The sequence below is a fragment of the Mesorhizobium sp. LSJC285A00 genome (assembly GCF_000503155.1).
In the GTDB taxonomy this organism is placed as follows: Bacteria; Pseudomonadota; Alphaproteobacteria; order Rhizobiales; family Rhizobiaceae; genus Mesorhizobium.
The window spans coordinates 1-44583 of record NZ_AYVK01000050.1; the positions used below are offsets into that span (position 1 = coordinate 1).

Below are 44583 nucleotides of genomic sequence, written 5' to 3' on the forward strand. Positions count from 1 at the left end.
CTTCGGCAGCGCCACGCTGGCGATGGCGAGCGAACAGATGATGACGCCGGCGGCGAGGAAGATCACCAGGTCGCGCGCGGGAAAAGGCGAGCCGTCCGGCATGGCGAGCGGGAGCGACAGGATGCCGGCCAGCGTGATCGCGCCGCGCACGCCCGCCACCGAGCCGGCAAGCCGCACACGCATCCCGAACGGCTCGGCCTTGCGCTTTCCCCATTTTGCCTTGAGGCCTGCCGCGATGTCGCCGACCCAGATCCAGAGGAAGCGCAGCGCGATCAGGCACAGCGTCAGCGCAATCACCGTCGCGACCGGCTGGATGATCGGGTAATGGCCAGTCAGTTCGGGCGGCACGCGGCGAATGATTTCGGGAAGCTGCATGCCGAGCACGATGAACAGCGCGCCATTGTAGACGAAGGACAAGGTTGTCCACAGCGAGATCGTCTGCATGCGCGCCGAGACGCCGAGGAAGCGGAAGACGCCGGAGCCGCCGGTCAAAAGCCCGGCGGTGACCGCCGCCAGAATGCCTGAGGCATGCAGATGTTCGGCGACGAGATAGGCAATGAAGGGCAGCAGGACCATGACCAGAACCTGCGCCTCGGCCGGAACGCCGCCGATGCGATTCAGAAGCTGCAGGAGCCTGGCGGCGATGAACAACGCGGCGATGCCGGCCAGGATGCCGATGGCGACGGCATAAAAGAAGCTCAGCGATGCATCGGCGAAGGAAAAGCTGCCGGTCACGGCGGCGGCGACGGCGAAGCGGAACATGACCAGGCCCGAGGCGTCGTTGAGCAGCGCCTCGCCTTCCAGAATATGCATCAGCCGCGCCGGCACCAGGCTTCTGTCGACGATCGAGGACACCGCCACGGCGTCGGTCGGGGACAGCACGGCAGCGAGCGCGAAGGCGACGACCAGCGGGATGCTCGGCACCAACCAGTGCAAGGCATAACCGAAGCCGACAATGGTAAAGAAGACCAGCCCGATGGCCAGATCGAGGATCGGTCCGCGCAGCGCGATCAGCTCGCGTTTGGGCGCTCCATAGGCATCGCCGAACAAAAGCGGCGGGATGAACACCAGCAGGAAGAGTTCGGGGTCGATCTCGACATGGATGCCTTTCACCGGCCAGGCGAGCGCGGCGCCGATGGCAATCTGCAGCACCGGCAGCGGCACCCGAACCAACCGCACCAGTGCGCCGGAAAGAGCGACGAAGACCAGCACGGCGAGGATGAAGATTGCGACCTGCATGGCGCGATTCCGGCTGTTTTGAGGACCATGCGCAATTGCCGTTAGTCCGTCCAGATGGGCCTGCGGCGCAACGTCCGGCAGTGTTCATGGCCTGCATGGCTGGCGGCCACCAGTCTTCTTCTGTTGGGATGTCGAACGGAAAAGGCCACCTTGCGGTGGCCTTTCCTGAAGGAGATCAGCCGCTTAGAGCGAAGAGGTGATCTGCAGTTCGCTGGCGCCATCGAGCGCGTAGACGTCGTCGCGGAACTGCACGACGCCCGGACCCGTCGACCAGGCCGACACATAGAGGAAGTGGACCGGAACCGGGTTGACGACCTGCACCGGCGTGTTCTCGCCGGTCTTGATGGTCGCCTCGAAATGCTGGCGGTCCCAGCCGGGTGTGTCGCGCAGGACCCATGTGACGAGGTCGCGCACGTTCTGGACACGCACGCAGCCCGAGGAATCGAAGCGCATCATCTTGCCGAACAGGCTTTGCTGCGGCGTATCGTGCATGTAGACGCCGTCGGGGCTGGGGAAGTTGATCTTCACCGAGGCCATGGCGTTGCCGGAACCCGGATCCTGGCGGAAGCGGTATTTTGCGGCATCATCCGTCGACCAGTCGACAGTCATCGGATCGACTTCGCTGCCATCAGGCGCAAACAGCCGGATGTGGCTGTCCTTGAGATAGTCGGGGTTCTTCCGCATCAGCGGAATGATGTCCTTGCGCACGATCGAGACCGGCGCGTTCCAGTAAGGATTGACGATGATCTCGTTGATCTTGGAATTGACCACCGGGGTCTGGCGGTCGATCTTGCCGACGATTGCGGTGTGGCGCAGCACGACGCGATCGTTCTCGACCGCCTCGATCTGTGCCGCCGGGATATCGACCAGCACATAACGGCTGCCCAGCGTGCCGGCCTTTTCGCGCAGGCGCTCCAGGTTGGTCTGCAGCTGACCGAGGCGGATCTGCGCCGAAACGTTCATCGCCGCATAAGTGTATTTGCCCATGGCGCCGTCGGCCGGCAGGCCATGGCGCGCCTGGAAGCGCTTGACCGCGGCGTCGACGTAGGAATCGAACGACGTCGAAATGCCGGCGCTCTGCGCCAGGTCGCCCGAAATCATCAGCCGCTTGCGCAGCGGCACCACGTCCGGATCGTCGACGCCAAGCTGCAGCTTCTTGGTCGCCGGCACCTCGCCCCAGCCGCCCTGGGCGACGATGTTCTGATACTGCGCCACCGCCTGTTCGGTGAAGGCGACCGTCTGCAGGCTGAAGATCGGCAGCGTCGAGGCGACCTTGCCGCCTTCCGAGGCGCGGGCATCGAACTGGTCGTCCCAATTGCCACGGTTCGAAGACTTCAGGATATCGTCGATCACATCCTGCGCGCTGGCGGCATTGGCAACCATGGCAACGGCGAGCGCGGAAGCTCCGGAAAGGAAAAAGCGGCGGCTGGTTCTCATGGACGTTCCAGACATTCTTGTCGTGTTTGGCTTGTAGCGTTTGGCTGTTGCAGCGTTCGGCTACGTGCTCGATGTTGGGCGATATCGCCCGCACTCTAAAGTTGGCACTGTTAACAATTAGCCAACCATGACCTGCGTCACCTGGCCGTCAAAAGCGGACCGCGATGCGACCTTACAGGCGCGCGAACAGCTTTCGCCGCCGCATACCCACACCCCTCGCTTCCACCGCGAATATGGCGGCAACGTGGCTTTGCGCCGAATTGGAAGCGCAGGCGGCTCGAAAAAGAAAAGGCCGGTGCTTTTCGGCACCGGCCTGTTGGCTGAGACTTTCCTCCGGCCGCGCTTCTTCCGGCGCAGCTGCTATTCAATGGCCCGCTGATTACATCCGGTAGGCGATGGTGTCGTTCCAGAAGCGGTCGAGGCGCTGCAGCGCGCGGTTCATCTGCTTGAACTCTTCGCTGTTGATGCCGCCGACCTGTTCGATCGAGCCGACATGGCGCTCATAGAGACCGGCGACGACTTCGGCCACTTCATTGCCCTTCGGCGTCAGCGAGACGCGGACCGAACGGCGGTCGATGCGCGAGCGCTGGTGGTTGATGAAGCCGAGATCGACCAGCTTCTTCAGATTGTAGGAGACGTTCGAGCCGAGATAGTAGCCACGCGAGCGCAGCTCGCCGGCGGTCAGCTCGGAGTTGCCGATGTTGAACAGAAGCAGCGCCTGGATGGCATTGATGTCGGAACGGCCGTTGCGGTCGAACTCGTCCTTGATCACGTCAAGCAGACGGCGATGCAGACGCTCCACCAGCTGCAGCGATTCCATGTAAAGCGAACGGATAGCCTCGCGGCGATCGTCGGATACGTTGGCGGTCTTCGCCGCCGGACGCGAATTGATCATTGTCTTTGCCTCTCGTTTGTCGCCCTGGTGATTTTTTGTTTTTCACCTTGATTGCGACACTATCGAATACTCATAAAATTCGACTTAAACGCTAGGGCTAACAAGAGCTTACCGGTAATAGGTTTCGCAAGACGCTTAACGAACGGTCACCCGAGCAAGGATAATTAACCTAAAGATTTAGCCAATGGCTGCGGGGCGGCGTTTCAGGCGCGCGCGGGGCGCTTGCGCATCCAGATGACGATGCGGAAGGCGATGTAGAGCAGCGCGACCGCGGCATGCGAGAAGACGATCAGCGGCCGGTGGCCGTACAGATCGGGGAAGCCGGCATACATGATGGTCTCGGTGACAGCACAGATGAACCAGATCACCGGGCCCCACGACGCCAGCATCCACAGGCCGGCGGCGGCGAAGGGGAAGAACACGGCCAGCATCACCGCCACGACCTGCCAGTGCACCGGCATCAGGTCGAAGCGCCACAGCGGGCCGGGATAAAAGCCGATCAGCCGGATCCAGTACAGGATGCCGAACAACAGGCAGTAGCCCGCTATGACGCGCTGGAACCAGGCGAAGATGATCTCGACGCCCGAGGGCTGCAGCACGATACGCCGCGACGTGACCTCGCTCACAGTTCGAGCTCCCGTTCGAGCGGCGCGAAATAGGCGTCCACCGAAGCAGCGTCAACCTCGGCCAGGCTTGCCGGCCGCCATTGCGGCGTCGAACCCTTGTCGACGAGGACGGCGCGGATGCCTTCATAGAAGTCGTGCCCGGCCAGCATGCGGTTGAGGATGCGGAACTCCATCTTCATGCAGGCTTCCATCGACAGCGTCAGCCCGGCGCTGATCTGGCGCCACGCGACATTGAGGCTGGTCGGCGAGCGGGTGCGGATGGTGGCCAGCGTCTTGGCGGCAAACTCGTCGGCGCCTGCCGCCCGCTCCAGGCTCTCGAGGATTTCGGCGAGCGAGGGTTGGGAAAAATGCCGGGCAATGGCTTCCAGCACCGGCTGGCCGGTCTCCCGCCTGGCCGGCACGAAAAAGCCGCGCAGCACCGATTCCGGATCGCCATTGGCGCAGAGCCGATCGAGAAAGGCAGCCTGGTCGGCGGCCTTGATGGTGTGGGTGGCCAGGCCAGACCACAGCGCATCGCCATAGCGAATGCGGTTGCCGGTCAGCGCCAGATACATGCCGAAGCTGCCGCCAAGGTCGGGCAGAAGATGGCTGCCGCCGACATCGGGGAAGAAACCGATGCCGACTTCGGGCATGGCGAACTGGGCGTTCTCGGTCAGCACACGCTGCGAACCGTGGAAAGAGATGCCGACGCCGCCGCCCATAACGATCCCGTCGATCAGCGCGACATAGGGCTTTTTGTAACTGTTGATGCGGGCGTTGAGCCGGTATTCGTCGGCGAAGAACTCGACCGGCGGCTTTCCGGCGCGGGCCTCGTAGACGTGCATGATGTCGCCGCCGGCGCAAAACGCCCTGCCCTCGGCCTTGACGATGACGACATCGACGCCGGTATCGCGCTCAAAAGCGTCGAGCGCCTTGTCCAGCGCCTTGATCATGCGATGTGTCAGCGCATTGAGCGCCTGCGGCCGCGTCAGCGTGACGACGCCCGCCTTGCCCAACCGTTCGAAGCGGATCTCGTCGCCGCCGCCAAAATCCATCGTCAGAGAATCCCTCCCCGCGCCTGCGGGACTGAAGTGCTAAAGGTGGCGCATGGGTGCGTCAACCGGCGGGCGCGGTTTGGATTTTCGCAAGGGAACGCAACCGTGCTTTGCCCCCCGCAGAAAAGCGCGCAGAATTGCCGGGCGAAACAGCCTTTCTTCTGATGCAGGGACAAACGCATGACGCTTGAAACCGCAGCGCCGAGCCATGGCTGGGAGATGCGAAAAAGTTCGACCCGGATGATGTTCTCAGCCGCCCGCTGATGGCAAATCTGGCGACCGTGACGCCTGACGGCGCGCCGCGCAACGCGCCGATGTGGTTCATCTGGGAGGACGCTGCAATCTGGCTGCTCGGCTCGACCGGGGCAAGTGCTGTCAAACACCTCGAACGTGACCCGCGCTGCGCCGTGGAGATCGTCCATTTCGACAATGAGGCCGGCATCCTGCTGCATCTCGGCCTGCGCGGCTCCGCCACCATCGAGCCGATGGCGCCGAACCGCTTCAAACGGCTGCTGCACAAATATCTCGGCCCGGAGGCGACCTGGAACCGCTGGTTCATCGACAATGTCGCCGACATCGGCCATCCGGACGGGCGCCTGATCCGGCTCGCCCCGGAGAGCACCTTCACCAACAATGTGTCGTTCTTCAAAACCGGCCCAGAACTGGCGTGGCCGCCAAAGCCGTAAGCACCGCGTCATCGGCTGGCACAATCGTGTCGCATTGGTCAGCGGCAAGGCCTCGTGGTAAAAGCCGCCTCGACCCGGAGTTTTTGCGATGAACAAATTCACCCCCGCGACGAGCAACAAATTCGCGCCGGCAAAGCTCGGCGCACGCAGCGTCGACGAGATCACCGGCAGCCGCCGCTTGCGGCGCATGCGCAAGGCCGACTGGTCGCGCCGCCTGGTGCAGGAAAACCGGCTTACGGTGAACGATCTGATCTGGCCGATCTTCGTGATCGACGGCAAGAACACGCGCGAGCCGATCGCCGCCATGCCCGGCGTCTTCCGCCTGTCGCTGGACCTCGCCGTCAAGGAGGCCGAGCGGGCCGCTAAGCTCGGCATTCCGGCGATCGCCACCTTCCCCAATGTTGAACTCAGCCTGCGCGACCAGACGGGATCGCACATCCTCGACCCGGAAAACATCATCAACCGCGCCACCCGCGCCATCAAGGACGCAGTGCCCGAGATCGGCATCATCACCGATGCCGCGCTCGATCCGTTCACCTCGCACGGCCATGACGGCATCTTGCGCGACGGCATCATCGTCAATGACGAGACAGTGGAACAGGTGACCGCCGCGGCCGTCATCCAGGCAGCGGCCGGCGCCGACATCATCGCGCCGTCCGACATGATGGACGGCCGCATCGGCGCCATCCGCGACGCACTCGACGCCAACGGTTTTTCGGATGTGGCGATCATGTCCTATGCGACGAAATTCGCCTCCGCCTTCTACGGCCCCTACCGCGAGGCGGTCGGCACCGCCGGCCTGCTCAAGGGCGACAAGAAGACCTACTATCTCGACCACGCCAATTCCGACGAAGCGGTGCGCGAGGCCGAGCAGGATATCGCCGAGGGCGCCGACATGCTGATGGTCAAGCCCGGCCTGCCCTATCTCGACATCATCCGCCGGCTGAAGGACGAGTTCCAGATGCCGACCTTCGCCTACCAGGTGTCAGGCGAATATTCGATGATCAAGGCGGCGGCCGCCAATGGCTGGATCGACGGCGAAAAGGCAATGCTGGAGAGCCTGCTCGCCTTCAAGCGCGCCGGCTGCGACGGCATCCTGACTTACTTCGCTCCGGAAGTGGCGCAAATGCTGAAGGGATAAATTCACTCCAGCACATAACTCTCTTTGACATTTCTTGTTTCGAAGTCCAGCCGACCACGCCCGCAAACCGACATGTCTTGGAACAAGTCGGGCTTCTTGATGCCTGCTTCGACACAGGCTTCTCTCAATTTGGCGGTGCAAATGACGATGCCCATGTTCTTCTGTTTGAAGATATGCGCATCGCCAACAATCTCCTCCTTGAAATAGAAGCACGCGCCTCCGGCGCGGTCGTAGTGGACGCCTCCATTCTCGCCGATCAAAAGCCTAAACTTCGACGATTCGAGATCAACGGCATCAATCTTGCGAACGATGTCGCAAAGGTAGTGCTTTGGTTCGATCGGCTTTCCGCTCAAATAGAATACGTCGCAGTCGTTAAACACGACCCCATCGGGGTCGACTGACTGCAGAACTTCCTTCAGGCGCTCGGATACAAGCCAGTAACAATGAAAATCTTCTAAGTCTTTTGGTGGCCTGCCATAGGCTGTCGCTTCAGGCCGTAGCCTGGGCGTCTCCGGGTACTCAGGAAAGCCGTATCCCGCAAACTCCGTCGGCCCGAGCAGTATGCGGGGTGGCGGCACCAAAGCTTGGGCGTTTTCCAGCTGAAGACAATGGGACCCGCCGCGATATGTCGGTCCGATCTGGAAGAATTTTCCATGTTTCTTGAATTTCGCCTCTTTGCGGAAAACCCGCTCTGGGACTTGAGCTGGCCTATTCTGCGGGCGGTTCCGGTTGGCAAACAGTTTTGCAATGAGTGAAATAATGGTCACGTGCGCGCCTGCTCAGTTTACCGACTTTCGAGTTCAAGACTAAATCGCGTGAGAGTACCCGTCCACCTGCTTCGCGCCCGAAGTGGCGCAAATGCTGAAGGGTTAGCCGGAACCCTGATACACCGGGTTCCGGCTTTTCCTCACGCCTTCGGCAAATAAGGGATCGTTCCAGCGAGATCGGTATCGTCGATCAGTTGGAAGCGGCTGTCGCTGCCCTTCCGGCGCTCCGCCACAAACGGAGCGTATTGCGGATCGTTGGTGAAGGCTTCGGCTGCCTTTGCCGACGGAAACGCCATGATGGCGATCAGGCTGGTGTCGAGCGGCTTGCCCTCCAGCGTCTTCACATTGCCGCTGCGGGCGAGATACTTGCCGCCATGCTTGTGGACGAGGTCATGCACCGAAGCGGCATAGGCCGGCACCCATTTGTCGTCCTTCACCTTGATGTCTGCGATCACGTAAGCGGTCATTGTCCAACTCCTCATGGATCGGCACCGGACTGCCCGGTGACGTGACCGCTGCCTCGCATGGCGGCGCCGGACCGCTCCAGTCACAGAACTGTACCGGGGGTGCCAGTACAGCTTCTGTACTGGCTGAACTCAGGTTTTCTGAATAAGGTCCGGCAACATCTTTTGGAGCTCACCACATGACACAAGCCGGTTACAAGCAATTCTGCCCGCTCTCCATGGCCGCCGAGCTGCTCTGCACACGCTGGACCATGGTGCTGCTGCGCGAACTGGTGGCGGGATCGACCCGCTTCAACGATTTGCGCCGCGGCGTGCCGAAAATGTCGCCAACCCTTCTGTCGCAACGGCTTAGGGATCTCGAAGCGGGAGGCATCGTCGAGCGGACCGAGATCGCGACCGAGAAGGGCGTGTTCGAATACCGGCTGACCGAGGCGGGCCGGGATTTGCGCCCGGTTGTCGAGGCGATGGGGTTTTGGGGCCAGAAATGGGTCGAGGCCAGGCTGTCGCTCAAAAACCTCGATCCGTCGCTGCTGATGTGGGACATGCGGCGCAATCTGAACCCCAGTCCGCTGCCGGACGGGCTCACTGTGATACAATTCCTGTACCATGACCTGCCGGCGTCAAAACGATCGTGGTGGCTGATCGTCGAAAAGCAGGGCGAGGTCGATCTTTGCTGGTACGATCCGGGCTTCGACGTCGATCTCTACGTCTCGACCGATCTGTGCACCATGACCTCGATCTGGATGGGGCTGACGACAGTTCACAAGGAACGCGACAAGATCAGCCTGACCGGCGATCTCGACGTCGCCGGCAAGATGCAGATCTGGCTTGGGCTCAGCCCGTTTGCGGTGATGCCGAAGCGCGTGGCGGCTTGAGGTCCCTGCGCATTCCACAGATCGGCTTGCCTCTAAAAATACTAGTTTCAAAATGCAATCAGTTTGAATACTGATTGCAAATCACAACTGGTCACCGAAAGGGAGTCTCCATGTCCAAACTTCGCGTCAATGCCTTCACCTTGTCGCTCGACGGTTTCGGCGCCGGTCCTGACCAGGACCTGCAAAATCCGCTCGGCGTTGGTAGCGAATATCTGCACAAATGGATGACCGGCACCCGCACCTTCCATGAGATGGTCGGCAAGGATGGCGGCACCACCGATGTGGACGACCGGTTCACTGTCCGCAGCTTCGACAATGTCGGGGCCTGGATCCTCGGCCGCAACATGTTCGGCCCAATCCGCGGCGAATGGCCAGACGAGAGCTGGAAAGGCTGGTGGGGCGACAACCCGCCCTATCACGTGCCGACCTTCGTGCTGACCCACTACAAGCGCGACCCCATTGTGATGGAAGGCGGCACCGTTTTCCACTTCGTTGCCGGCGGCATCCACGCCGCGCTCGAACAAGCAAAGGCCGCGGCCGGCGGCAAGGATGTCCGCGTCGGCGGCGGCGTTTCCACCATCCGGCAATATCTGCAAGAGAAGCTCATCGACGAGTTGCATCTGGCGGTGTCGCCGGTGTTGCTCGGGAGGGGCGAGAGCCTGTTTGCCGGGCTGGATATGCTGAAGCTGGGTTACCAGTGCACCGAGCAGGTGGCCACGGCGCTCGCCACGCATGTGACGATCAAGCGGGTATAGTGGCGAAGTAACAGGCGCAGGCTTCTTTCTCCCCGTTTTGCGGGGAGAAATGCCCGGCAGGCAATGAGGGGCAGCGCTGCTTTTGGAGGTTAGCAGCGTCCGACGGCTGTGAATTCGTCGATGCCGGCGCTGCCCCTCATCCGCCCTTCAGGCACCTTCTCCCCGTGAAACGGGGAGAAGGAAAAGTGCTCAATACTTCTCCGGCACGTAAAGCTCGCGCGGCAGGACCTGGCGCTCGTACTCCGGGTTGAACACCCGCTCGGGCAGCGTGATTTCTTCGTGCGGCACGTCCTCATAGGGCAGCTGTTTGAGGAGATGGTCGATGCAGTTCAGCCGCCCCCGCTTCTTGTCGTTGCCTTCGACGATGTACCACGGTGCCTCTGGGATGTTGGTGCGGGCGAACGTCTCTTCCTTGGCCTTGGTGTACTGCTCCCAGCGCACGCGCGACTGCAGGTCCATCGGCGACAGCTTCCACTGCTTCATCGGATCGTGGATGCGCATCATGAAGCGCATCTGCTGTTCCTCGTCGGTGATCGAGAACCAGTATTTGACCAGGGTGACGCCGGAGCGGACCAGCATGCGCTCGAACTCCGGCACATCGCGGAAGAACTCTTCGACCTGATCGGGTTCGGCAAAGCCCATCACCCGCTCGACGCCGGAGCGGTTGTACCAGGAGCGGTCGAACAGCACGATCTCGCCGCCGGCCGGCAGATGCGGCACGTAGCGCTGGAAATACCACTGCGATTTTTCGCGCTCGGTCGGCGCCGGCAGCGCAACGACGCGGCAGATGCGCGGGTTGAGGCGCTGGGTGATGCGCTTTATGACGCCGCCCTTGCCGGCGGAATCGCGGCCTTCGAAAACCACCACCAGCTTCTTTTTGTGGTAGGCGACCCAGGACTGCAGCTTGATCAGTTCCGACTGCAAGCCGATCAGGTCGCGGAAATACTGCATGCGATCGATCGACGGCGGATGCGCGCTCTTGTAGATCTTGGCGATCTCCAGCGACAGCGCCGGCTCCGACATTTCCAGCTCATAGTCCTCATCGAGCGTGTCGGCGAGTTCGGCTTCCAGCCAATCCCTGGCCGGAGAATTCTGCTTTAACTCAGTCATTTCCACTGCTCCGCTTGCCGGCTGACATAAAACCCTGAGCCGACTCGATATAGGCCGCCAATGACGGTTTTATTGCAAGCCGCCGGCCAGCCGGTGATCACTGCAAACCAGCGAGCATTGCCGATCCATCGCCCTGGGATGGCGACAAGCCGCTCAAATTGTCCTACAAATGGCGGACCCGTTCGGGCTTCCCCGCCCTTTCCTGCTAAAACCGCCTCCCCACCAAAACTACGAGGATCTGACATGGAATACCGCACGCTTGGCCGTTCCGGCTTGAAAGTTTCGGCGCTGACCTTGGGAACCATGACCTTCGGCGGCAGCGGGCCGTTCGCTGCCGTCGGCAATTCCGATCTCGCGGAGGCCTCGCGCATCATCGACACTTGCATCGATGCCGGCATCAATCTCATCGACACCGCCAATGTCTATTCGAACGGATTGTCGGAAGAGATCATCGGCGAGGCGCTCGGCGGCAAGCGCAAGAACGACGTGCTGATCGCCTCCAAGGCGCGCATGCGGATCGGCAAGGGCCCCAATGACGAAGGCCTGTCGCGCCATCATCTGATCCGCGAATGCGAGAAGAGCCTGAAGCGCCTCAGGACAGATGTCATCGACATCTATTTCCTGCACGAATGGGATGGCGCGACGCCGCTCGAGGAAACCATCGCCGCGCTCGACACGCTGGTTGCCCAGGGCAAGATCCGCTATGTCGGCTGCTCCAACTATTCCGGCTGGCAGGTCATGAAGGCGCTCGGCATCAGCGACAGCCAGCACCAGCCGCGTTTCGTCACCCAGCAGATCCACTACACGCTGGAAGCACGCGAGGCCGAGTATGAGCTCTTGCCGATCTCGGTCGACCAGGGCCTTGGCGTGCTGGTGTGGAGCCCGCTCGCCGGCGGCCTGCTGTCGGGCAAATACCGCCGCGACAGTCCGACGGCGCGCCAGATCGGCGGCTGGTCGGAACCGCCGATCCGCGACGAGGGCCGGCTGTGGCGGATCGTCGACGTGCTGGTCGACATCGGCGCCACTCGCGGCGTCTCGGCGGCCCAGGTGGCGCTGGCTTGGCTGCTTGGCCGGCCGGCCGTCAGTTCGCTGGTGATCGGCGCACGCAACGAGGCCCAGTTGAAAGACAATCTCGCCGCGGCAAGCCTGACGCTGTCCTTTGATGAACGCCAGCGTCTCGATGCCGTCAGCCGGCCGCCGGTGCTCTATCCCTACTGGCACCAGCAGTTTACGGCGAAGGACCGCTTCGGCCCGGCCGATCTGGTTATGGACCGCAGCGTCATCTGACTTAAGGGCGCCGGAAGCCGCTAGCCCGCGATAAACCGCCAGACCTGCGGATCGGGCTCGATCTGGCCGCTGAGCACGAAATATTTGTAGAGCACGAGCAGGCAGATCGCCTGCTCGGCCCGCTCGTCGGCGAATTTGCGGCAATAGGCGTTGGCCGCCGCAACGATGCGCTGGGCCTCGGCCGGATGCTGCTCGAGATGATGCACCCGCTCGGCCAGATCGCTGAAGTCGGGCGCCAGCGGCACATAATGGACATCGGGCTCGAGCTGCCCCTCGGCGAACCAGGTCTCGTAAGTCGGCGGCGGCATCAGGCAGAGCGAGTTCGAGCTCATGATCCATTTCAGATTGGTCGCGACATCATTGCCTTCGAGCGAGATGATGTAGCGGTAGCGGCGCTGCTGATCGATGCTGAGATAGGGCTTGCGGTATTCCGCAGGTGCTGTCGCCCTCGGCGTGCCGACATCGCAGAACGGCAGATTGCGGGCTGCATCCAGCAACAAGGTGCGGATCGGATTGTTGAGTTCGCCGCGCCAAACGACGAGCGGATGCTTGTCGGCGAAGGCGACATCGTCGGCCGGCATGTAGAAATGACGGAACTTGTTCAGCTTGAACAGGACGCCGTTGCCGTTGTCGCCCGCTATCGGCCGGTCCTTGACGATCGACGGCATCTTCGGCACTTCGATGACGTCGCCGAATTCCAGGTCGATGCGCAGATCTGGGTCGAAATAACGGGTGAACTCCTTCAGATCGTAATAGTACATGCTGCGGTCCGACGGCAGCCGGCTGACCGGCACGGCCTCGGGGCTGGGGCTAAAAGGCTCCCGCAGCGTGTTGTAGTAATTGAGCCGCTGGCGGACCGATGCGTCGGAAAGCCTGGCCTGATCGAGCAGCCGGCCGAGCCGGCGCCGGAAAAGAACCGGCGGCGCGATGTCGCGCATGGCGTTGCGCGCATAGTAGATCAGCTTCTGTGCGTTTCTTTGAAGCGTGGCCATCGGTCGTTTTGATTCGAAATCGGTCGGCGGCGGCTCCAGCAACTGTCCCGCAGCCTTTTCTAAACCATTGTGTTCGCCATCACGCAAGTCCAGAACCGCTGGCATCTGCCCTCGCGGCGCTGTTGTGTTTGCCGGCCAATGCTTCTAGGCAGGATCAGGCACAGCGAAAGGAAACGATATGGCTCGACCACCGAATTACGGTCAGGAACGCAAAGAGCGCGACCGGCAGAAGGCCGCCAAGAAGGCGGAGAAGCTCGCCGCCAAGGTCGCGGCCAAGGAGCGCGCCGAGCCTGAGAACGAGGCAAGTTCGAAAACCGACACCGAGACAGAAAAATAGGCAAGACAGGATCACCGGCCCGCGAAACGGGCCGGATCCTGGCAAAATGCCGGTCTGATCAGGCCGATGTGATCAGGCCGGGGCCTTGTCGCTGACGAAGACGTTGACCTCGCGCGCGGCGGCGATGAAGGCGCGTCTTGCAATCATCGCCGGCTTGTCGCCGGCCAGCGCGTCATGGCAGGCCTGCAGAGCTTCGCGGTGCTTGGGGCTGCGCTTGCCGGGCCAGCTGTTGAGCAGGTAATCGGAAGCCTCGCGCACCGTACGCAAGAGCTGAGTGCTTCCCTCCGTGCCCGACTTAACGGTCACGGGTGTTTCAAATCGGTTGTTTTCCATGGCCGCCTCTTACGCCATCGGCGTCCGCGAAGCGAGGCCGAAAGCGGATCGCGACGGCGTTCTTTCGTTTTCGTGACCAGTATCAAGCGGCGACGACGGCAAAACCCCTGGCGCGCAGGCCGCGCCGGTCATTGTGCAACGACGTCACCAGGCGGTCGCGGCTGCCGGCGATATGGGCCGAAAGTCGCGCCGCCGCCGCATCGGCATCGCCGGCCCGCACCGCCGCCAGAATGGCGTGATGCTCGCTCCAGGCGCGGCCAAGGGCCGCCTCGTCGCGCACCTCCAGCCAGCGCGCCCGCGACAGGCGCGTCATGGCATCGCGCACGGCCCGAAACAGGAACTCGTTGCCGGAGAGCCGCGCCAGTTCGATATGGAAATCCATGCCGACGCGGTGCCATTCCTCGCGCGGCGTGGCAGTGTCGCAGGAGTCCAGCATCGCCTTGATGACATCGGCTGCGCTCCTGTCGGCCAGCGCCGAAGTCAGCCTGACCGCCGCGACCTCGACGGCTTCGCGGTACACCGCGATCTGTTCCAGTTCGGCAAGGTTGATCGGCGACACGGTCCAACCGCGCCCGTCGCGGCAGATCAGCCCTTCCGTCTCCAGCCGCAGCAGGGCTGCCCTGACCGGCGTGCGCGAGGCGCCGAAGCGGCTCTCGATCCAGCGCTCCGTCAGCCGCTCGCCAGGACCGACCTCGAGGCCAAGGATCATCTCGCGAAGCGCTTTTTCGACGATGTGCATCTGCGACATAGTTGCTTCCATTGCTGGCGATCGGCCTTGCCCGTTGGTCTTGCCGATCACATTGAGAGCGCCTGATTGACAGCAGCCGGGCTTTGCGTCCATGAGGGTACCAACTTGGTATCCCAAAATGGTATTCGCAGCAAGCGGACAGGACAGGACATGCCGCAGGACAGTGCAGCGCGGGCCGCCGAAGCGCCTTCCACCTACAACATTCATTGGCGGCGCAACCTGTTCGTGTGCTTTGCCGGATCGTTCAGCACGCTTGTGGCGATGACGTTGCTGCTGCCGTTCCTGCCGCTCTATGTCGAACAGCTGGGCGCCGTGGGCCACGCGGCGATCGTGCAATGGTCCGGCATCGCTTTCGGCGCCACCTTCCTTGCCGCCGCCCTTGTCGCGCCACTGTGGGGACGGCTGGGTGACCGTTATGGCCGCAAGGTGATGCTGGTGCGTGCCAGTTTCGGCATGGCGATCTGCATGTCGCTGACCGGCATGGTGCAGACCGTCTGGCAATTGGTGCTTTTGCGCCTGTTGATCGGCTTTGCCGGCGGTTATTCCTCAGGCTCGACGATCCTTGTCGCCATGCAGACGCCGAAGGAGCGCTCCGGCTGGGCGCTTGGCGTGCTGTCGGCCGGCATCACCGCAGGCTCCCTGGTCGGCCCGTTGCTTGGCGGCGCGCTGCCGCCATTGATCGGTATTCGCGCCACCTTCCTCATCGCGGGCGGCGTCATTTTCCTGGCGGCGCTGGCGACGACGTTCCTGATCAAGGAGATGCCTCGCCCGCCAATGCAGGCACAACCCAAGGAGAAACCAAAGGGCGGTTGGGCGCAGATCCCCGACAAACGCCCTGTCGTGGCGATGCTGGCAACCGGCATGCTGTTCACCTTCGCCAACATGTCGATCGAGCCGATCATCACCGTCTACGTCCAGCAACTGGTCGCGGACGCAAGCCGGGTGACGCTGGTCTCCGGTGTCGTCATGTCGGCGGCGGCGCTGGGCGCCATCCTGTCGGCGTCACGGCTGGGTAAGCTCGCCGACCGCATCGGCCACTGGAACGTCATCGTCGCATCGCTGGCCGTCTCGGCGCTGCTGTTGATACCGCAGGCCTTCGTCACCGAGAGCTGGCAGTTGGTCGGGCTGCGGTTCCTTATGGGTCTGGTGCTGGGCGGGCTGTTGCCCTGCATCACCAGCGTCATCCGCCACAATGTTCCCGATGGGGTCGGCGGCAATGTGCTGGGCCTGGCAATCTCGGCGCAATATGTCGGCCAGGTTGCGGGGCCGCTGCTGGGCGGCTTCGTCGGCGGCCATTTCGGCATGCGCGCGGTGTTTCTCGGCACGTCGTTGCTGATGGCGGGCGGTGCCGCGTATAATTGGCTGGCCCAGGCGCGCCGCACGCGCGACATGCTGGCGATATCGGAAAAATCCTGACAGACAGGTCGCGCCGCCTATCGTCAATCACGGAGCCCGAGACATGAGCATCGCCGAGTCAGCACCAGCAAACAGCGCGCGCATCCTCGTTTTCGCCGGCGGCATTGCCGGCGCGGCGGGCGTGGCGCTGTCGGCGGCATCAGCGCATCTCGGCGGCGCCTTCGTCGGCACGGCCGCATCCTTCCTGCTCATGCATGCGCCGGTGTTTTTGGCCGTCGGCCTCGCCGGCGCAAACCGGATCTTGCGGATCGGCAGCCTGGTGCTGCTCGTCGGGCTTGTTCTGTTCTGCGGCGATCTGCTGGCACGGGATTTCGTGGGATCGCGGCTGTTCCCGATGTCGGCGCCGATCGGCGGCACCTTGCTCATCGCGGGCTGGCTGGTGATCGCGGCCTCGGCGCTCGTGCGGCAACGGTCCTGACGAGCCAAGAACCCTGTCCCATCAGATATCACACGAGGCTTAATCCTGCCGGTTTTGCGGCAGCAGGTCGCGGTTGCGCTTGGCAGACTTGGTCGGCCGCCGCCTTTCCGGCTGCTCCGTGGCAGGCGAGATACCCCAGTAATTGCGATAAATGTCTTCGAACAGATGCTTCACGGGATGCATGTTCGTCTCCTCTTTAAGAACTTGAATCGATCCAATCAGCTGGCACGAAAATGCCGGGGCCGATCAGCTGCGCTTGCGTTTCACAAGGTATTGCAGGTCACGCCTCCACGGCCCGACCTTGTCGCGGCGCCTGCGGGTGGCGGCGTCGGAGACTATGCCCCAATCATTGCCGTAGATGTCTTCGAACAGATAATTCACGGGATGCATGGCACCCTCCTCTTGAATCGATCCAAGTTATACTTGGTGAATCCCTTGGATCGATTCAAATATAGACCCTCTCCGCCGTCCGATCAAGGGAAAATTTGAACCGATCCAACGAAAGTGCTAAACAGGCTCCGGTTCAGGAGACGAAAATGACGGCATTGACCTCCGGCAAGACGAGACCAGTGCGGCTTGCCGACATCGCCAAGGCGGCCGGGGTCTCGCACGGTACCGCGTCCAACGTGTTCGCTCGCCCGGAAATCGTGCGCGAAGAGGTCCGCGAGCGGGTCAAGGCGGCGGCGGAAGCGATGGGCTATGCCGGCCCGGATCCCAAGGGCCGGCTGCTGCGCGCCGGCAAGGTCAACGCCATCGGCGTGGCAACGGCGGAACCATTGTCCTATTTCTTCGACGATCCCTTTGCCCGCGTCATGATGGCCAGCATTTCGCAGGCCTGCGACGCCACCGGCGCCGGAATTTCGCTGGTCTCGGCCGCCAACAGCGAGCAGCTCGCCTGGAACATCCAGAGCGCCCTGGTCGACGGCTTCATCGTGTTCTGCATCGAGGGTGGGTCGCGGCTGGTCGAACTGGCGCGCGAACGCAAACTGCCTTTCGTGGCGCTTGATCTCGATTCGGAAAATGAGGCGGTCGCTGCGATCGGCGTCGACAACGTCGCCGGCGCGGGTCTGGCGGCGCGCCATCTGGCCGAGTTCGGCCATCGCAGCTTTGCCGTACTCGCCCTGGAATCTGCCGACGCTGGCTTTGGTCCCGTCACGCAGGAGCAAGTCGAGACGACATCCCTCTACTCGGGCACACGCGACCGTCTGCGTGGCTATTTCGGCGAGCTCTCCCGCTTCGGCATCGACGTCTCGCAAGTGCCAATCTACGAAACCCTCAATGACGAGGCGAGCGTTCGGGCCGGCCTCGATCATATTTTCGCGCTGCCGCAGACGCCGACGGCAATCCTGGCCATGTCGGACAAGATCGCGCTGCATGCGCTCGACTGGCTGCGCGAGCGTAACATTGCCGTGCCGGGTGATGTGTCAATCGTCGGCTTCGACGGCGTGCCGGAAGGCGCCGACTCCGAGCCGCCACTAACCACTGTCGCCCAGCCGATCGCCGAGATGGGCCGGCTGGCCGTCAAGGCGATCCTCGAAAATGACGGCTCGCAGCACCGGCAATTGCTGCCGGTCGATCTTGTGGTGCGGGGGTCGTCCGGCCCCTCGCCTGCTAGCTAGGCGGCTGATGTGGGATCATCGGCTTAGCCTTGGCATCGCGGGCATGCCGAAGGTCTGGTGAACGGCTGGCGCTTCTTTGCGAACCGGCTTTTTGCCCAAGCCGATGCCGGACAGCCACTCAAGATAGAAGGCGAGCGCGAATTGCATGGCGATGCCGGCCGAAATCAGCAAGACGTCATAGGCAAAGCCGCCCGGATTGATCAGCTTCATCACCTGCGCCGCCATGGCGATCAGCGTGCCGGCGAGGAACACCGGCAAGGAGCGCTTGCCGAGCAGGGCAAGCGGATGGTCCGGGCTGAGACGGAACAGGTTCGAGAAAGCCGGCAGGGCGACGATCAGATAGCTCACCGCCAATATGTGCAGGAGCCGCGGCAGCGACAGGAACGTCTTGTCGAAGCCGCCGATCACCACGGGCAGGTTAAACCACGTTATCTCGCCCCAGAGCGGGCTGTGCACCCAGACCGCCGCTGCCGCGACATAGGTCGCCGCGGCGCCCACCAGCCAACGATTGACGGGAATTGTGCCGCCGCGCCTGACATGCAGCATGCCGGCAAGGCCGATGTTGAACAGGAATTCCCAGGACAGCGGGTTGAGGAACCAGAAGCCGGGCTCGGGATAGTTCGGCGGCGCGATCTGCCAGAGGCCGGCGACGAGCCACAGCGCGCCGGAAAAGACCAGCGCCGGCAGCGGCCGGTAGCTGACGAAGAGCAGGAAGAGCGGCGCCATCAACAGCAGCGCCGCATAGACCGGCAGGATGTTGTTGTAGCCAAGCTGGTGGCCGAGCGTGACAATGCCGATCATGACCTCCGGCGTGTTCTTCATCAGCGGCTCGATGTTGATCAGCTTGAGCAGTTCCGGCCGCCGGCCGAACACCGCCGCGGCGCAGAACAACGCCATCACAACCATGGTGGTGACGATGTGGGCGCTGTAAAGCACGCCGGCCCGGCGCCACATCTTCAACATCGCCAGCAGCCGGCCGCCCGGCTGGAACTTGGTGCCATATGCGAGTGCGACCGACATGCCGGAAATCAGCACGAAGGCTTCCGCCGCGTCCGAGAATCCGAAATTCTTGTAGGTCAGCGTTTCGAAGACGGTGCCCGGCACGTGGTCGATATAGATGGTCAGGAGTGCGAGCGCACGGAACCCGTCAATGCGCGTGTCGCGATCGGGGATACGCGGAGCGCGATCGGCGATACGCGGAGCGCGATCGGCGATACGCGGGGCGCGATCGGGCGGGACTGGCAGGGTCATCGACAAAAGGCCTCAAAGGAGAGCAAGGATGCTCGCGTTGTTCATGCCGGGATGCGACCATCGGCGCACACCGCTTCGATTCCTCCCGCAGGGAGCATATCGGCGCAGAAACGGTCTGAAATGAGCCTGTTGCAATCACATTTGGCGGAGCGTGAAAATATTCCGTTTTGAAGCTGGCAAAGGACCAATGTCTCCGTGAAAACAACCAGATATGAGCGTGGATCGATATAGCGACGAGAACGCCTTTCTGCACCAGGATCTGGCCTTTCCCTACCGCCTCCTCAAGCCGGAGAATGCCGGCGGCGAGAGCCTGTTTTTACTGCACGGATCGGGTGTCGACGAAACGACGATGGTCCCGATTGCGAGGCAGATCGCCCCTAACGCCACGCTGGTCGCGGTGCGTGGCCGCATCCGCCAAGAAGACGGCTTCCGCTGGTTCGAGCGGATCACGCCGACCAGTTTCGAACAGGCGAGCATCCGTGCCGAAACATCGTACTTTGCCGCCTTCGCAAGCGAGGCCGCAAAGCGCCACGGGCTCGACCTCGCCCGGGCGACTTTCCTCGGCTATTCCAACGGCGCCAATCTGGTTTCCAGCCTGATGCTGCTCAACTCCGGCCTCGTCCGAAAAGCGGCGTTGCTGAGAGCAATGCCCGTGCTTGACGATGCGCCGGCAACCGATCTGACAGGAAGGCGCGTCCTGATTGTCGCTGGTGCCGCGGACGAGACCTACGGGCCGTTTGCGCCGCCACTGGTGAGGCTGCTCAACAAACATGGCGCCGAGGTCGATGCGCGCATCGTGCCTTCAGGTCACGAAATCGGCGACCCGGATGCCGCCATCGTCCGGCAATGGCTGGCGGGACCAGCATTGGTCGCACGCCAGGCAGGCTAAGAGACCTTGGTAGACCGCATCGGCGCCCGGCGGAACGGCTGAGCAGATGCTCGTCGCCTAGCCCTGTCCCATCCGGTTCCAGGCATCGAGCCCGGCGATCTTGTAGGCTTCGGCCAGCGTCGGATAGTTGAAGGTGTTGTTGACGAAGAAATCAACCGTGCCGCCGAGGTTGATCACCGCCTGGCCGATATGGATCAGTTCGGTGGCGCCTTCACCGACGATGTGGGCGCCGAGCAGGCGGCGCGTTTCGACCGAGAACAGCAGTTTCAGAAAGCCGGAGTTGACGCCCATTATGTGGCCGCGCGAGGTTTCGCGGAACCGCGCCAGACCGACTTCATAAGCAGCGCCGCTCTCGCGCACCTGCTCCTCCGACTGACCAACGGTGGAGATTTCCGGCACGGCGTAGATGCCATAGGGGAAGGTTTCCGGCGGCGGTGGCAGTTGCACGCCGAAGGCGTGGCAGGCGGCCACCCTGCCCTGCTCCATCGATGTCGAGGCAAGGCTGGGGAAACCGATGACGTCGCCGGTGGCATAGATGTTGGGCGCACTGGACTGGAAGGTCTGCGGATCGACCTTGATGCGGCCCCGGGAATCGGCCTCGATGCCGACCACGTCGAGGCCGAGGCTGCCGAGATTGCCGCTGCGGCCGGCGGCGTAAAGCACGATCTCGGAGCGGATGGTGCGGCCATCGGCGAGCGTCACTTCGGCATAGTCGGGTTTTGAGACGATTTCCTTGACCGTACTGCCGAGGCGAATGGTCATGCCGCGGTCGCGCATCTGGTGGATGAAGTCGTCGACGATCTCGCGGTCGACGAAATCGAGGATGGTGTTGCGCGGCTCCACCAGCGTCACCGGCACGTCGAGCGCCGAAAAGATCGTCGCATATTCAACGCCGATGACGCCGGCGCCGATCACCGTCAGCGTGCGCGGCAGATGGTCGAGTTCCAGCATCTCGTCGCTGTCGAAGACGCGGATCTTGTCGAAAGGCACGTCGCGCGGCCGGTGCGGCCTGGTGCCGACCGCGATCAGCGCATTGGTGAAACCAACCTCCGAGTAGTCGCCATTGTCTGCCGTCAGGCTGACCTTGTTTGGGCCGACGAATTTCGCCATGGCGCGGACGCTTTTGACGGCGTTGCGCATAAACTGGTGCTGCAGCACCTCGACCTCGTGGTCGAGCGTCTTGTGCAGCCGCTCGACCAGGTCGGCGATGGAGATGTCCTGCTTGACCCGGTAGCCGCGGCCGTAAAAGCCCCGCTCGCGCCAGCCGGACAGGTTCAGCACCGTCTCGCGCAGCGTCTTCGACGGGATGGTGCCGGTGTGCACCGAGACGCCGCCGAGGCGCCGGCCCCTGTCGACCACCAGCACCGATTTGCCGAGCTTTGCCGATTGCACCGCGGCGCGGCGCCCGGAAGGGCCGCTGCCGATGACCAGCATGTCGTAATCCATGTAACCCCGTCCCCTCGGCGTCTTGTTGCGCCGCAGCAAGCTAACGCCATCCGTCCACCAAATTCAATCGGCTCAACCGCGCCACACTGCCGACCCGGACCGATGGACGAACCGATCTTGATTCCGCCCGCGGTCTTCACCATTTCAGTGGCGGCGCACCCTAGCGTGGCGCCTGTTACGAGGACATGACATGAACGCGCGCGTACTTGACGGCGAAATCATCACCAGCAGGCTCGACGACGTCAGGGCCTATGACGGTGTGCGCACGCGGCGGATCCTGGCCTTCATCATCGACTATTGCATCGTGGCGCTGCTCACCATTCCGTTCGCGATCCTGGTGGCCGTGCTTGGCCTTTTGACATTCGGTCTTGGCTGGGCGCTGTATTCCATCCTCGTGCCGGCGGTCGCCATTCTCTACATCTGGAACACGCTGGGCGGTCGCAACCAGGCCACATCAGGCATGAAGATGATGGGCATTCGGCTCGATCGTCTCGACGGCAGCCGTATCGACGGCCTCACCGCCGTTGTCCATTCGGTGCTGTTCTGGGCGAGCACGGTCATCCTGACGCCGCTCGTCCTGCTGGTGACGCTGTTTTCCGATCGCAAGCGCACACTGCACGACCTGCTGCTTGGCACGGTCGTCAGCCGCAGCGACCGTTGAACCGGCGTCCAACCGACGCCAACAGGCATTTGTGCGCAAATGTGAAGGGGTCCGTTCAATCCCGCCTTCACAATCCTGTTGAATTTTTCGCCAGCCAAGCCAAAGGTAGAGCGATTCGCAGGAGTGTTCCCAAGGTTCGATGACGCACCATCCGACCCAGTCGCCGCAGTTCTTCCTGACCGCGCCATCGCCGTGCCCGTATCTCGAGGGCCAGTTCGAACGCAAGGTGTTCACGCATCTGGTCGGCGACAAGGCGCCGGAGATGAACGATCTGTTGACGCAAGGCGGTTTCCGGCGCTCGCAGAACATCGCTTACCGTCCCGCCTGCGAGACCTGCCGCGCCTGCGTCTCGGTGCGTATCCTGGCGCAGGAGTTCACCGCCAGCCGCAACATGAAGCGGGTGATCCAGCGCAATTCCGATCTGATCGGCGCCATGCACGACGCGCAGCCGTCGACCGAGCAGTATTCGCTGTTTCGCGGCTATCTCGACGCTCGCCATCGCCGCGGCGGCATGTCCGACATGACGGTGCTCGACTACGCCATGATGGTCGAGGATACCCATGTCGACACCAAGGTGATCGAATACCGGCGCCGCGGCCCCGACACATTCATCACCGGCAAGGGCCAGGGCGAGCTGATCGCCGTGGCGCTGACCGACAAGATGGCCGATGGCCTGTCGATGGTCTATTCCTACTTCAATCCCGAGTTCGAGGACCGTTCGCTCGGCACCTTCATGATCCTCGACCATATCGCCCGCGCCCGGGCCATGGGCTTGCCCCATGTCTATCTCGGCTACTGGGTCAACGGCTCGCGCAAGATGAACTATAAAATGCGGTTCATGCCGCAGGAGCATCTCGGCCCGAAGGGCTGGGAACGCTACGACCACGAAGCGGTCACGAGCTGATTTTTCTTCTTACCAAATCCTGATCTAAACATTTTCAGCCGAGACGATGCTGGTCTTTCCGCCCGTTGGCGGGGCGATTGCGCCGACCGGCATCTGCTCAAATCATTGCGAAAGCCGTTGCATGTCCTCTCACAATGCCCACACCAAAGGACTTCTGCTCACCGCGCTTGGCGGGCTGGCGCTGACCATCGACATTCCCCTGATCCGGCTCGCCCATGGCGAAGCCTGGACGATCCTTTTGCTGCGCACCGGCTGCACCTTCGTGGCGGGGCTGATCGTATGGGCCATCTGGCGCTCGTTCAGCAAGAATGCTCCGCAGCTGATACCCGGCTGGTCGGGGCTCGTCGTCGCCACCCTCTACGGGCTCGGCGCAATCGCCTTCATCACTGCCGTCTACAACACCTCGACCGCCAATCTGGTTTTCATCCTGGCCTTCTCCACCATGTTCTCGGCGCTGCTGTCGTGGCTGTTCCTGAAGGAGCGACCACAGCCGCTGACGCTTGCGGCAATGGCGCTGATGATCGTCGGCATCGCGATCATCGTCGGCGATTCCGTCGGCACGGGAGATCTGTTCGGCGATGTGATGGCGCTGTGTTCGGCCTTGGCGATTGCCTGCGCCATCACCGTTTCACGCGCCAGCGGCAGGGATATGGGATTCACCGCGCTGACCGGCGTCCTGCTGCCGTTCGGGCTGGCGGCGCTCATGGTCTCCAGGACCGGTTTCCAGGTGGAAGCGCCATGGTGGATCGTTTTCAACGGCGCCGTCATCATGCCGTTCGCCTTCTTCTGCCTGGCCAACGGGCCGAAATACATTTCAGGCCCGGAAGTGGCGATGTTCTATCTCCTGGAAACGGTTTTGGCGCCGGTCTGGATATGGATGATCTTTGCCGAGACGCCGTCGCGCAACAGCCTGATCGGTGGCGTGATCCTGATCGTCACGCTGGTCGCGCATTCGTTGTGGCAGCTGCATGAGGGGCGCAAGCGCCGGGCAGCGCTTGCTGTCGCTTACCCTGTTTAGAGGTGCGATCAACGTGTTGCCGTATCTGAAAAAGGCTCTGCAACGATCTGGTATTCATCCTCGTAAACGACATATCCCAAACGGGAACTCTTCATGACCTCGACATGATGCCCATGCTGCGCAAGAAGTGCGGTGAGGTCATAAGCCCTAGCCAAATGCTCCGTCGCAGTTGGCTTGAACCAGCTTAATCCTTGGGTCGTCTGTTTCCTGTAAAAACCTTTCGAGCTTGAGAGGTTGAAGCGTGGCGGGATAGCAAGGTTCTGTCGAAACCAGGCAAGACTGTCTTCCAGCCGATCCAACGTGTGTTGATCGAGATCAGTTTGACCTCGCAACTCGTAGGCAGCGCCAAAAAAACCTTCGCGCGCCCGTGTTCCCTCAATGATTCTTGGCCGAACAAATCGCAAAAACATGCGCAGGACCCGACGTCACGTGAGCCGCGTTTTGATCCTGAAGATCATGCCCTGGCCTTTTTCTCGGCGACGATCTCGATCTGTGGCGGCCCGCCTTCGTTCTCGGCGACGGCATCGGGAACGGCATCCTCGGCCAGTTCCACCTCGCGCAGCCATTCGCGCCAGATCGCCACCAGCAGCGCCATCAGCACGGGGCCAATGAACAGGCCGAGAAAGCCCATTGTCTTGACGCCGCCGATCAGGCCGAAAAATGTCGGCAGGAAAGGCAGCTTGATCGGTCCGCCGACCAGTTTCGGGCGCAAGGTCTTGTCGACCACGAACAGCTCCACCGCGCCCCAGATGAACAACGCCAGCCCGGCCATCGGCGAGCCGCTGGCGGCGAGGTAGATCGACACCAGCGTAAAGGACAGCGGCGCGCCGCCGGGGATCAGCGCCATCACACCGGTGAGCGCACCGAGCGTCACCGGCGACGGCACGCCGGCCAGCCAGTAGGCGATGCCCAGCACCAGCCCCTCGCCGATGGCGATCACGGTCATGCCGGTGACGGTCGACGAGATCGTTGCCGGCACGACGCGCGAAATCCGCTCCCAGCGCGTCGGCAGAATGCGTTCGCCGAGCCGGTCGATCTGGCCGGCAAAGTGTTCGCCGTCGCGATAGGCGAAGAACAGCGCGATCATCATGAACAGCAGCGTCAGCAAGAGACCGAAGGCGCTGCCGCCGGCAGCCAGTACGCCGCGATAGATGCTGCCGATATTGGCGCCGCTGACCAGCTGGATCAGCTCGCCGATGCCGCCGGGATGGCCGAAATTGTCTGTCCACTGTTCGTTCAGCCACTCGCCGACGACAGGCAGCGAGGTGATCCAGTGCGGTGTGACCGCGCCGTGCCTGTTGGTCTCGATCGCCCAGCCGACCCATTCGCGGACCTCGTTGATGGCGTAGGTGCCGGCGAGCGCTATCGGCACCACCAGGAAGGCGAGGATGAACAGGATGGCGAGCGTCGCGGCGACGGTGCGGTTGCCGCCGACACCGGCAAGCAGCCGGCGGTAGAGCGGCCAACTGGCGAAGGCGATGACGAGCGCCGCCAGCACGGGAAACAGGAAGCCGTGGAAGAAATAGACGCCGGCGGCAACGATCAGCACCAACAGCCAGCGCGCCGCCGACAGCGGCGGAATGACGGCGGCTCGCAACGGTGTCGACAGGCCGAACAGGCGCTGCTGACGCTCCGGCTTCTGGATCTTCGCTTCCTTCAAACGGTCAATTCTCCCCGGCCTACCCCAGCCTTATGCACTGTTATAGTGCCGCAATCGTGACGATAGTCCAAATGGTTGGTGAAGCTGCCAATCTCCCCCCTTGTGGGGGAGATCAGCAGCTTCAACCAAATTTCCCGGTCCGCGGGAATCCCTTCGGCACCATCCGTCCGGCAGACGNGGGGGAGATCAGCAGCTTCAACCAAATTTCCCGGTCCGCGGGAATCCCTTCGGCACCATCCGTCCGGCAGACGCTCTCGCGCCGATCCATTCCGCCAGCTCCTCGCGCGACCTGACGAAGGTGCGGTCGGCGGAATCCTGCCACGACAGGCCGCTCGCCAGCGTGAAGGGTTTCAGGTCGAGCAGACCGCCATCCTTGTATTTCTGCAGGCGAACGCCCTTGCCGCGGCCCATTTCGGGGATTTCGGAGAGCGCAAACACCAGCATCTTGCGGTTCTCGCCGACAATGGCGAGATGATCGCCTGACACGGGGACGCAGGCCTTGGCCTCGTCGGGCGCCTTGACGTTCATCACCTGCTTGCCCTTTCGGGTGTTGGCGACGACCTCCTCCTCCGGCACGACGAAACCATTGGCATCGTAGGAGACGAGCAGCAGCTTGCGCTTCGGGTCGTGGACGAAGGCGGTGACGATGTCCTGGTCGTTGTCCATGTCGACGATGATGCGGATCGGTTCGCCATGGCCGCGGCCGCCCGGCAGCCGGTCGGCGCCGATGGTGTAGAATTTGCCGCCGGTGGTGAAGACCAGGATCTTGTCGGTGGTCTGGGCATGGAAGGCGAGCTTGAGGCTGTCGCCTTCCTTGAAGGTGAGCGTGGAATGGTCGGCCAAATGGCCTTTCATCGCCCGCAGCCAGCCCTTTTCCGAGACCACCACGGTGACCGGCTCGCGCTCGATCATGGCGTGGGCAATGTCGGTCAGATCATGCTCCGGCGCGTCGGCGAACTGGGTGCGGCGCTTGCCGAGTTCGGTCTCGGGGCCGAACTTGTCGCGAACCTGCGTGACTTCCCATTTGATCGTCGACCATTGCTTGGCGTCGGATGCGAGCAATGCCTCGATCTGCTTCTTCTCGGTGGTGAGACCGTCGAACTCCTTGCGGATCTCGAACTCTTCCAGCTTGCGCAGGGCCCGCAGCCGCATGTTGAGGATGGCTTCGGCCTGGGTGTCGGTGAGCGACCAACGGGCCATCATCACCTGCTTGGGCTCATCCTCCTCGCGGATGATCCTGATGACCTCGTCGATGTTGAGATAGGCGATCAGGTAGCCGGCAAGGATTTCCAGCCGCTTCTCGATCTCGCCAAGCCGATGCTTCGAGCGGCGGATCAGCACATCGCGCCGATGGTCGAGCCACTCCTTCAGCACGCCCTTCAGCGACAGGACGTTAGGCACCTTGCCCCGCGACAAAACGTTCATGTTGAGGGGAAACCGGCTTTCGAGCTCGGTCAGCTTGAACAGCGATTCCATCAGAATGCCAGGATCGACCGAACGGCTCTTCGGTACGAGCACAATGCGGACGTCCTCGGCGCTTTCATCCCTGACATCCTCAAGCAGCGGCAATTTGCGCGCGATCAAAAGCTCGGCGATCTTCTCGATCAGCCTGGCCTTCTGGATGCCGTAGGGGATTTCAGTGACGACGATGCTCCAGGTGCCCCTGCCCTGATCCTCCTGGCCCCATTTGGCGCGCACGCGAAAACCGCCGCGGCCGGTCTCATAGGCCTCCAGGATGGATGCGCGGCTGTCGACGATGATGCCGCCGGTCGGGAAATCCGGCCCCTGGACGAACTCCATCAGCTTTGTCACCGGCGCGTCCGGCTGCTCGATCAACTGCAGCGCTGCGTCGCAAAGCTCGGCGGCATTGTGCGGCGGGATGGAGGTAGCCATGCCGACCGCAATGCCGGAGGAACCGTTGGCGAGCAGATTCGGGAAGGCGCCGGGAAGCACTACGGGCTCCTCGTCCTCCTCATTGTAGGTTGGCCGGAAATCGACGGCGTCCTCGGTGATGCCGGCAAGCAAATCGCTCGCCACCTCGGTCATGCGCGCCTCGGTATAGCGCATGGCGGCGGCGTTATCGCCGTCGATATTGCCGAAATTGCCCTGCCCGTCGACGAGGGGATAGCGCATGGAGAAATCCTGCGCCAGGCGCACCAGCGCGTCGTAGATCGACTGGTCGCCATGCGGATGGAACTTGCCCATCACGTCGCCGACTATGCGGGCGCATTTGGCAAAGCCCTGGTCGGGGTTGAGCCTGAGCAGCCGCATCGCATGCATGATGCGGCGATGCACAGGCTTCAGCCCGTCGCGCACGTCAGGCAGCGCCCGGTGCATGATGGTCGAGAGCGCATAGGCGAGATAGCGCTCTTCCAGCGCCTTCTTCAGATCGACCGGTTCGATGTGGTCACCGCCGCCATTTTCAGGCGGCAAAATCCTTTTTCCCATGCGGCTGGACTAGCCGAGCGGGTGATTCGCGGCAAGGCGGGGCTGCGGAAATCCGCACTTTGCAGCCTTTGGGCTTACGAGGGCGGCTCAAGGTCCGACAATGGATGTGACGGACTTCATGTTCCCCCTTGCCGTCCCTGTGCAACAGCAACGGTAGCAGTGCTGTTGCCAACCAACATCAATCTGTTACACGCCCTCTCTAAGGCAGGAGACGGTACGCAGGGGAGCCCGACCTTCATGACATATTCACCGCATCGGGCGAAGGCTCCCGCTCCGATTTGCCTTTCGCCGTGATTTTCGACAAATCTGCGGGAAGGCGCCTTTTTCCCGTCCAGTTCGTCACGGAATGGTGATGGCGTAGAATTGAGAAAACACTTTTTTCAGGACTCTCTCAGGGAACTCGCGATGACAATCCAACGCTCGACACTCAAGACTCTTGCTTTTTCGACCTTTTTGCTGACGCTGCCGCTGAATGCCGCCTTTGCGCAAGACACGGCGGTTGCCGACCGACTGAAGGCCGCACTTGCCGTCCAGGGCGTCGATATCACTTGGACCGGCGTTACCGGCGACAATTCCAGCATGGTGCTGCAGGGCGTGTCGGTCAAACCGGCGGCCGAAAAGGAATCGCTGCCGATCGGTGACGTCAAGCTCGAGGGCGTGACCGAAGCCAATGGCGGCTTCGATGTCGCGACCATCACGACTTCGGCCTTCGAGCACAGCAAGGACGGCGTCACGCTCAACCTCACCCCCTTCGTCATCCACGACGCCAACATCCCGGCTGAGGGCGCTACAGGCCCGCTCGGCTCGATGATGATCTACAAGTCGGCCGAACTCGAAAACCTGACGGTCAAGGTTGCCGACAAGACCGCCTTCTCGGTGGATGGGCTTGCTGTCCAGATCACGCCGCCGGCCGACGGCAAGGCGATGGAGTTTTCCGCCACCACGGAAAAGTTCAACGCCGACCTGACCCTGGTCGACGATGCGAAATCCAAGGAAGCCATCGAGGCCCTCGGCTACCAGAACATCTCGGGCAATATCGAAATCGGCGGCACCTGGCAGCCGAGCGACGGCAAGATGGACCTGTCGAAATACGACATCTCGGTCGAGAATGCCGGCACGCTCGGCATGACCTTCGGCCTCGGCGGCTACACGGTCGACTTCGTCAAGTCGCTGCAGGAGATGCAGAAGAAGATGGCGGCGCAGCCCGAAGGGGCTGACAATTCGGCGCAAGGCATGGCCCTGCTCGGCCTGTTGCAGCAGCTCTCCTTCAACAGCGCATCGATCCGCTTCGATGACGATTCGCTCACCGGCAAAGTGCTTGAGTATGTCGGCAAGCAGCAGGGCATGTCGGGCAAGGACATCGCCAACCAGGCCAAGGCGATCGTGCCGTTCGGCATGGCGCAGCTCAACAATCCCGAACTGACCGCCGAAGTGACGGCCGCGGTGAGCAAGTACCTCGACGATCCGAAGAGCCTCGAGATTTCGGCCGAGCCGCCGGCAGCGGTGCCGTTCGCGCTGATCATGGCCGGCGCCATGTCCAACCCGGCCGACCTGACCAAGACGCTGGGCGTCCACGTCAAGGCCAACGAAGACTGATCGAAGTTCGCTCCCTTCTCCCCGTCACTATACGGGGAGAAGGTGCTGGCAGGCAGATGAGGGGCGGCGCCAACGCCTGCAAATTGTAGTTCGATGCTGAACCGATTGTCAGAAGGCGCCAACTGCTAAGGCCGTTCGCCAATCGCCTGCATGCGTGCTGCCCCTCATTGTCCTGCCGGACATTTCTCCCCGTATAGAGACGGGGAGAAAGGGCAGCTGCAACGCTGCCGTCAGTCCTTCTTCACTGCCGCGACACGCAGCGACAGATCACGCAACTGCTGCGGCGAGGCTTCCGAAGGCGCGTTCATCAACAAATCGTAGGCCTGCTGGTTCATCGGGAACATGGTGATCTCGCGCAGGTTCTTGGCCCCGACCAGCAGCATGACCACGCGGTCGACACCGGCCGCCATGCCGCCATGCGGCGGCGCGCCATACTGGAAGGCGCGATAGAGGCCGCCGAAGCGCTCCTCGACCGTGGCGCGGTCCAGCCCGACCGTCTCAAACGCCTTGACCATGGTCTCGGGCAAATGGTTGCGGATACCGCCAGAGGCGATCTCGAAACCGTTGCAGACCATGTCGTACTGGAAGGCCTTGATGCCGAGCAGGTCGTCGCCGTTGAGCGCGTCGATACCGCCTTGCGGCATCGAGAACGGGTTGTGGGCGAAGTCGATCTTCTTCTCCTCCTCGCTCCATTCGAAGAACGGGAAGTCGACGATCCAGCACAATTCGAAGCGCTCGCGGTCGACAAGGTTCAGTTCTTCGCCGGCACGCGTACGCGCGGCACCGGCGAAGGTAACGAACTTCTTCGGATCGCCGGCGACGAAGAAGGCGGCGTCGCCATCGGCAAGGCCGAGCTGCTGGCGGATCGCCTCGGTGCGCTCCTCGCCGATGTTCTTGGCCAGCGGACCGGCGCCTTCAAGCTTGTCGCCTTCCTTGCGCCAGAAGATGTAACCCAGTCCCGGCTGGCCCTCGCCCTGCGCCCACGAGTTCATGCGGTCGCAGAAGGCGCGGCTGCCGCCGGTCTTGGCCGGAATGCCCCACACTTCGGCCTTCGGATCGTTGGCCAGGATGTTGGCGAACACCTTGAAGCCGGAATCGCGGAAATGGTCGGAGACGGCCTGCATCTCGATCGGGTTGCGCAGGTCCGGCTTGTCGGAGCCGTATTTGCGCATCGCGACATCGTACGGGATGCGCTGGAATGTCTGCGTCACCGGCTTGCCGTTGGCGAAAGTCTCGAAGACGCTCCGCATCACCGGCTCCATGGTCGACAGCACGTCGTCCTGCTCGACGAAGCTCATCTCGAGGTCGAGCTGGTAGAATTCGCCGGGCAGGCGGTCGGCGCGCGGGTCCTCGTCGCGGAAGCAGGGCGCGATCTGGAAATAGCGGTCGAAGCCCGAAACCATGATCAGCTGCTTGTACTGCTGCGGCGCCTGCGGCAGCGCGTAGAAGGTGCCGGGATGGATCCGCGACGGCACCAGGAAGTCGCGCGCGCCTTCCGGCGACGAGGCCGTCAGGATCGGCGTCGAGAATTCGGTGAAGCCGACATCGGTCATACGCTTGCGCATCTCGGCGATGATTTTCGTGCGCGCCACGATGTTCCTGTGCAGCGTCTCGCGGCGCAGGTCGAGAAAACGGTACTTCAGGCGGATGTCTTCGGGATAGTCGGGCTCGCCGAACACCGGCAGCGGCAATTCCTTGGCTGCCGACAGCACCTCGATCTCGCGGGCAAAGATCTCGATCTCGCCGGTCGGCAGGTTGGCGTTGGTGGTGTCCGGCAGGCGCGCCTTGACCTCGCCGTCGACGCGGATCACCCATTCGCCACGCAGCGTCTCGGCGACCTTGAAGGCGGGCGAATCCGGATCGACGACGATCTGGGTCAGGCCGTAATGGTCGCGCAGGTCGATGAACAGCAGGCCGCCATGGTCGCGCACGCGATGCACCCAGCCCGACAGGCGAACCGAAGAGCCGACATCGCTCTTTCTCAACTGGGCACAGGTGTGGCTGCGGTAACGATGCATTGTCATGTCAAAATTCCGGGGTGTTCTGGTTGCGGGCCGAAGCATCAAAGCCCGGTCCAAAATTTGCGCGAAAAGCGCATGGGAGGCCCGATTTGTCAAGGCAAGCCGGGTTTGGGTCGTCTCTCTAACCGCTCGTCAGTGTTGAAGTCTTTGCCAGGCTTGGCGCATTGCCGCCAGAAGTGTTTCTCGCGACAGTGCAGTCATCGAATGATCTGGAGATACTTCATGCCAAAACCCACAGTCCCGCCGAGTGTCGGGCCACATAATGGCCGCGAATTGGAGCTGATGCTTCAGGGCGACAAATCAATGGCCTTGTTCGCGGCGGAACCGGGTATGGACGCCGACATATTGGCGATGCAGGCTTTGCACCGTTTGTCGACAAAGGCCGCATCCTGAAGTTCACCCAGATTGTTCCTAAAACCTCAGTGGAAGAGCGCTGATACTGCCTGCCGACAGAAGAATGACGCTGCAAACTGAGCTTGTTGATCTCCAGAACGTGCCGCAGCGGAGAGGCCTTTGACATCTTCACATCGAATGATCTGGCGAGGCTTGAAGGAGCCCTTCTCGGTCATTCAAAGGAAGATGTCGAAGTGTTCGTCGCCCATGCTGCGTCCCGGACTGCCCGCGCGCCCAGCTCCGTTTAAGCCAAATGGATTTCGGCGCCCTGGCGTTCGAAATCCGCGAGGATTGCGGCCGGCGCGGTCTTTTCGACCACGAGGTGGCGGATCGCCTCTGGCCTGGCGACCCGGTAGGGTGCGGCTGTGGCCAGCTTGTCGTTGGTTACAGCGATGACGATGCCTGCGCTGTTCTTGGCCATGGCCCGCTTTACCTCGGCCTCAGCCGAATCGAAGGCCGTGACGCCGCGCGACGCATCGAGACCGCAGGATCCGAGAACAAACAAGTCCGCGCCAAGTTGCCCGACAGCTGCAAGCGTGTCGGCGCCGACGCAGGCGCCGAGATGGCGGTCGAACCGCCCGCCCAGCACAATCAGTTCGACCAAAGCGTGGTCTGACAGGACGGAGGCAATTTCGAGCGAATTGGTGGCGACGGTCAGATCTATGTCGCGCGGGATGGCCCTGGCGATCGCGGCATTGGTCGAGCCGCTGTCGATGAACAGGGTCTGTCCGCGCGAAAGCAGTGCCACGGTTGCGCGGGCCAGCCGCGTCTTTTCTTCGACGGCATGACTGGCGCGCAGGCCGACAGTCGTCGATGCGAAGGGTGCGGGCGCGACCGCACCGCCATAGACGCGGCGGCATTGCCCGGCCTTGGCGAGTTCCCTGAGGTCGCGGCGAACCGTGTCCTCCGAAACGCCGAAGCGGCTTGCCAGCTCGCCGGCCAGTACCCGGCCCTCGACGGCGAGGCGATCGCGAATGATTTGATGCCGCTCATCGGTCAGCATTGCATGATCCTGTTTTCTTTTTGCACGTTCTTGCACGATTTGCATGTTTGTGCAAGATAAGAGAATATCAACCACAATCGCCGGCTCTCTTCCCCGAAAGCATCGTCATGACCTTTGGCCTCCGCCTCGCTCCGCAACACCGGGTCTACGCCGGCTTTGCGATCTATTCGTTCGCCATGGGCCAAATCTTCCCGCGGCTGCCCGACATCAAGCATGCCATGGGCATAGGAGACGGCACGCTCGGGCTCAGCCTGATCGGGACGCCGATCGGCACCTTGACCGCGCTGACGCTGGCGGCGCCGATCCTGGAGCGCGTCGGCTTCCGCCGCGCGCTGCTCGGGCTGGTGCCGCTCTTGTCGGTTGTCTTTGCCATTGCCGTGCATGCGCCTGGGCCGCTTGCGCTGTTCCTGATGCTGTTTCCGGTCGGCCTGATGATCGGCAGCGTCGAGATCATTCTCAATGTCGAGGCCGACAGAACCGAATTCCTGCTCAAGCGCCGGATCATGAACCGGGCGCATTCGTTCTGGAGCATCGGCTTTTTCGGCGCCGGCCTGTTCGGCGCCGCGCTTGCGCATCTCGGCATTTCGCCGCAACTGCACCTGGCGATTGTCGTACCGATGGTGGCGACAGGAATCGCGCTGTTTCTCGGCGGTTACGAACCGGCGCCGAGCCGCTTCGCCGGCAATGACGAGACGGCGCCAACGCTGGCGCGGCCGACGCTGCCGATCCTCGTCCTCGTCGCGGTGACACTGTCGGCGATGCTGATGGAAGGCGCCAGCATCGACTGGTCGGCAATCTACATGCGCACCGTGTTCGATGCGGGCCCTTTCGTCGCCGGCTTCACCGTGGCGCTGTTTGCATTCTCGCAAGCGAGCACGCGCTTCTTTGCCGACTCCTTTGTCGACCGCCACTCGCCGAGCGTCGTGGCGCGGGTGCTGCTGGCGACGATGGCGGTCGGCGTGCTGCTCGTCTTCTTCTCGCCTGCCCCGCTCGTATCGATGCTGGGCTTTGCGCTACTTGGCATCGGCAGCAGCGCGATCTTTCCGCTGGCGATCTCGGCGGCGGCCCAACGCACGGACCGCTCCGCGGCAATCAATGTCGCGGCGCTGTCGCAGATCTCCTTCGTCGCCTTCCTGCTCGGCCCGCCATTGCTCGGCTTCGTCTCCGACCATTGGGGCATTCGCTCGGCCTTCGGTATCGGCATCCCCTTCATCATGCTCAGCCTGCTGACCGCCGGCTCGCTTGGCCGAAGGGCTGCCCGGGGCAAGCCTGCGCCAGCGAGCGAAGCTTTGGCGAGGGCCGACGGAGCTTGAACGGCCGCACTTGAAGCCACACACCTGTTGGCGGCGGGACAAGCCACTGGCATTGGCCACACCGATAGTTCAGAACTGTGGAGCCACCTAAGCAACGGTTCCGTATGTCCTCCATCCGCCCGCTGATCCCGCTCCTCATCGCCGCCGGCATCCTGCTTGGCGGCAACGGGCTGCAGGGCACGCTGATCGCGCTGCGCGGCGCGCAGGAAGGATTTTCGGCCTCCGACATCGGCCTGATGGGCACGTTCTATTTCGCCGGCTTCCTGTTGGGGTGCTTGGCCGTCACCCGTATCCTCAAGGCAGTCGGCCATGTCCGGACGTTTTCAGCGCTCGCCGCCATCGCCGCTGCCAGTACGCTGCTCCTGGTGCTGGTGATCGACCCGGTGATGTGGTGCGCGGTGCGCTTTGCCGGCGGTTTCTGCTTTGCCGGCCTGTTCACCGTCATGGAAGCCTGGCTGAACTCCGGCGTCGAAAACAAGGATCGTGCGCGGGTGCTCGCCGTCTACCGCATGGTCGATATCGGCTCGGTAACCGGCGCGCAGTTCCTGATCCCGATCTTCGGCCCCGGCGGCTTTGCCATCTTCGCCATCATGTCGATGATGATCACGCTGTCGCTGGTTCCGGTGTCGCTCGGCGACCGCTCCAACCCGACGCCGCCGGAAGACGTCAAGCTCGATCTCGCCCGCGTCTGGCGGATTTCGCCGCTCGGCTGCTTCGGCTGCATCTGCGTCGGCGTCACCAACAGCGCCTTCCGCACGCTGTCGCCGGTCTATGCCGAGCAGATCGGCATGTCGGTGGCCGATGTCGTCACCTTCGTCAGCGTCGGCATCTTCGGCGGCGCCCTCATCCAGTATCCGCTGGGCTACCTCTCCGACCGCTGGGATCGGCGCGCGGTGCTTTTGGCCACGACATGCGGCGCCATGTTCGCCGCGCTGGCGCTGGTCTTCGTCGCCGGCGCCGATCCGACCCTCAATTTGATCATCGTCTTCATCTTCGGCAGCTTCGCCATGCCGCTCTATTCGCTATCGGCGGCGCATTCCAACGACCGCGCCGACAAGGGCGAGTTCGTGCTGATCAACGCCGCCTTGATGCTGTTCTATTCCTTCGGCGCCATTGGTGGCCCCTTCGCGGCGTCCGCAGTGATGCAACATTTCGGACCGGGCGCCCTGTTTGTCTTCAGCGCAGTCGTCTACGCCACCCTCATCGCCGTCATTCTCTACCGCATGCAGGTGCGCGGCAGCGTGCCGGCGGGCAAGCGCAGCCGCTTCACAGCGCTGCTGCGCACATCGACTGTGTTCGCGCGGCTGGCGCGCAGGAATGGCGATTCCGACGGATCGGCGGATACTTGACCGACGGGCGGCTTGACGAAAGCGCCCACGGCTGAAATTGAAAGAGAACCTTACCCGTTACTAAAAAGCGATTTGATGCACGTCATCACCACCCAAAATGAGCTCGAGTCCGTTCTCGCCGCTTTTGAAAAGTCGGATTTCGTCACCGTCGACACCGAATTCATCCGCGAAACGACATTCTGGCCGATTCTGTGCCTGATCCAGATGGCGGCGCCAGGCGTCACCGCGCTGATCGACCCGCTGGCGCCCGACATCAACCTCGCCCCATTCTTCCGGCTGATGGCCAATGAAGCGGTGGTCAAGGTTTTCCATGCCGCGCGCCAGGACATTGAAATCATCGTCCATCTCGGCGATCTGGTGCCGCATCCGGTGTTCGACACCCAGGTCGCGGCCATGGTCTGCGGCTTCGGCGACAGCGTCTCCTACGATCAGCTGGTGCAGCGCATCACCGGCGCACGGCTCGACAAATCCTCGCGTTTCACCGACTGGCGCCACCGGCCGCTGTCGGACAAGCAGCTCGACTATGCGCTGGCCGACGTCACCCATCTGATCGACGTCTACAAGCATCTCAGCGCCGAACTGGAGCGGGAAAACCGCGCCCATTGGCTGAACGAGGAAATGGAGGTGCTGACTTCGCGCGAAACCTACGATCCGCACCCCGAAGACGCCTGGAAGCGGCTGAAGATGCGGCTGCGCAAGCCCCAGGAGCTGGCGATCGTGCAGGCGGTGGCGGCATGGCGCGAACGCGAGGCGCGTGAGCGTGACGTGCCGCGCGGCCGGGTGCTCAAGGACGACGCCATATACGAGGTCGCCCAGCAGGCGCCGCGCGATGCGGCAGCCCTTGGCAAGCTGCGCACGACGCCGAAAGGCTGGGAGCGTTCGTCGACGGCTACCGCATTGCTTGGCGCGGTCAACACGGCGCTCGCTTTGCCCCGCGAAGAGATGCCGAAGCTGCCCAAGAGCTTTCAGCCGCCCGAGGGCTCCAATGCCGCCTCCGAGCTGTTGAAAGTGCTGTTGCGGATCGTCGCCGAGAAGGAAGGCGTCGCCTCGAAAGTGCTGGCGTCCAGCGACGACATCGACCGCATCGCCGCCGAGGGCGAGGATGCCGACGTGCCGGCCCTGCAGGGCTGGCGACGCGCCGTGTTCGGCGAAGCCGCACTGAAGCTGGTGCGCGGCGAAATCGGCATCAAGTTCGACAAGCGCAAGATCGCGGTGTTCGATTTGTAGACCCCCACCCCGCTCCGCTGCGCGGAGCGACCCTCCCCACGAGGGGGAGGGTAAACGACTGCCCTACACCGCTCCGAGCAGGTGTAGCGCGAACCAGATCCATGCCAACAAGAGAATGATCGCGCCGACGTAGAAGGCGCGGCTGCGAAACCGCAGATTGTTGCTGGTGAGGTGGACCCAGGCGTGGCCATAGCGGGAAATCACGAAAATCCACATCAACGCCAGGGTCAGATAATTGACGCCATTGGTCGCGTGCAGCGCCAGGCACAGCACATAGAACAGCACCGGCAGTTCGAACTGGTTGATGAGATTGTTGGCAACCGTGACGCTCGACCCGGGCTCGGTCGTGCGCACCTTGTATTGACCGACCTTGGCCTCGCCCGATTTGACCGCGCCGTAGCGGCGCCGGCCCATCACGACATAGACGATATAGACGAGCAACACCTGCGCCAGCATCGGCCAGAAAATCGCGGTCTGGCTCATGGCGTTGCCCCTGCTCTGTCGTTCATGCCTGTGGACGCCGCTGGGCGGCAAGGATCAAAAACGCGATGACGATGACGGGGATCGCCAGCAGCGCGAATTTGGTGACGATCAGCGACGAGGCGAAAGACAGAGAATCCGGGTTGGCCGACAGCGCATCGGACAGAAGCCGCGCCACCGCAATGTTCTGGGCGTAGTCGGCGCACGTGTAGGGCAGCACGATGACCAGCGCGAACAGTGCCTGAAGCTGCACCGGCATGGCACGAAAACTCTTCAGCCGCCGCCCGGTTGCCAGGATCAGGCTGACCATGGTCAGCGACAGCAGCGCCGGGAAGAGAAGGTCGAAAGTCAAATAGTGCCAGACCAGGATGATCTCGCTGCCGCGCCGGCCGAGTGCCGTCAGCCAGGCCATGCCCTCGTCGGGCGTGAACCCGCCAAGGCGCACGTCGAGCGACGGCAGGCCACCGCTCAGCCGGCGGAAATAGAAGAATTCCAGCAGCGTCATGATGATGAAAACCGCCGCGGCGGCAAAGCACAGCGCGCCGGCATGGCGCGCCAGCCGCAGCACGATCGTCGCCTGGTGGCGCCAGAGCATGTACCGCTCTGGCTGCCGGTCAGGCTCCGCCAGGATAGTTCGGGCTTTCGCGGGTAATCGTGACGTCATGGGCGTGGCTTTCACGAAGTCCGGCGTTGGATATGCGCACAAAGGTGGCGCGTTCGCGAAAATCGGCAAGGTCGCGGCCACCGACATAACCCATAGCGGCTTTTAGCCCGCCCGCAAGCTGGTGCAGCACGCCAGACACAGGTCCCTTGTAGGGCACCTGCCCTTCAATGCCTTCCGGGACCAGTTTCAGCGTGTCGCGAACCTCGGCCTGGAAGTAGCGATCGGCCGAGCCGCGCGCCATGGCGCCGACAGAGCCCATGCCGCGATAGGCCTTGAAGGAGCGGCCCTGATGCAGATAGACCTCGCCCGGGCTTTCGTCGGTGCCGGCCAGCAGCGAACCGATCATGGCCGCACTGGCGCCGGCGGCAAGCGCCTTGGCCAGGTCACCCGAATATTTGATGCCGCCGTCGGCGACGACCGACACGCCTGATCTATGCGCCGTCTCGACCGCCGACATGATCGCCGAAAGCTGCGGCACGCCGACGCCGGCGACGATGCGCGTGGTGCAGATCGAGCCCGGGCCGATGCCGACCTTGACGGCATCGGCGCCGGCGTCGATCAGCGCCTGCGTGCCTTCGGCGGTGGCGACGTTGCCGGCCAGGATGCGGACGGAATTGGAAAGCTTCTTGGCCCGCGTCACCGCATCGAGCACGCGCTGCGAATGGCCATGCGCGGTGTCGATGACCAGGAGGTCGACACCGGCATCGATCAACCGCTCGGCGCGCTCGAAGCCGTCATCGCCGACGCTGGTGGCTGCCGCCGCCCGCAGGCGCCCCTGCGCATCCTTGGTGGCGTGCGGGTTGAGCTGCGACTTCTCGATGTCCTTGACGGTGATCAGGCCGACGCAATTGCCGGACTTGTCCACGACGACGAGCTTTTCGATGCGGTGCTGATGCAGCAGCCGCTTGGCCTCGTCCTGGTCGACATTCTCCTTGACCGTGATCAGGTTCTCACGGGTCATCAATTCGTAGACTTTCTGCCCCGGATCGGAGGCGAAGCGCACGTCGCGGTTGGTCAGGATGCCGACGAGGCGGCCGATCTTCTGGCCGCCGGTCCCGCCATTCTCGACCACCGGAATGCCCGAGATGGAATAGGTGCGCATCAGCGCCAGCGCGTCGGCCAGGGTGGCGTCGGGGCCGATGGTGACCGGATTGATGACCATGCCCGATTCGAACTTCTTGACCTGACGCACCTGCTCGGCCTGTTCGGCCGGCGAGAAATTGCGGTGGATGACGCCGATGCCGCCGGCCTGCGCCATGGCGATGGCAAGCCTCGCCTCGGTGACGGTGTCCATGGCGGCCGACAGGATCGGCACGTTGAGGTCGATGTCGGTGGCGATGCGGGTGCGGATGTCGGTCTCACCGGGCATGACCTCGGAATGACCGGGCTGCAACAGCACGTCGTCAAAGGTCAGCGCCAGCGCGCCGGTGGACGTTTCGATGATTTTTGCCATGGCCAGTCCTCGGATACGAAAAGCGCCGGGAGAATACAAAAAAGCGCTGGACCGAAATGGACAGCGCCGACTCGTCTTCCCTTTCAGGATTGGCGCTGGCTGGTAACACGTCGCGGCGTGGTTGAAAAGCCGGTCGTGGCCTATTCGGCGGACTTGCCCAACAGGGCATCGAGCAAGACATGGCGCGGTGACGCGAAAGGATTGACGACCGTTACGCCGCCCCAGGTGAAGCCGTCCTGCAGATCTTCCGACAGCAGCAGCCGGCAACCGGTTTGCGAGGCAACAGACAGGATGGTCGCATCCCAGATGCCGAAATGGTGATCGGTCGCAAGATCAGCCGCGACCGTCATCACCTCCGGCGTCGTGCCGACAACCGGAAACGCGTCGCGCCAGCTCAACAGGGCGTCGCGCGCTTGTGCACGTGATCGTCCGGCCTTGCGTGTGAGAACGGTGAACAATTCGCCGAGCACCTGGACTGGAATGACGGCTGCCTCTTGCGCAATGTCGTGCAGCAGGCCGAAAACGATGTCGCGCTTCTCGGCTCCGTTGATCCCCTCGGCATAAACAAGGATGTTGGTATCGAGCGCGACCTTCACCGCTCGTCCTCGTAAAGCTCGTCGCGGCTCCAGCGCCCGGCTTCTACAACAGGCTGGCGTTCGAGGCGCGACAGCAGCGCTGTGCGCGAACGAGACGCCGCAGGGTCGGGCTGCCCTGCAGGCACGATCCGCGCCACGGGGCGCCCATGGCTGGTCACGACATAGCTCTGTCCTTCGCGGACACCGCGCAGGAGGAGCGAGAATTTGCGGTTGGCGTCGGCTGCGGAAACGGCTTCTTCCATAGCATTGTCCATATAGTAGTTATATTCACTACAGCATAGTGAACCAGGTCAATTTTCGCAAGTTCATTCAATGTGGCGAAACGCAGCGACGCCTCTTGTCCGCCCACGGTCGCACAAAAGTGACAGCAAATTAATGCGACATCGCGCCTGAGGCGTGATAACCGCCCGTTTGTATCGGCTTGCCCGCCTTTTCATTGTTTGGATTGGCCGGCAGGCACATTTAGACCAGTTCGGACGCGTTCGTTGAACCGCATCATTCCGCTCATTCTGGCGGTCGCCTTGTTCATGGAAAACATGGATTCGACCGTCATCGCGACATCGCTGCCGGCGATTGCCGTCGACATCCACACCAGCCCGATCGCGCTCAAGCTGGCGCTGACCGCCTATCTGGTGGCGCTGGCGATCTTCATTCCGATCAGCGGCTGGATGGCCGACCGGTTCGGCGCGAAGACCATTTTTCGCGCCGCGATCGGCGTCTTCATCGTCGGCTCGGTCTGCTGCGCCATCTCCAATTCACTGCCGGCCTTTGTCGTCTCGCGCTTCCTGCAAGGCATAGGCGGCGCCATGATGACGCCGGTCGGCCGGCTGGTCCTGGTGCGCGCGACGCCGAAGAGCGAGCTGGTCGCGGCCATGTCGTGGCTGACGGTGCCGGCGCTGGTCGGCCCGCTTGTGGGACCACCGATCGGCGGCTTCATCACCACCTATTTCACCTGGCACTGGATCTTTCTGATCAACGTGCCGATCGGCCTGATCGGCATCTGGCTGGCGACGCGCTTCCTGCCGCAAACCGACTCGATGGAGACGCCGCCGCTCGATTTCGTCGGTTTCGTACTGAGCGGGCTGGCGGCCTCCGGCGTCATCTTCGGCCTGTCGGTGGTCAGCCTGCCCTATCTGCCGCCGGCGACCGGCCTCATCACCGTGGCGGTCGGGCTGATTTCCGGCGTGCTCTATCTCCTGCATGCGCGGCGCGCCAAGAACCCGCTGCTGGCGCTGGAACTGTTCCGCAACCCGGTGTTCCGCTCCTCGGTGCTCGGCGGCTCGCTGTTTCGCATCGGCATCGGGGCGGTGCCGTTCCTGTTGCCCCTCATGTTCCAGATCGGCTTCGGGCTGACGCCGTTCCAGTCGGGCATGATCACCTTCGTCTCGGCTATCGGCGCCATCGGAATGAAATTCGTTACCGCGCTGATCTTCCGGCTTGCGGGGTTCCGCCGGGTGCTGATCTGGGGCTCGCTGATCGCCGCGGCATCGATCGCCATATACGGCCTGTTCACGCCGGAGACGCCTTACGCGCTGATGCTGGCGATATTGCTGGTCGGCGGCTTCATCCGCTCGATGTTCTTCACCGGCGTCAACGCGCTCTCCTATGCCGAGGTGACGGCCGAGGACACCAGCAAGGCAACGCCGATCACGGCGGTGTTCCAGCAACTGTCGATCGCGCTCGGCGTGGCGCTGGCCGGCGGCATCCTGGAAGTCTCGACCTCGATCCATGGCGGACCGCTGGCGCTCGGCGATTTCCACATCGCCTTCTTCATCGTGGCGGCAGTGTCAGCGGCGGCGTCGGTGTCGTTCACGCGGCTGGCGCCGGATGCCGGCAACGCCGTGTCGGGTCATGGCCGGATGACGACGCCGAAGACACTGGAGCCGGTGAGCACGGCTGGAAAGTAAGGGGCGGCGCGACGAAAATCGTCGACGTCGGCGATCCTTCACACCCCCCTCTGGCCTGCCGGCCATCTCCCCCGCAAGGGGGGAGATCGGATATCACGCGGCTTTCGCCAATCTTGCAACTTTGAAGGAATGGCGAGGCGGTCGCAACTGCCAATCTCCCCCCTTGCGGGGGAGATGTCCGGCAGGACAGAGGGACGGAACGCTACGAAGCGTCTTTCACGCCGTGCCGTCTCTGCCCTTAAAATCCTTCGCCAGCAAATACAGTTCCACCGACTCATCCCGCGACGCCGGCGGCTTCACGTGGTGCACCGAGCGGAAGTTCTTCTTGAGCATCGACAGCAGCTCGTTTTCGGCGCCGCCTTGAAACGTCTTGGCCAAAAAGTGCCCGCCCGGCTTCAGCACCGACAGCGCGAAATCGGCGGCCACCTCGCACAGATGCATGGTGCGGATGTGGTCGGTTCGCTTATGACCCGTCGTCGGCGCGGCCATGTCCGACAATACGACATCGGGGTCGCCGCCCAACGCCTCGGCGAGCTTTTGCGGCGCTTCCGGGTCGAGGAAATCCATCAGCAGCACCGGCGCACCCGGCACCGCATCCATTTCGAGATAGTCGATGCCGACGACATGCGGGTTGTCGGCAGTGGATTTCGTCCTCGCGGCCGCCACCTGGCACCAGCCGCCGGGGGCCGCACCGAGATCAATGACCTTCATGCCGGGTTTCAGCAGATGATGCTTGTCATCGATCTCGATCAGCTTGTAGGCCGCGCGCGAGCGATAGCCGTCGGCCTTGGAGCGCTGGACATAGGGATCATTGATGTGGCGCTGCAGCCAGCGGCGCGACGATTCCTTCAGGCCGCTCTTCTTCTTGATCCGCGTCTTGAGGACACGAATGCTGGCGGAGCCCGGCTTTTCCGGCTTCTTGGTCACTGTCGGCCTCGCCCACTGTTGCGCCAGACGCCGTCATCGGCCATCAGCTCGCTCAAAATGCCTTCGCGTAAGCCCCGGTCGGCGACGCGCAGCCGCTCCGACGGCCACACCGCACGGATGGCTTCCAGGATAGCACAGCCGGCCAGCACCAGGTCGGCACGGTCGGCGCCGATGCACGGGTTGGCGCAGCGCTGCTGGAAATCCCAGCCGACCAGTTTTTCGACCATGCGGTCGACGCTGTCGCGGTCCATCCACAGCCCATCGACGCGGCGGCGGTCGTAGCGTTCGAGATCGAGATGGACGCCGGCCAGCGTCGTCACCGTGCCGGATGTGCCCAGCAGATGGAATTTCGGACTGGCCAGCACATGGCTCAGCCGGTCGCGGCCGTCGAAGGCTTTCAGCCGCACCGCGACGTCGTCGACCATGGCGGCAAAGATCTCGCGCGTCACCGTGCGGCCGCCAAAGCGTTCGGCCAGAGAGACGACGCCGACCGGCAGCGAGGTCCACGACACGATGTGGTTGGCCAGCCGCGGCGAGCGCTGGCCGGTGAGGTCGATCAGCGCGATTTCGGACGAGCCACCGCCAATGTCGAACAGCACCACGCCTTGCGTGTCGCGCTCGACCAGCGAGCCGCAGCCGGATACAGCAAGCCGCGCCTCGGTTTGGCGGTCGATGATCTCGAGCTTCAGCCCTGCCTCGCGCTCGACGCGCTGCAGGAATTCGACGCCATTGTCGGCGGTGCGGCAAGCCTCGGTGGCGATCAGCCGGGCTTTCCTGATCTTGCGGTTGCGCAATTTGTCGCCGCAGATTTTCAGCGCCTCGACGGCGCGGTCCATCGCCGCCTGGCTAAGGTGCCCATTGGCGGTCAGCCCCTCGCCCAGCCTGACGATGCGCGAGAAGGCGTCGATGACGCGGAACTGGCCATGGCGTTGCGGCACCGCGACCAGCAGCCGGCAATTGTTGGTGCCGAGATCGAGCGCGGCAAACACCGGCAGTTCCTGCATCGGCGGCCGATGCATTGGCTGTTCCGGTCGGGGTTGTGGGGCCGAGGGCAAAGGCACGGGCGCTGGAGCGGCCGGGCCGACGGAGGCCGGTGCACCGACCGCCGCGGCCGTTGCGAGAGGGCTGTCGTCGCGCGCAAAAACCTTGCGCCCACGCCGGCGCTTGCGCCGCTTTCTCGCCTTGCCTCGCTGATGCT

The 44583-nt window shown here is 62.9% G+C and carries 46 protein-coding genes; 19 read left to right on the forward strand and 27 right to left on the reverse strand.

What is annotated here, in order from left to right:
* Both X726_RS141215 and X726_RS141210 read right to left on the reverse strand, forming a co-directional pair.
* Nucleotides 1–1239: Na+/H+ antiporter (locus X726_RS141215; RefSeq protein ID WP_023672994.1), on the reverse strand; the 1239-nt coding region annotated here is incomplete at its 3' end.
* 183 nt (nt 1240–1422) lie between these two features.
* Nucleotides 1423–2676, reverse strand: a complete 1254-nt coding sequence (locus X726_RS141210) for a L,D-transpeptidase family protein (protein WP_023672995.1) — start codon at nt 2674–2676, stop codon at nt 1423–1425.
* Between the two features lie 127 nt (nt 2677–2803).
* Between X726_RS141210 and X726_RS141205 the strand changes: the two genes are divergently transcribed.
* On the forward strand, nt 2804–3055 hold the full coding sequence (locus X726_RS141205; protein WP_023672996.1) for a hypothetical protein: 252 nt from the start codon (nt 2804–2806) through the stop codon (nt 3053–3055).
* On the opposite strand, the gene X726_RS141200 is transcribed toward X726_RS141205, so the two are convergent.
* The 3 genes from X726_RS141200 to X726_RS141190 form a co-directional block, all read right to left on the reverse strand.
* Entirely contained in the window at nt 3056–3571 is a 516-nt protein-coding gene (locus tag X726_RS141200) for a winged helix DNA-binding protein (protein WP_023672997.1), read from the reverse strand.
* Between the two features lie 203 nt (nt 3572–3774).
* Nucleotides 3775–4197: a DUF6163 family protein gene (locus tag X726_RS141195; protein WP_023672998.1), complete on the reverse strand. Its 423-nt coding sequence runs from the start codon at nt 4195–4197 to the stop codon at nt 3775–3777.
* Entirely contained in the window at nt 4194–5231 is a 1038-nt protein-coding gene (locus tag X726_RS141190; RefSeq protein WP_023672999.1) for an enoyl-CoA hydratase/isomerase family protein, read from the reverse strand. The genes X726_RS141195 and X726_RS141190 overlap by 4 nt, the downstream gene beginning before the upstream one ends.
* A gap of 263 nt (nt 5232–5494) precedes the next feature.
* Here X726_RS141190 and X726_RS141185 point away from each other — a divergent pair, with 263 nt between their 5' ends.
* Both X726_RS141185 and hemB read left to right on the forward strand, forming a co-directional pair.
* Complete coding sequence (locus X726_RS141185) at nt 5495–5917, forward strand: pyridoxamine 5'-phosphate oxidase family protein (RefSeq protein WP_023673000.1); 423 nt, start codon at nt 5495–5497, stop codon at nt 5915–5917.
* Between the two features lie 88 nt (nt 5918–6005).
* Entirely contained in the window at nt 6006–7058 is a 1053-nt protein-coding gene (gene hemB, locus X726_RS141180; protein ID WP_023673001.1) for a porphobilinogen synthase, read from the forward strand.
* A 2-nt stretch (nt 7059–7060) separates the two neighbouring features.
* Here the strand turns inward: hemB and X726_RS1000000169850 are convergent, their stop codons facing one another.
* Nucleotides 7061–7825 carry a DUF1629 domain-containing protein gene (locus X726_RS1000000169850; RefSeq protein WP_084630933.1) on the reverse strand — a complete coding sequence of 255 codons (765 nt, stop codon included), beginning with the start codon at nt 7823–7825 and terminating at the stop codon, nt 7061–7063.
* Between the two features lie 140 nt (nt 7826–7965).
* Nucleotides 7966–8292: a DUF1330 domain-containing protein gene (locus X726_RS141175; protein WP_023673003.1), complete on the reverse strand. Its 327-nt coding sequence runs from the start codon at nt 8290–8292 to the stop codon at nt 7966–7968.
* 176 nt (nt 8293–8468) lie between these two features.
* Between X726_RS141175 and X726_RS141170 the strand changes: the two genes are divergently transcribed.
* Both X726_RS141170 and X726_RS141165 read left to right on the forward strand, forming a co-directional pair.
* Nucleotides 8469–9164: a helix-turn-helix domain-containing protein gene (locus X726_RS141170; protein WP_023673004.1), complete on the forward strand. Its 696-nt coding sequence runs from the start codon at nt 8469–8471 to the stop codon at nt 9162–9164.
* Between the two features lie 110 nt (nt 9165–9274).
* Nucleotides 9275–9919, forward strand: coding sequence for a dihydrofolate reductase family protein (locus tag X726_RS141165; RefSeq protein ID WP_023673005.1), 645 nt, complete (start codon nt 9275–9277; stop codon nt 9917–9919).
* A 189-nt stretch (nt 9920–10108) separates the two neighbouring features.
* On the opposite strand, the gene ppk2 is transcribed toward X726_RS141165, so the two are convergent.
* A complete protein-coding gene (gene ppk2, locus X726_RS141160) occupies nt 10109–11029 on the reverse strand; it encodes a polyphosphate kinase 2 (protein WP_023673006.1) in 921 nt (306 codons plus the stop codon).
* A gap of 243 nt (nt 11030–11272) precedes the next feature.
* On the opposite strand from ppk2, the gene X726_RS141155 reads away from it, so the two are divergent.
* The gene (locus X726_RS141155) at nt 11273–12316 is read left to right on the forward strand and encodes an aldo/keto reductase (RefSeq protein WP_023673007.1); all 1044 of its coding nucleotides are present in this window, start codon (nt 11273–11275) and stop codon (nt 12314–12316) included.
* Between the two features lie 20 nt (nt 12317–12336).
* On the opposite strand, the gene X726_RS141150 is transcribed toward X726_RS141155, so the two are convergent.
* Nucleotides 12337–13308, reverse strand: a complete 972-nt coding sequence (locus X726_RS141150; protein ID WP_023700560.1) for a glycosyl transferase family 90 — start codon at nt 13306–13308, stop codon at nt 12337–12339.
* Between the two features lie 178 nt (nt 13309–13486).
* On the opposite strand from X726_RS141150, the gene X726_RS1000000169855 reads away from it, so the two are divergent.
* Nucleotides 13487–13645 (forward strand): hypothetical protein, encoded by a 159-nt coding sequence (locus X726_RS1000000169855; RefSeq protein ID WP_023673009.1) that lies wholly within the window; start codon nt 13487–13489, stop codon nt 13643–13645.
* Nucleotides 13646–13717: 72 nt separating this feature from the next.
* On the opposite strand, the gene X726_RS0136515 is transcribed toward X726_RS1000000169855, so the two are convergent.
* Nucleotides 13718–13951 (reverse strand): DUF982 domain-containing protein, encoded by a 234-nt coding sequence (locus X726_RS0136515; protein ID WP_245259900.1) that lies wholly within the window; start codon nt 13949–13951, stop codon nt 13718–13720.
* A gap of 109 nt (nt 13952–14060) precedes the next feature.
* Nucleotides 14061–14726: a GntR family transcriptional regulator gene (locus X726_RS141145; protein ID WP_023673011.1), complete on the reverse strand. Its 666-nt coding sequence runs from the start codon at nt 14724–14726 to the stop codon at nt 14061–14063.
* 150 nt (nt 14727–14876) lie between these two features.
* Here X726_RS141145 and X726_RS141140 point away from each other — a divergent pair, with 150 nt between their 5' ends.
* Together X726_RS141140 and X726_RS141135 are read left to right on the forward strand one after the other, a co-directional pair.
* Nucleotides 14877–16142, forward strand: a complete 1266-nt coding sequence (locus tag X726_RS141140; RefSeq protein WP_023673012.1) for a multidrug efflux MFS transporter — start codon at nt 14877–14879, stop codon at nt 16140–16142.
* Between the two features lie 43 nt (nt 16143–16185).
* Nucleotides 16186–16560 (forward strand): DUF423 domain-containing protein, encoded by a 375-nt coding sequence (locus X726_RS141135; protein ID WP_023673013.1) that lies wholly within the window; start codon nt 16186–16188, stop codon nt 16558–16560.
* 39 nt (nt 16561–16599) lie between these two features.
* Here X726_RS141135 and X726_RS1000000171320 read toward each other — a convergent pair whose 3' ends face one another.
* Nucleotides 16600–16743: a hypothetical protein gene (locus X726_RS1000000171320; protein ID WP_023673014.1), complete on the reverse strand. Its 144-nt coding sequence runs from the start codon at nt 16741–16743 to the stop codon at nt 16600–16602.
* 63 nt (nt 16744–16806) lie between these two features.
* On the reverse strand, nt 16807–16950 hold the full coding sequence (locus tag X726_RS1000000171325; RefSeq protein ID WP_023673015.1) for a hypothetical protein: 144 nt from the start codon (nt 16948–16950) through the stop codon (nt 16807–16809).
* 146 nt (nt 16951–17096) lie between these two features.
* Here X726_RS1000000171325 and X726_RS141130 point away from each other — a divergent pair, with 146 nt between their 5' ends.
* Nucleotides 17097–18179, forward strand: coding sequence for a substrate-binding domain-containing protein (locus X726_RS141130; protein WP_023682412.1), 1083 nt, complete (start codon nt 17097–17099; stop codon nt 18177–18179).
* Nucleotides 18180–18194: 15 nt separating this feature from the next.
* On the opposite strand, the gene opgC is transcribed toward X726_RS141130, so the two are convergent.
* A complete protein-coding gene (gene opgC / locus X726_RS141125) occupies nt 18195–19430 on the reverse strand; it encodes an OpgC domain-containing protein (RefSeq protein ID WP_023673017.1) in 1236 nt (411 codons plus the stop codon).
* A gap of 217 nt (nt 19431–19647) precedes the next feature.
* On the opposite strand from opgC, the gene X726_RS141120 reads away from it, so the two are divergent.
* Nucleotides 19648–20319 carry an alpha/beta hydrolase gene (locus X726_RS141120; RefSeq protein ID WP_023682414.1) on the forward strand — a complete coding sequence of 224 codons (672 nt, stop codon included), beginning with the start codon at nt 19648–19650 and terminating at the stop codon, nt 20317–20319.
* 57 nt (nt 20320–20376) lie between these two features.
* Here X726_RS141120 and sthA read toward each other — a convergent pair whose 3' ends face one another.
* On the reverse strand, nt 20377–21765 hold the full coding sequence (sthA, locus tag X726_RS141115) for a Si-specific NAD(P)(+) transhydrogenase (RefSeq protein WP_031215480.1): 1389 nt from the start codon (nt 21763–21765) through the stop codon (nt 20377–20379).
* 190 nt (nt 21766–21955) lie between these two features.
* On the opposite strand from sthA, the gene X726_RS141110 reads away from it, so the two are divergent.
* The 3 genes from X726_RS141110 to X726_RS141100 all read left to right on the forward strand — a co-directional run bounded on the left by X726_RS141110 (nt 21956) and on the right by X726_RS141100 (nt 24348).
* A complete protein-coding gene (locus X726_RS141110; protein WP_023673020.1) occupies nt 21956–22426 on the forward strand; it encodes an RDD family protein in 471 nt (156 codons plus the stop codon).
* A 139-nt stretch (nt 22427–22565) separates the two neighbouring features.
* A complete protein-coding gene (locus tag X726_RS141105) occupies nt 22566–23330 on the forward strand; it encodes an arginyltransferase (RefSeq protein WP_023673021.1) in 765 nt (254 codons plus the stop codon).
* Nucleotides 23331–23451: 121 nt separating this feature from the next.
* A complete protein-coding gene (locus tag X726_RS141100) occupies nt 23452–24348 on the forward strand; it encodes a DMT family transporter (RefSeq protein ID WP_031215481.1) in 897 nt (298 codons plus the stop codon).
* Nucleotides 24349–24356: 8 nt separating this feature from the next.
* Here the strand turns inward: X726_RS141100 and X726_RS1000000169870 are convergent, their stop codons facing one another.
* The 3 genes from X726_RS1000000169870 to parC all read right to left on the reverse strand — a co-directional run bounded on the left by X726_RS1000000169870 (nt 24357) and on the right by parC (nt 28456).
* Nucleotides 24357–24758, reverse strand: coding sequence for a hypothetical protein (locus tag X726_RS1000000169870; RefSeq protein WP_084630936.1), 402 nt, complete (start codon nt 24756–24758; stop codon nt 24357–24359).
* 44 nt (nt 24759–24802) lie between these two features.
* Nucleotides 24803–26008 carry an AI-2E family transporter gene (locus tag X726_RS141095; RefSeq protein WP_023673023.1) on the reverse strand — a complete coding sequence of 402 codons (1206 nt, stop codon included), beginning with the start codon at nt 26006–26008 and terminating at the stop codon, nt 24803–24805.
* 195 nt (nt 26009–26203) lie between these two features.
* Nucleotides 26204–28456, reverse strand: a complete 2253-nt coding sequence (gene parC / locus X726_RS141090; protein ID WP_023673024.1) for a DNA topoisomerase IV subunit A — start codon at nt 28454–28456, stop codon at nt 26204–26206.
* Between the two features lie 405 nt (nt 28457–28861).
* Between parC and X726_RS141085 the strand changes: the two genes are divergently transcribed.
* The gene (locus X726_RS141085; RefSeq protein WP_023673025.1) at nt 28862–30052 is read left to right on the forward strand and encodes a hypothetical protein; all 1191 of its coding nucleotides are present in this window, start codon (nt 28862–28864) and stop codon (nt 30050–30052) included.
* A gap of 230 nt (nt 30053–30282) precedes the next feature.
* On the opposite strand, the gene aspS is transcribed toward X726_RS141085, so the two are convergent.
* Both aspS and X726_RS141075 read right to left on the reverse strand, forming a co-directional pair.
* On the reverse strand, nt 30283–32070 hold the full coding sequence (gene aspS, locus X726_RS141080) for an aspartate--tRNA ligase (protein ID WP_031215482.1): 1788 nt from the start codon (nt 32068–32070) through the stop codon (nt 30283–30285).
* A 640-nt stretch (nt 32071–32710) separates the two neighbouring features.
* On the reverse strand, nt 32711–33469 hold the full coding sequence (locus X726_RS141075) for a DeoR/GlpR family DNA-binding transcription regulator (RefSeq protein WP_023715384.1): 759 nt from the start codon (nt 33467–33469) through the stop codon (nt 32711–32713).
* Between the two features lie 107 nt (nt 33470–33576).
* Between X726_RS141075 and X726_RS141070 the strand changes: the two genes are divergently transcribed.
* The 3 genes from X726_RS141070 to rnd all read left to right on the forward strand — a co-directional run bounded on the left by X726_RS141070 (nt 33577) and on the right by rnd (nt 37358).
* Nucleotides 33577–34782, forward strand: coding sequence for an MFS transporter (locus X726_RS141070; protein WP_023673029.1), 1206 nt, complete (start codon nt 33577–33579; stop codon nt 34780–34782).
* 104 nt (nt 34783–34886) lie between these two features.
* Nucleotides 34887–36131, forward strand: a complete 1245-nt coding sequence (locus tag X726_RS141065; RefSeq protein WP_023673030.1) for an MFS transporter — start codon at nt 34887–34889, stop codon at nt 36129–36131.
* Nucleotides 36132–36206: 75 nt separating this feature from the next.
* Nucleotides 36207–37358 carry a ribonuclease D gene (gene rnd / locus X726_RS141060; RefSeq protein WP_023673031.1) on the forward strand — a complete coding sequence of 384 codons (1152 nt, stop codon included), beginning with the start codon at nt 36207–36209 and terminating at the stop codon, nt 37356–37358.
* Between the two features lie 63 nt (nt 37359–37421).
* On the opposite strand, the gene X726_RS141055 is transcribed toward rnd, so the two are convergent.
* The 5 genes from X726_RS141055 to X726_RS141035 all read right to left on the reverse strand — a co-directional run bounded on the left by X726_RS141055 (nt 37422) and on the right by X726_RS141035 (nt 40793).
* Entirely contained in the window at nt 37422–37841 is a 420-nt protein-coding gene (locus tag X726_RS141055) for an MAPEG family protein (protein ID WP_023673032.1), read from the reverse strand.
* A 22-nt stretch (nt 37842–37863) separates the two neighbouring features.
* The gene (locus X726_RS141050) at nt 37864–38433 is read right to left on the reverse strand and encodes a hypothetical protein (protein ID WP_023673033.1); all 570 of its coding nucleotides are present in this window, start codon (nt 38431–38433) and stop codon (nt 37864–37866) included.
* A 19-nt stretch (nt 38434–38452) separates the two neighbouring features.
* Nucleotides 38453–39955, reverse strand: a complete 1503-nt coding sequence (gene guaB / locus X726_RS141045; RefSeq protein ID WP_023673034.1) for an IMP dehydrogenase — start codon at nt 39953–39955, stop codon at nt 38453–38455.
* A 140-nt stretch (nt 39956–40095) separates the two neighbouring features.
* Nucleotides 40096–40551, reverse strand: a complete 456-nt coding sequence (locus X726_RS141040) for a PIN domain-containing protein (protein ID WP_023673035.1) — start codon at nt 40549–40551, stop codon at nt 40096–40098.
* Nucleotides 40548–40793: a type II toxin-antitoxin system prevent-host-death family antitoxin gene (locus X726_RS141035; RefSeq protein ID WP_023673036.1), complete on the reverse strand. Its 246-nt coding sequence runs from the start codon at nt 40791–40793 to the stop codon at nt 40548–40550. Before X726_RS141035 ends, X726_RS141040 begins: the two co-directional genes overlap by 4 nt.
* 243 nt (nt 40794–41036) lie before the next feature.
* Here X726_RS141035 and X726_RS141030 point away from each other — a divergent pair, with 243 nt between their 5' ends.
* Nucleotides 41037–42458 (forward strand): MFS transporter, encoded by a 1422-nt coding sequence (locus tag X726_RS141030; protein ID WP_023673037.1) that lies wholly within the window; start codon nt 41037–41039, stop codon nt 42456–42458.
* Between the two features lie 216 nt (nt 42459–42674).
* Here X726_RS141030 and X726_RS141025 read toward each other — a convergent pair whose 3' ends face one another.
* Both X726_RS141025 and X726_RS141020 read right to left on the reverse strand, forming a co-directional pair.
* Nucleotides 42675–43385: an RlmE family RNA methyltransferase gene (locus X726_RS141025; protein ID WP_023673038.1), complete on the reverse strand. Its 711-nt coding sequence runs from the start codon at nt 43383–43385 to the stop codon at nt 42675–42677.
* A partial coding sequence (locus X726_RS141020; protein ID WP_031215484.1) for a Ppx/GppA phosphatase family protein occupies nt 43382–44583 on the reverse strand: 1202 nt, incomplete at its 5' end. The genes X726_RS141020 and X726_RS141025, both read right to left, overlap by 4 nt.

Coding starts and splice junctions, on each gene's coding strand:
- rnd (WP_023673031.1), top strand. CDS start 36,207: ATGCACGTCATCACCACCCAAAATGAGCTCGAGTCCGTTCTCGCCGCT.
- X726_RS141210 (WP_023672995.1), bottom strand. CDS start 2,676: ATGAGAACCAGCCGCCGCTTTTTCCTTTCCGGAGCTTCCGCGCTCGCC.
- X726_RS1000000169870 (WP_084630936.1), bottom strand. CDS start 24,758: ATGTTTTTGCGATTTGTTCGGCCAAGAATCATTGAGGGAACACGGGCG.
- X726_RS141165 (WP_023673005.1), top strand. CDS start 9,275: ATGTCCAAACTTCGCGTCAATGCCTTCACCTTGTCGCTCGACGGTTTC.
- X726_RS141175 (WP_023673003.1), bottom strand. CDS start 8,292: ATGACCGCTTACGTGATCGCAGACATCAAGGTGAAGGACGACAAATGG.
- X726_RS141155 (WP_023673007.1), top strand. CDS start 11,273: ATGGAATACCGCACGCTTGGCCGTTCCGGCTTGAAAGTTTCGGCGCTG.
- X726_RS141100 (WP_031215481.1), top strand. CDS start 23,452: ATGTCCTCTCACAATGCCCACACCAAAGGACTTCTGCTCACCGCGCTT.
- X726_RS141105 (WP_023673021.1), top strand. CDS start 22,566: ATGACGCACCATCCGACCCAGTCGCCGCAGTTCTTCCTGACCGCGCCA.
- X726_RS141170 (WP_023673004.1), top strand. CDS start 8,469: ATGACACAAGCCGGTTACAAGCAATTCTGCCCGCTCTCCATGGCCGCC.
- X726_RS141145 (WP_023673011.1), bottom strand. CDS start 14,726: ATGTCGCAGATGCACATCGTCGAAAAAGCGCTTCGCGAGATGATCCTT.
- X726_RS141140 (WP_023673012.1), top strand. CDS start 14,877: ATGCCGCAGGACAGTGCAGCGCGGGCCGCCGAAGCGCCTTCCACCTAC.
- X726_RS141075 (WP_023715384.1), bottom strand. CDS start 33,469: ATGCTGACCGATGAGCGGCATCAAATCATTCGCGATCGCCTCGCCGTC.
- X726_RS141150 (WP_023700560.1), bottom strand. CDS start 13,308: ATGGCCACGCTTCAAAGAAACGCACAGAAGCTGATCTACTATGCGCGC.
- guaB (WP_023673034.1), bottom strand. CDS start 39,955: ATGGCAAAAATCATCGAAACGTCCACCGGCGCGCTGGCGCTGACCTTT.
- sthA (WP_031215480.1), bottom strand. CDS start 21,765: ATGGATTACGACATGCTGGTCATCGGCAGCGGCCCTTCCGGGCGCCGC.
- X726_RS141185 (WP_023673000.1), top strand. CDS start 5,495: ATGGCAAATCTGGCGACCGTGACGCCTGACGGCGCGCCGCGCAACGCG.
- X726_RS141130 (WP_023682412.1), top strand. CDS start 17,097: ATGACGGCATTGACCTCCGGCAAGACGAGACCAGTGCGGCTTGCCGAC.
- X726_RS1000000169855 (WP_023673009.1), top strand. CDS start 13,487: ATGGCTCGACCACCGAATTACGGTCAGGAACGCAAAGAGCGCGACCGG.
- X726_RS141205 (WP_023672996.1), top strand. CDS start 2,804: ATGACCTGCGTCACCTGGCCGTCAAAAGCGGACCGCGATGCGACCTTA.
- X726_RS1000000171325 (WP_023673015.1), bottom strand. CDS start 16,950: ATGCATCCCGTGAATTATCTGTTCGAAGACATCTACGGCAATGATTGG.
- X726_RS141050 (WP_023673033.1), bottom strand. CDS start 38,433: ATGCTCTGGCGCCACCAGGCGACGATCGTGCTGCGGCTGGCGCGCCAT.
- opgC (WP_023673017.1), bottom strand. CDS start 19,430: ATGACCCTGCCAGTCCCGCCCGATCGCGCCCCGCGTATCGCCGATCGC.
- aspS (WP_031215482.1), bottom strand. CDS start 32,070: ATGCATCGTTACCGCAGCCACACCTGTGCCCAGTTGAGAAAGAGCGAT.
- X726_RS141055 (WP_023673032.1), bottom strand. CDS start 37,841: ATGAGCCAGACCGCGATTTTCTGGCCGATGCTGGCGCAGGTGTTGCTC.
- hemB (WP_023673001.1), top strand. CDS start 6,006: ATGAACAAATTCACCCCCGCGACGAGCAACAAATTCGCGCCGGCAAAG.
- X726_RS1000000171320 (WP_023673014.1), bottom strand. CDS start 16,743: ATGCATCCCGTGAAGCATCTGTTCGAAGACATTTATCGCAATTACTGG.
- X726_RS141110 (WP_023673020.1), top strand. CDS start 21,956: ATGAACGCGCGCGTACTTGACGGCGAAATCATCACCAGCAGGCTCGAC.
- X726_RS141085 (WP_023673025.1), top strand. CDS start 28,862: ATGACAATCCAACGCTCGACACTCAAGACTCTTGCTTTTTCGACCTTT.
- X726_RS141070 (WP_023673029.1), top strand. CDS start 33,577: ATGACCTTTGGCCTCCGCCTCGCTCCGCAACACCGGGTCTACGCCGGC.
- X726_RS141135 (WP_023673013.1), top strand. CDS start 16,186: ATGAGCATCGCCGAGTCAGCACCAGCAAACAGCGCGCGCATCCTCGTT.
- parC (WP_023673024.1), bottom strand. CDS start 28,456: ATGGGAAAAAGGATTTTGCCGCCTGAAAATGGCGGCGGTGACCACATC.
- X726_RS141035 (WP_023673036.1), bottom strand. CDS start 40,793: ATGGAAGAAGCCGTTTCCGCAGCCGACGCCAACCGCAAATTCTCGCTC.
- X726_RS141200 (WP_023672997.1), bottom strand. CDS start 3,571: ATGATCAATTCGCGTCCGGCGGCGAAGACCGCCAACGTATCCGACGAT.
- X726_RS141065 (WP_023673030.1), top strand. CDS start 34,887: ATGTCCTCCATCCGCCCGCTGATCCCGCTCCTCATCGCCGCCGGCATC.
- ppk2 (WP_023673006.1), bottom strand. CDS start 11,029: ATGACTGAGTTAAAGCAGAATTCTCCGGCCAGGGATTGGCTGGAAGCC.
- X726_RS141190 (WP_023672999.1), bottom strand. CDS start 5,231: ATGGATTTTGGCGGCGGCGACGAGATCCGCTTCGAACGGTTGGGCAAG.